The organism is Dechloromonas aromatica RCB (genome assembly GCF_000012425.1).
Genome location: NC_007298.1, coordinates 720,001 through 777,318, shown reverse-complemented (window position 1 = coordinate 777,318; position 57,318 = coordinate 720,001). Strand labels below are relative to the sequence as shown.

53 protein-coding genes, 1 tRNA gene and 2 rRNA genes (2 of these 56 cut by a window edge) are annotated in these 57,318 nt (G+C 58.1%); 19 read left to right on the top strand and 37 right to left on the bottom strand.

Annotated elements, in window-relative coordinates:
* Both murJ and DARO_RS03660 read left to right on the top strand, forming a co-directional pair.
* On the top strand, positions 1-894 hold the 3' portion of the coding sequence (gene murJ, locus DARO_RS03665) for a murein biosynthesis integral membrane protein MurJ (RefSeq protein ID WP_011286473.1). Its footprint begins 657 nt before the window's first position; 894 of the gene's 1,551 nt are visible here — the last part of the coding sequence; its start codon lies beyond the left edge, outside the window; it ends in the stop codon at positions 892-894.
* Between the two features lie 15 nt (positions 895-909).
* A complete protein-coding gene (locus DARO_RS03660) occupies positions 910-1,539 on the top strand; it encodes a YbhB/YbcL family Raf kinase inhibitor-like protein (RefSeq protein ID WP_011286472.1) in 630 nt (209 codons plus the stop codon).
* Positions 1,540-1,626: 87 nt separating this feature from the next.
* Here the strand turns inward: DARO_RS03660 and DARO_RS03655 are convergent, their stop codons facing one another.
* The 3 genes from DARO_RS03655 to DARO_RS03645 form a co-directional block, all read right to left on the bottom strand.
* Complete coding sequence (locus DARO_RS03655) at positions 1,627-3,480, bottom strand: TolC family outer membrane protein (protein WP_083761474.1); 1,854 nt, start codon at positions 3,478-3,480, stop codon at positions 1,627-1,629.
* A gap of 299 nt (positions 3,481-3,779) precedes the next feature.
* On the bottom strand, positions 3,780-4,718 hold the full coding sequence (locus DARO_RS03650; RefSeq protein WP_198134095.1) for an ATP-binding protein: 939 nt from the start codon (positions 4,716-4,718) through the stop codon (positions 3,780-3,782).
* A 208-nt stretch (positions 4,719-4,926) separates the two neighbouring features.
* The gene (locus DARO_RS03645) at positions 4,927-5,607 is read right to left on the bottom strand and encodes a response regulator transcription factor (protein ID WP_011286469.1); all 681 of its coding nucleotides are present in this window, start codon (positions 5,605-5,607) and stop codon (positions 4,927-4,929) included.
* A gap of 327 nt (positions 5,608-5,934) precedes the next feature.
* On the opposite strand from DARO_RS03645, the gene DARO_RS03640 reads away from it, so the two are divergent.
* Positions 5,935-6,621: an EF-hand domain-containing protein gene (locus DARO_RS03640; RefSeq protein ID WP_011286468.1), complete on the top strand. Its 687-nt coding sequence runs from the start codon at positions 5,935-5,937 to the stop codon at positions 6,619-6,621.
* A gap of 30 nt (positions 6,622-6,651) precedes the next feature.
* Here DARO_RS03640 and DARO_RS03635 read toward each other — a convergent pair whose 3' ends face one another.
* From DARO_RS03635 to pal, 8 genes are all read right to left on the bottom strand, one after another.
* On the bottom strand, positions 6,652-6,885 hold the full coding sequence (locus DARO_RS03635; RefSeq protein ID WP_011286467.1) for a thioredoxin family protein: 234 nt from the start codon (positions 6,883-6,885) through the stop codon (positions 6,652-6,654).
* A 13-nt stretch (positions 6,886-6,898) separates the two neighbouring features.
* On the bottom strand, positions 6,899-8,338 hold the full coding sequence (locus DARO_RS03630) for a permease (RefSeq protein ID WP_011286466.1): 1,440 nt from the start codon (positions 8,336-8,338) through the stop codon (positions 6,899-6,901).
* Positions 8,339-8,368: 30 nt separating this feature from the next.
* Positions 8,369-9,436 (bottom strand): ACR3 family arsenite efflux transporter, encoded by a 1,068-nt coding sequence (gene arsB / locus DARO_RS03625; protein ID WP_011286465.1) that lies wholly within the window; start codon positions 9,434-9,436, stop codon positions 8,369-8,371.
* Positions 9,433-9,927 carry an arsenate reductase ArsC gene (locus DARO_RS03620; RefSeq protein WP_011286464.1) on the bottom strand — a complete coding sequence of 165 codons (495 nt, stop codon included), beginning with the start codon at positions 9,925-9,927 and terminating at the stop codon, positions 9,433-9,435. Before DARO_RS03620 ends, arsB begins: the two co-directional genes overlap by 4 nt.
* Positions 9,924-10,259: a helix-turn-helix domain-containing protein gene (locus DARO_RS03615; RefSeq protein WP_011286463.1), complete on the bottom strand. Its 336-nt coding sequence runs from the start codon at positions 10,257-10,259 to the stop codon at positions 9,924-9,926. Before DARO_RS03615 ends, DARO_RS03620 begins: the two co-directional genes overlap by 4 nt.
* Positions 10,260-10,371: 112 nt before the next feature.
* Entirely contained in the window at positions 10,372-11,691 is a 1,320-nt protein-coding gene (locus DARO_RS03610; protein WP_011286462.1) for a chloride channel protein, read from the bottom strand.
* Positions 11,688-12,161 carry a hypothetical protein gene (locus DARO_RS03605; RefSeq protein WP_157037132.1) on the bottom strand — a complete coding sequence of 158 codons (474 nt, stop codon included), beginning with the start codon at positions 12,159-12,161 and terminating at the stop codon, positions 11,688-11,690. Before DARO_RS03605 ends, DARO_RS03610 begins: the two co-directional genes overlap by 4 nt.
* 191 nt (positions 12,162-12,352) lie before the next feature.
* Entirely contained in the window at positions 12,353-12,886 is a 534-nt protein-coding gene (pal, locus tag DARO_RS03600; protein WP_497463021.1) for a peptidoglycan-associated lipoprotein Pal, read from the bottom strand.
* Between the two features lie 126 nt (positions 12,887-13,012).
* On the opposite strand from pal, the gene DARO_RS03595 reads away from it, so the two are divergent.
* The 3 genes from DARO_RS03595 (at position 13,013) to DARO_RS03585 (ending at position 14,485) form a co-directional block, all read left to right on the top strand.
* The gene (locus DARO_RS03595; protein ID WP_041224190.1) at positions 13,013-13,498 is read left to right on the top strand and encodes a MarR family winged helix-turn-helix transcriptional regulator; all 486 of its coding nucleotides are present in this window, start codon (positions 13,013-13,015) and stop codon (positions 13,496-13,498) included.
* Positions 13,491-14,045, top strand: coding sequence for an OmpA family protein (locus DARO_RS03590; protein ID WP_011286458.1), 555 nt, complete (start codon positions 13,491-13,493; stop codon positions 14,043-14,045). Before DARO_RS03595 ends, DARO_RS03590 begins: the two co-directional genes overlap by 8 nt.
* 125 nt (positions 14,046-14,170) lie before the next feature.
* Positions 14,171-14,485 (top strand): c-type cytochrome, encoded by a 315-nt coding sequence (locus tag DARO_RS03585; protein WP_011286457.1) that lies wholly within the window; start codon positions 14,171-14,173, stop codon positions 14,483-14,485.
* Between the two features lie 211 nt (positions 14,486-14,696).
* Here the strand turns inward: DARO_RS03585 and DARO_RS03580 are convergent, their stop codons facing one another.
* The 6 genes from DARO_RS03580 to DARO_RS03555 form a co-directional block, all read right to left on the bottom strand.
* Complete coding sequence (locus DARO_RS03580; protein ID WP_041224189.1) at positions 14,697-15,104, bottom strand: hypothetical protein; 408 nt, start codon at positions 15,102-15,104, stop codon at positions 14,697-14,699.
* 512 nt (positions 15,105-15,616) lie between these two features.
* Entirely contained in the window at positions 15,617-16,948 is a 1,332-nt protein-coding gene (gene ltrA / locus DARO_RS03575) for a group II intron reverse transcriptase/maturase (protein ID WP_497462968.1), read from the bottom strand.
* Positions 16,949-17,540: 592 nt separating this feature from the next.
* Entirely contained in the window at positions 17,541-18,710 is a 1,170-nt protein-coding gene (nhaA, locus tag DARO_RS03570; protein ID WP_011286453.1) for a Na+/H+ antiporter NhaA, read from the bottom strand.
* 70 nt (positions 18,711-18,780) lie between these two features.
* Positions 18,781-19,269, bottom strand: coding sequence for a metalloregulator ArsR/SmtB family transcription factor (locus DARO_RS03565; RefSeq protein ID WP_049758462.1), 489 nt, complete (start codon positions 19,267-19,269; stop codon positions 18,781-18,783).
* The gene (locus tag DARO_RS03560; protein ID WP_157037270.1) at positions 19,259-19,867 is read right to left on the bottom strand and encodes a response regulator; all 609 of its coding nucleotides are present in this window, start codon (positions 19,865-19,867) and stop codon (positions 19,259-19,261) included. Before DARO_RS03560 ends, DARO_RS03565 begins: the two co-directional genes overlap by 11 nt.
* Positions 19,860-21,422, bottom strand: a complete 1,563-nt coding sequence (locus DARO_RS03555) for an ATP-binding protein (protein ID WP_041224188.1) — start codon at positions 21,420-21,422, stop codon at positions 19,860-19,862. Before DARO_RS03555 ends, DARO_RS03560 begins: the two co-directional genes overlap by 8 nt.
* Before the next feature lie 261 nt (positions 21,423-21,683).
* Here DARO_RS03555 and DARO_RS03550 point away from each other — a divergent pair, with 261 nt between their 5' ends.
* A complete protein-coding gene (locus DARO_RS03550; protein WP_011286449.1) occupies positions 21,684-22,331 on the top strand; it encodes a pentapeptide repeat-containing protein in 648 nt (215 codons plus the stop codon).
* A 46-nt stretch (positions 22,332-22,377) separates the two neighbouring features.
* Complete coding sequence (nhaD, locus tag DARO_RS03545) at positions 22,378-23,661, top strand: sodium:proton antiporter NhaD (protein WP_011286448.1); 1,284 nt, start codon at positions 22,378-22,380, stop codon at positions 23,659-23,661.
* Positions 23,662-23,879: 218 nt separating this feature from the next.
* On the opposite strand, the gene DARO_RS03540 is transcribed toward nhaD, so the two are convergent.
* A complete protein-coding gene (locus tag DARO_RS03540; protein ID WP_041224187.1) occupies positions 23,880-25,199 on the bottom strand; it encodes a sigma 54-interacting transcriptional regulator in 1,320 nt (439 codons plus the stop codon).
* A 343-nt stretch (positions 25,200-25,542) separates the two neighbouring features.
* Between DARO_RS03540 and ccoG the strand changes: the two genes are divergently transcribed.
* Positions 25,543-26,958 (top strand): cytochrome c oxidase accessory protein CcoG, encoded by a 1,416-nt coding sequence (gene ccoG / locus DARO_RS03535; RefSeq protein WP_011286446.1) that lies wholly within the window; start codon positions 25,543-25,545, stop codon positions 26,956-26,958.
* Positions 26,959-27,015: 57 nt separating this feature from the next.
* On the opposite strand, the gene DARO_RS03530 is transcribed toward ccoG, so the two are convergent.
* Positions 27,016-28,056, bottom strand: coding sequence for a TDT family transporter (locus DARO_RS03530; protein ID WP_011286445.1), 1,041 nt, complete (start codon positions 28,054-28,056; stop codon positions 27,016-27,018).
* Positions 28,057-28,214: 158 nt separating this feature from the next.
* On the opposite strand from DARO_RS03530, the gene DARO_RS03525 reads away from it, so the two are divergent.
* The 3 genes from DARO_RS03525 to DARO_RS03515 are packed head-to-tail and all read left to right on the top strand — an operon-like array spanning position 28,215 to position 30,477.
* On the top strand, positions 28,215-29,258 hold the full coding sequence (locus DARO_RS03525) for an inorganic phosphate transporter (protein WP_041224698.1): 1,044 nt from the start codon (positions 28,215-28,217) through the stop codon (positions 29,256-29,258).
* Positions 29,255-29,899, top strand: a complete 645-nt coding sequence (locus tag DARO_RS03520; protein ID WP_011286443.1) for a DUF47 family protein — start codon at positions 29,255-29,257, stop codon at positions 29,897-29,899. The genes DARO_RS03525 and DARO_RS03520 overlap by 4 nt, the downstream gene beginning before the upstream one ends.
* 20 nt (positions 29,900-29,919) lie before the next feature.
* Complete coding sequence (locus DARO_RS03515) at positions 29,920-30,477, top strand: 1-acyl-sn-glycerol-3-phosphate acyltransferase (protein ID WP_011286442.1); 558 nt, start codon at positions 29,920-29,922, stop codon at positions 30,475-30,477.
* 3 nt (positions 30,478-30,480) lie between these two features.
* Here DARO_RS03515 and DARO_RS03510 read toward each other — a convergent pair whose 3' ends face one another.
* A complete protein-coding gene (locus DARO_RS03510) occupies positions 30,481-30,696 on the bottom strand; it encodes an RNA-binding S4 domain-containing protein (RefSeq protein WP_011286441.1) in 216 nt (71 codons plus the stop codon).
* Positions 30,697-30,992: 296 nt separating this feature from the next.
* Here DARO_RS03510 and DARO_RS03505 point away from each other — a divergent pair, with 296 nt between their 5' ends.
* Together DARO_RS03505 and DARO_RS03500 are read left to right on the top strand one after the other, a co-directional pair.
* A complete protein-coding gene (locus tag DARO_RS03505; protein WP_049758460.1) occupies positions 30,993-33,488 on the top strand; it encodes a bifunctional diguanylate cyclase/phosphodiesterase in 2,496 nt (831 codons plus the stop codon).
* Complete coding sequence (locus DARO_RS03500) at positions 33,481-35,115, top strand: methyl-accepting chemotaxis protein (RefSeq protein WP_011286439.1); 1,635 nt, start codon at positions 33,481-33,483, stop codon at positions 35,113-35,115. The genes DARO_RS03505 and DARO_RS03500 overlap by 8 nt, the downstream gene beginning before the upstream one ends.
* Here DARO_RS03500 and DARO_RS03495 read toward each other — a convergent pair.
* From DARO_RS03495 to DARO_RS03475, 5 genes are read right to left on the bottom strand one after another with little or no spacing between them, the layout of a single operon-like run.
* Positions 35,112-35,753, bottom strand: coding sequence for a LutC/YkgG family protein (locus tag DARO_RS03495; protein WP_011286438.1), 642 nt, complete (start codon positions 35,751-35,753; stop codon positions 35,112-35,114). The two genes, DARO_RS03500 and DARO_RS03495, sit on opposite strands and share 4 nt — an antisense overlap.
* Positions 35,750-36,706, bottom strand: coding sequence for a D-2-hydroxyacid dehydrogenase (locus DARO_RS03490; protein WP_011286437.1), 957 nt, complete (start codon positions 36,704-36,706; stop codon positions 35,750-35,752). Before DARO_RS03490 ends, DARO_RS03495 begins: the two co-directional genes overlap by 4 nt.
* On the bottom strand, positions 36,706-37,404 hold the full coding sequence (locus tag DARO_RS03485) for an aldehyde dehydrogenase family protein (RefSeq protein WP_011286436.1): 699 nt from the start codon (positions 37,402-37,404) through the stop codon (positions 36,706-36,708). Before DARO_RS03485 ends, DARO_RS03490 begins: the two co-directional genes overlap by 1 nt.
* 2 nt (positions 37,405-37,406) lie before the next feature.
* Positions 37,407-38,849, bottom strand: a complete 1,443-nt coding sequence (locus DARO_RS03480; protein ID WP_011286435.1) for a lactate utilization protein B — start codon at positions 38,847-38,849, stop codon at positions 37,407-37,409.
* A complete protein-coding gene (locus tag DARO_RS03475; RefSeq protein ID WP_011286434.1) occupies positions 38,849-39,580 on the bottom strand; it encodes a (Fe-S)-binding protein in 732 nt (243 codons plus the stop codon). Before DARO_RS03475 ends, DARO_RS03480 begins: the two co-directional genes overlap by 1 nt.
* Before the next feature lie 65 nt (positions 39,581-39,645).
* On the opposite strand from DARO_RS03475, the gene DARO_RS03470 reads away from it, so the two are divergent.
* Complete coding sequence (locus DARO_RS03470; protein ID WP_041224186.1) at positions 39,646-40,440, top strand: IclR family transcriptional regulator; 795 nt, start codon at positions 39,646-39,648, stop codon at positions 40,438-40,440.
* Between the two features lie 42 nt (positions 40,441-40,482).
* Here the strand turns inward: DARO_RS03470 and pbpG are convergent, their stop codons facing one another.
* Positions 40,483-41,562, bottom strand: a complete 1,080-nt coding sequence (gene pbpG / locus DARO_RS03465; RefSeq protein ID WP_011286432.1) for a D-alanyl-D-alanine endopeptidase — start codon at positions 41,560-41,562, stop codon at positions 40,483-40,485.
* Positions 41,563-41,667: 105 nt separating this feature from the next.
* On the bottom strand, positions 41,668-43,947 hold the full coding sequence (locus DARO_RS03460; protein ID WP_011286431.1) for an NADP-dependent malic enzyme: 2,280 nt from the start codon (positions 43,945-43,947) through the stop codon (positions 41,668-41,670).
* 244 nt (positions 43,948-44,191) lie between these two features.
* On the opposite strand from DARO_RS03460, the gene DARO_RS03455 reads away from it, so the two are divergent.
* Positions 44,192-46,036, top strand: coding sequence for a phosphoenolpyruvate carboxykinase (GTP) (locus DARO_RS03455; RefSeq protein WP_011286430.1), 1,845 nt, complete (start codon positions 44,192-44,194; stop codon positions 46,034-46,036).
* Between the two features lie 61 nt (positions 46,037-46,097).
* On the top strand, positions 46,098-47,258 hold the full coding sequence (locus tag DARO_RS03450) for a pyridoxal phosphate-dependent aminotransferase (RefSeq protein WP_011286429.1): 1,161 nt from the start codon (positions 46,098-46,100) through the stop codon (positions 47,256-47,258).
* Here the strand turns inward: DARO_RS03450 and ampD are convergent.
* The 7 genes from ampD to ispB all read right to left on the bottom strand — a co-directional run bounded on the left by ampD (position 47,235) and on the right by ispB (position 53,460).
* Entirely contained in the window at positions 47,235-47,801 is a 567-nt protein-coding gene (gene ampD / locus DARO_RS03445) for a 1,6-anhydro-N-acetylmuramyl-L-alanine amidase AmpD (protein ID WP_011286428.1), read from the bottom strand. The two genes, DARO_RS03450 and ampD, sit on opposite strands and share 24 nt — an antisense overlap.
* On the bottom strand, positions 47,801-49,156 hold the full coding sequence (locus tag DARO_RS03440) for a sigma-54-dependent transcriptional regulator (RefSeq protein WP_011286427.1): 1,356 nt from the start codon (positions 49,154-49,156) through the stop codon (positions 47,801-47,803). The genes ampD and DARO_RS03440 overlap by 1 nt, the downstream gene beginning before the upstream one ends.
* On the bottom strand, positions 49,114-50,727 hold the full coding sequence (locus tag DARO_RS03435) for a sensor histidine kinase (protein WP_011286426.1): 1,614 nt from the start codon (positions 50,725-50,727) through the stop codon (positions 49,114-49,116). The genes DARO_RS03440 and DARO_RS03435 overlap by 43 nt, the downstream gene beginning before the upstream one ends.
* Positions 50,727-50,957 (bottom strand): PP0621 family protein, encoded by a 231-nt coding sequence (locus DARO_RS23230; protein ID WP_011286425.1) that lies wholly within the window; start codon positions 50,955-50,957, stop codon positions 50,727-50,729. The genes DARO_RS03435 and DARO_RS23230 overlap by 1 nt, the downstream gene beginning before the upstream one ends.
* Positions 50,958-51,330: 373 nt before the next feature.
* Positions 51,331-52,236 carry a DUF3553 domain-containing protein gene (locus DARO_RS03430; RefSeq protein ID WP_041224184.1) on the bottom strand — a complete coding sequence of 302 codons (906 nt, stop codon included), beginning with the start codon at positions 52,234-52,236 and terminating at the stop codon, positions 51,331-51,333.
* Between the two features lie 201 nt (positions 52,237-52,437).
* Positions 52,438-52,514, bottom strand: a tRNA-Pro gene (locus tag DARO_RS03425).
* 16 nt (positions 52,515-52,530) lie between these two features.
* Positions 52,531-53,460 carry an octaprenyl diphosphate synthase gene (gene ispB / locus DARO_RS03420; protein WP_497463059.1) on the bottom strand — a complete coding sequence of 310 codons (930 nt, stop codon included), beginning with the start codon at positions 53,458-53,460 and terminating at the stop codon, positions 52,531-52,533.
* Between the two features lie 177 nt (positions 53,461-53,637).
* Here ispB and DARO_RS03415 point away from each other — a divergent pair, with 177 nt between their 5' ends.
* Both DARO_RS03415 and tcdA read left to right on the top strand, forming a co-directional pair.
* Positions 53,638-54,741: an HD domain-containing phosphohydrolase gene (locus tag DARO_RS03415; RefSeq protein ID WP_011286422.1), complete on the top strand. Its 1,104-nt coding sequence runs from the start codon at positions 53,638-53,640 to the stop codon at positions 54,739-54,741.
* A complete protein-coding gene (tcdA, locus tag DARO_RS03410; RefSeq protein WP_011286421.1) occupies positions 54,741-55,508 on the top strand; it encodes a tRNA cyclic N6-threonylcarbamoyladenosine(37) synthase TcdA in 768 nt (255 codons plus the stop codon). The genes DARO_RS03415 and tcdA overlap by 1 nt, the downstream gene beginning before the upstream one ends.
* Before the next feature lie 127 nt (positions 55,509-55,635).
* On the opposite strand, the gene DARO_RS03405 is transcribed toward tcdA, so the two are convergent.
* The 3 genes from DARO_RS03405 to DARO_RS03395 form a co-directional block, all read right to left on the bottom strand.
* Positions 55,636-56,592, bottom strand: a complete 957-nt coding sequence (locus DARO_RS03405) for an MBL fold metallo-hydrolase (RefSeq protein ID WP_011286420.1) — start codon at positions 56,590-56,592, stop codon at positions 55,636-55,638.
* A gap of 394 nt (positions 56,593-56,986) precedes the next feature.
* A 5S ribosomal RNA gene (gene rrf / locus DARO_RS03400) occupies positions 56,987-57,100 on the bottom strand.
* Positions 57,101-57,198: 98 nt separating this feature from the next.
* Positions 57,199-57,318: ribosomal RNA gene (locus DARO_RS03395) — 23S ribosomal RNA — on the bottom strand (it continues 2,762 nt past the right edge of the window).

Sequence of the window (57,318 nt, the reverse complement as noted above, 5' to 3'; positions counted from 1 at the left end):
AATTGGCGGGCTGCCTGGGCTGACCCCGGGGTGCGCCGGATATTGACGCTGATGGGCCCGGCCGTGGTCGGCGTTTCGGTTTCCCAGGTCAGCTTGCTGATCAACACGATTTTTGCCTCTTTTCTGAAGACCGGCAGCGTTTCCTGGCTCTACTATGCAGACCGTCTGATGGAGTTTCCGTCGGGCATGCTGGGTGCCGCACTGGGCACCATCCTGCTGCCATCGCTGTCGCGTTATCACGCCAGCAACGAACATATCGAATACTCCCGCCTACTCGACTGGGGCTTGCGACTGACCTTGCTGCTCGCCGCGCCGGCAGCGCTCGGACTGGCAATTCTGGCCGTCCCCCTGATCGCCACGCTGTTTTTCCATGGCGCCTTTTCGCCAGACGATGTCTTCCGTACCCGCGAGGCGCTGGTCGCCTACACCGTCGGCCTGACCGGCATGATTCTGGTCAAGGTGCTGGCTCCTGGCTTCTATGCCCGGCAGAACGTGCGAACGCCAGTTCGCATCGCCCTGATCTCGCTGACCGCGACCCAACTGATGAACCTCGCCTTCATTGGCTGGATCGGCCATGCCGGCCTGGCCCTGTCGATCGGGCTGGCGGCGTGCCTGAATGCATTCATGCTCTATCGCGGCCTGCGCCGGCTCGACATCTACGAACCACAGGCTGGCTGGGGCAGTTTTGTGGCGAAACTGGGCGTGGCGCTGGTCGCCATGGGCGGTGTCCTGTGGTTCGGGATGGGTAGGGAAAACAGCTGGCTGCAACTCAGTTTCATCGACCGGATAATTCACCTTGCATGGCTTGTACCACTTGGCGCCATCGTCTATTTCGCTACACTATGGATTCTTGGCTTCCGCCTCGGCGACTTCAAGCGCCGCACAGCCCCATAATCAGGAGAGACTACGATGAAATTGACCAGTGGCAGTTTTGCCGACGGACAAACAATCCCGGGGGATTACTCCTTCTGCATTCCGGACCCGGCTCATCACGTCTGCCTGGGAAGCAACAAGAATCCCCAGCTATCCTGGAGCGACGTTCCGGCCGGGACCAAATCATTTGCTGTCATCTGCCATGATCCGGATGTTCCCAGCCAGGGAGACGACGTTAATCAGGAGGGGCGAAGCGTCCCTGCTTCTTTGCCGCGTGTCGACTTTTTCCACTGGGTTCTGATTGATCTGCCTGCCTCGATCACCAGCCTGAAAGAAGGCGAATTCAGCGGCGAAGTCACACCGCGTGGCAAGCCGGGGCCACAGGCCGCTTACGGCGCCCGCCAGGGCATCAACAACTACACGGACTGGTTTGCCGGCGACAACGACATGCGGGGCGACTACTACGGCTACGACGGCCCGTGCCCGCCCTGGAACGATGAAATCATCCATCGCTACGTTTTCACGGTCTATGCGCTGGATATCGAGCAATTGCCGCTTGCCGGCAAATTTGGCGGCCCGGAAGCCCGCGCCGCCATTCAGGGGCACATCCTGGCCGAAGCCTGCCTGATCGGAACCTATACCCTGAACCGCAAGCTGCTGGGTTAAACCCGGCTAGCAGCAAAAAGGCCATGCTCGGTAGCATGGCCTTTTTATTTGTCCAGTCACCGGTCTTTAGCCGGCCGGAAGCTCGGATTAGCGAATTAGCCCCTTGCAGCCGCCGACGGTATTTCCGGCACAAGGGACAGAGCTTTCGCGGTTGATCAGCCACTTGCCGCCAACCCGGATCATTTCAAGGGTCTTCTGGGTAGTATCGCGGTAAGCATTCGATTGATAAATCTGGCGGAACTCGACAAAAGCACGGTCATTTCCATCCATACGGACTTTCAACTCCTGCACATCGACGTTGATTTCACCGCGAGCGGTAATACGGCTGCGACGAAGTTGCGCCCAGTCCTCACGTGAAAGGCCACCATCCGGCGTAAAGGTCGGCGCATAGAAAGCGGCGTAAGCTGAGTAGTCGCGAGCAGACCACGCAGCAGCCCAAGACCTGACCTGATTCTGGATATCGGCCTCGCCGCCTATCGTAACCGGCACCGGCATGACCATCGGCTTGGCGGCATTCAGTGCGGCCGCCTTGGCATTCAGCTCCTCGCGGTCCGGCTGGCTCAAGGCAATCGGGTCGTTCGGGCAAAGCTGAGCCGGATCGATTTCAGCCAGATCCTTGGCATCCGGAGTTTCCGCATCGAGACGCTGGAGACCGAGGTATTCAAGCAGCGTCCCCATGCCGGCATAGGTCCGCAGATAAGCCAAAGTCAGGTCGGTGTTGGCATTGGCGGCTGAGCGACGGGCAGACAACAGTTCGTTTTCGGTATCGAGCAGGTCAAGCAGGGTGCGTTGTCCAACATTGAACTGATCGCGGTAGGCATCACGAGTCTTTTCGAGGAGGACAACCTGACGTGCCTGATGAACCGACTGCTCCTTGAGACGCAGAACGTCGTTATAGGCGATGAGCAGGGTCTGCCTGGTATCGCGACAAGCTTTTTCACGAAGATCGAACGCCAGGTTCTTTTTCTCGATGGTCTGTTTTTCACGAGCGCGGTCGGAACCGCCATTGAAGAGGTTCCAGCTAACGACAAGTTCGGCCACGTTATAGTCGCGCTGACCGGTATCCCCCAGATAGTTCTTGGTCTGGTCGGTACGGGCGCGGAAGTCGAGCTTCGGTGAATAGGCGGCGCGCCGGGTATTGATTTCATACTGGGCGGCTTCGATGTTTTCGGTAGCAGCCAGCAGCGCCGGATTCTTTTTGTGCAGGGTATCAAGCGCCACCTTGGCCTGCGTTGGGAAGGCGGTGCTGACCAAGGTCGGCGCGACAATGGCGCCATCCGGCTGGGCGCCGACCAGGCGCTGGAAGCGAGCGGTCACGTCATGCAAATTGGCGTTTTCGGTAAGCAGATTGATTTCGGCCAGGGCAAGACGGCTGCCGGCCTGCTCAAAGTCCACCCGACGGCCAACACCACTCTGGGTGCGACGCTGGATCTGGTCGTAGGTCGCCTTGTGCTGGACGTAGTTATCCTTGGCGAGATCGACCAGGAGGCGGTAACGCAGCACATCGAGATAAGCACGCCCGGCTTCGAGCGCGACATTTTCGGAGGCATCGAGCAACTCGTAGTAACGAACCAGCTTAGCCTTGTCGAGCCGACGAACCTCGTTGCGCGTGGCAAAGCCATCGAACAGCATCTGGTTCAGGCTCAGCATGTATCCGCTGCGAGTGTAGTCGCGGTCAGCTGTCGACGGCTGGCGCAGGCTCTCGCGCCCCGAACCGGCTGTCAGGTCAACGCGGGGAAAATAGCCGCCGCGCGCCACACCGATTTCTTCATCGGCCGCTTTGTAATTGTGCCATTTGGAGGTCACTTCCGGGCTATTCAGGACGGCTCTTTGGGCGACATCCTTCAATGTTGCCAGAGCCGGGTTCGATACGGACGGAATCTGAGCGATAGCCGGCATGGCAGCTGCCAGGAAAAGTGAAGCAACGGCGTTGTATTTCATATTGGCACTTGTAAACTCGGTTGAAAAAGCCTCTTCCTTGAGCGTTGCAGCGTGCAAACGCCCTGAAGCAGAAAGAGGCCCCTCTAAATTTGCGCCAATTATAGGTAGCGAGGGCTATCTGATTGTAATAGTTCGTAAATCAAAGGGATAAATACATCACGAAGCCGCGCAAAAAAGCGGGATTTCTTCCGTTGACGTAACTTGACCCGGGTGTTTTCAGCCCGCTGTATATTGATTTACCACCCGGAAAGAGCATTTCCTGGCCGGCAATGAGCTAACGGGGAGAAAGCCAGCCTTCTTCACAAAAAAATGACAATTGGTAGTTCGATGCTAACCAACAGACCAGCCCCCGTTACGTTGCTCGCCCTGATCGTGCCATTGCCCACCTGCACCACCCGGCGGGCGATGGCCAAGCCCAAACCATAGCCATCGTCATCTCGCGGCGCCGCTCCGCGATAGAACGGGGTGAAAATAGCCTCAAGGTCAGCCTCAGCGACACCCGGCCCCTGATCAAGGACGCGGATATGAAATACACCGTCATTCTGCGTCTCGGCCTCTATGCGAACGACGCCACCCGGTGGAGAGAAGCGCAGGGCGTTGCGGACAACGTTCTCGATGGCTCGATGCAGCAGCTCGGTATCGGCCAGAACCTCGGCCATTTTCCCCGGTACATAATCGATCACAACTTGCCGTGCGGCGCCTTCAAAGCGCGCATCCTCAACCAACTGCGCCAGAAGCTCCTCCATGTCGACGGGACTGAGCGCACCGGCACTACCGGCCTCCAGCCGTGACAGGGTCAGCAATTCACCGACGAGCCGATTCATCCGTTCGCTTTCGCGCTCAACACGCGCCAGAAAATCCTCCATCCGCTCGGGCTGCTGTCGGGCCAGACCAACGGCAGCCTGCAAACGGGCCAGTGGCGAGCGCATTTCGTGCGATACATCATGCAGCAGGCGCTTTTGCCCCTCGACGACGGATTGCAGGCGTTCGGTCATACGATCGAAATCGCGCCCGAGATCAGCCAGCTCGTCGCGCCGCTGGCCCATCCCGGGGCCAACGCGTACATCCAGTTCGCCATTGGCCGCCGCATCAAAGCCCTGACGAAGCTGGCGGATCGGCATGGCAAAATACCAGGCCAGCCCGGCCGCACAGAGCACGCTAGCCAGCAGGCCGGCCAAGATGGGAGCAATCGGGAAGCGGATTCCGGGTGGCTCATGCCGCGCCGGTGGGCGCCCCATGCTGTCGCTTGGCCTGTCGAGAGAATCCGCAGGTGGAGCATGGTGTTCAAATTTTTCAGAAAACGGTGGCGGCGGATGCCCTCCTCCGCCCTCCATATGGGCCGGATGAGCATTTCGCTCTACCCAGAACAAGGCCCCCGTTCCAATGACAGCAGCCATTTGCCCGAGCCAGATAAAGAGGAACAACTTCCAGAACAGGCGCCCCACGCTATTCCTTGATTAGCTGATAGCCCTGCCGATACACCGTCTGGATGCACGAGCGACCATCCGGCAAATTGCCAAGCTTGTGACGAATACTCGACAAATGCACGTCGATGCTGCGATCGAAGCGAGCCAAAGGCCGCCCCAGCGCCTGTTCGCAGAGTAGCCCCTTGCTGACCGGGCGCCCGGCATTGCGGGCCAGCACCTCGACGAGATTGAATTCGGTACTGGTCATGTCGACCGGAGCCCCGCCCCACTCGACACGGCGCTGCTCCGGATAGACCGTCAGCGGCCCGGCAACAATCGGCCCACTGGCTGCCTCGACAAGCGTGGTTCGCCGCAGGATGGCCCGCAACCTTGCCGCCAGTTCGCGGGGTTGGCAGGGTTTTGGCACGTAGTCATCGGCACCAAGCTCCAGACCAACGATCCGGTCCATGTCATCGCCCTTGGCCGTCAACATCAACACCGGAACATTGCTGACGGCCCGAATGCGACGCAACACCTCAATGCCGCTGATCCCGGGCATCATCACGTCAAGCGCGACGATCGCGTAGTGCCCGGAGAGCGCCTCGACGACCCCACTCTCTCCGTCATGAACGGCTGTTGCCTCGAAGCCATCCTGATTCAGGTAGTCGCGCAACATGCCCGAAAGCTCGACATCATCATCCACCAGCAAAATATGGGGCATAACTCACACGCTTGATCGGCAAAGGCTGATCATAGCCAAGCCCCTCTGGCTAAACCAGTCGAAGCGCGCTGGCTTTACAGATTTTTACGGGTAAGCGGCAACATTAAGCAGGCGGCAAATATTGCCACCAGCAAAAAACTGCCAACTTTCGCCGGCAAAAGGCCGGTTTTTTGACAGACAAAGGCCGGAACCCCATTTTCTTAACGCAAATTTACCCTGATTAACGCAAAACACCACCAATTTTTACCGATTTTGGCCGATAACTTGCTCAAGTGAATACAGCCCAGCCTGGGCTACCTATTTTTGGCCAAACAATCGGAGGTAATCATGGTCAGCAACCTGAGTAGTTCAACATCGATCAGCCAGCTATTTGCCAAGCTCGATACCAAGAGCCAGGGCTATCTGGAGAAGAGCGACATCGTTTCTGCCTTCAGCAAAATCGGCTCGGATAGCAATACATCCAGCGCCGATGACGTGTTCGCAGCGCTGGATAGCGACAGTGATGGCAAGGTCACTGAAAGCGAGTTTTCGACGACCCTGTCGAAACTCCAGGAAGAACTGGACAACCAGTTCAACCAGATGCGAATGCAAGGACAGGGAGGGCAAAGCCCTCAGGGAATGAGTGGCATGCCGCCCCCGCCGCCCCCTCAGAATGACCAAGGCTTCACCAAGGATGAGCTGACCAGCCAATTGGAGGACATCGGCAGCTCGGACAGCAAGCGTTCCAGCTTTATCTCCAACGCTGTCCAGAATTTTGACGCGGCAGATACCAATGGTGATGGCAAGGTCTCATTTGCCGAAGCCCAGGCTTTGAACAGCAGCTTGTCGGACAGCACGTCGAGTGCCGACAGCGCCACAGCGAGCACGGCAAGCAGTAGTAGCGCCAGCAACACCAATACAAACACCGAAGCTCAGGTGATGAAGAAGATCATGCAACTGATGCACGCCTACGGCGCCGCCAGCGACAACACGAGCAATTCGTCACTGAGCAGCCTGCTTTCCGTCTCGGCCTGACCGGTGCGCAAGGGCCGGCCACGGCCCTTGCTACGCTTTGAGCCAGGCGGCGATTTCATCCTTGCTCGGAATCCGGCCGGAGACCTTGACCACCTCGTCCACCACCAGGGCGGGTGTGGTCATGATCGGGTAGGCCATGATTTCGTCCATCGCCGTCACATGCTCGAAAGTGGCGTTCAGGCCTTGTTCGGTAAGCACTTCGCGGGTCAGTTGCTCCAGACGGTTGCATTTGGCACAACCGGAACCGAGTATCTTGATCAACATGATGATTTCCCTTTCAAACGGTCCGGGCGCGAGAGGTCCGGTCCACTAAATGCAAGGCACCCAGCAACAGGGCAACAAAACCGCCGACCAGCATTGCCAGCAGCCAGAGCGAGGAGCCATCGACCCAGGCGCCGTAGGTCAGGCCGGCCAGCATCGAGAACAGGGCGACGAAGCCGACGTAAGTCCAAGCCTTGAGCTTGCCGATGATGGCGCTGGTGATCAGGATACTCTGCAGGGAAAGCTCCGGGTCGGCCATCAGGTAGGCGATCAGCGGCCCCGGATGCATGCCGAGCGACAGGAACATCTTGGCGATCGGCACCTCGACCAGGGTCGGGAAGTACATGAAGACACCGAAGACGACACCCGCCAGATTGGCCAGAACGGTGTTGCTACCGGCCACGGCCTGTATCCATTCCGGCCGGATGAAGATGCGGATGACACCAACCAGAAAAACACCGACGACCAGCAGCGGAAATATCTGCTTCACGAAACGCCAGGTTTCCCACAACCATTGCTGTACATCCCAGGGATCGAAACGCCTGGCCAGCGGCACCAGAAAGGCACACAGTGCAGCTACCGCGGCGGTTCGCACACTCACCGTCAACAACAAGCCACTCTCCGAAACCCGGACGCCAAGCGCTGCGACGACCAGCGTCAGCGCGGTCAGCCCCAGCGCCACCGGCGTCAGGCGATTGAAGCCGTTATCGACCTGCCCCAGGCCGCGCCAGGCCGCCGCACCGATCAGGGTCAGCAAGGCGATCAGGAACAGCCCCTGCACACTCAGGCCTTCGGCGCCAACCGCTTCATCGACCGGCACCAGCATATCCAGCAGCGACTGCAGCCCGGTAGCACCGTGGATTGGTAACTCGATGCTGAACAACACGGCTTTCAGGAAATCGAGCTTCAGGGTACCGGCGATCAGCAGGGCAACCAGTGCCAGCAGGAAAACCAGCGCCTTTCTCGAAATGCCCTCGCCGGCGCTGAAAGCCTCACTCTGCGCCAGCCTGGCTTCTTCGCCGCGCCGGAAAATGATGGCCATGATCATGCCGATCCCGATGCCGAACGACAGAGCCAGCACGATGCGGGCAATGGCGAAGTCGGCGCCCAAGGCGACGCCGGTATAGGACAAGGCAAGAATGTTGGCGGCCGGCGCGAAGAACAGGAAAGTGATGGCAGGCCCCAACCCGGCGCCCTTCTTGTAGATGCCGGCGAACAAGGGCTGGATGGTGCAGGAACAGACGGCAAGCAAGCTGCCCGCCCCGGCCGCCGCTGGGTAGGACACCCACTTCGAGGCATCCGGTCCAAGGAAGCGGATGATCGACTGCTGCGGCACCAGCGCCGACAGGGCGCCGGCAATGAAAAACGCGGGGACCAGACAGAGCAGCACGTGAGCCGCCAGATACGAGGCCAGCCCACCCAATCCCCCCTGCAGCGCTTCGATGATGATGTTCATGATCTCTTCCCGGCTGGCATGGGCCAGCGATTATTTTGCCTCGTACCACCCCTTGCTGGCATTGACCACGCGCACGACCAGCAACATGACCGGCACTTCAATCAGCACGCCGACCACCGTCGCCAAGGCTGCACCGGATTCGAAACCGAACAGGCTGATCGCCGCAGCCACCGCCAGCTCAAAGAAATTGGAAGCACCGATCAGCGCCGATGGGCACGCGATGTTGTGCTTTTCGCCAACCGCCCGATTCAGCCAGTAGGCCAGCGCCGAGTTGAAGAAGACCTGAATCAGGATGGGCACGGCGAGTAGCGCGATGACCAGTGGTTGACGCAGGATCGCCTCGCCCTGGAAGGCAAACAGCAAGACCAAGGTCAGCAATAGCGCGCAGATCGACCACGGACCGATTTTCGCCATTGCCGCATCGAAGACGGCCTGGCCTCGAGCCAACAACGACCTGCGCCAGAACTGAGCCAGCGCAACTGGAATGACAATGTAGAGCACGACCGAGGTAAGCAGCGTTTCCCACGGCACGGTGATAGCCGAGATGCCGAGCAGGAAGGCGACGATGGGGGCAAAGGCAAAAACCATGATCGTGTCGTTGACCGCCACCTGCGACAGCGTGAACAGCGGATCACCATTCGACAGCCGGCTCCAGACGAAGACCATCGCCGTGCACGGCGCGGCAGCGAGCAGGATCAGACCGGCAATGTAACTATCGAGCTGATCGGCCGGCAGATAGGCAGCAAACAGCTGGCGTACAAACAGCCAGCCGAGAAAAGCCATCGAGAACGGTTTGACCAGCCAATTGACGAACAGCGTGACGCCAATACCCCTGGCGTGCTGCTTCATTTCGCTCAGCGCGCCGAAATCCACCTTGACCAGCATCGGAATGATCATCACCCAGATCAGCAGGCCAACGGGCAGATTGACACGTGCCACCTCCATGCCGCCCACTGCCTGAAAAAACCCGGGGAACACCTGGCCAAACACGATGCCGGTCACGATGCACAGGAATACCCAGATCGTCAGGTAACGCTCAAACCCACTCATCGACAGCCCTTCCGCCCGTTTCATCGTCACTTCGCATTGCGCACTCATACCGCGCCCTCCGCGTGAATGGTCCGGGCCGCTTCGATGATTGCTGCGGTCGACATGGTTTCGAGCGGCAACTGCAAAAAAGCGGCGATCCGCTTTTCCAGTTCACCATAGGCCGTTTCAAAAGCCGCCCGGCGCGCCGCCAGCGGTTCGACGTGGGCTGGATCGGCGACTCCCCAGTGGGCCGTCGCCGGGTGTCCCGGCCAGATCGGGCAAGCCTCACCGGCCGCACTGGCGCAGACCGTGAAGATGAAGTCCAGCGCGGGCGCACCGGGCATAGCAAACTCGTCCCAAGATTTGCTGCGGGCTTCAGGTGGCGGCACGCCGTGCCTTTCCAGCGTTTCCAGCGCGACCGGATTGACCTTGCCGCTTGGCTGGCTACCGGCCGAAAAGGCGCGAATCCGCCCCTGACCCAGATGATTGAACAGCGCCTCGCCAAGAATCGAACGGGCAGAATTGCCGGTGCACAAAACCAGCACATTGAAGGTTTTCATGCGCACTTCTCCGGATTGCAGGACTCGACGACCTCGCCACAACCCAGACCGCCGCAGCAATCTTCGGTCAGGTAGCGCAGCAACTCGTTCATTGCCACATAGTCGGTCGAATAAAAAACAAACCGCCCCTCCTGCCGCGAGGCGGCCAAACCGGCCGCAACCAGTTCCTTCAAGTGAAAAGTCAGGCGGCCATTCGCCTCAACGCCCAGTCCCTCGGCAATGCGCCCGACAGACAAGCCCCCGCCCCCGGCTCGCACCAGCAAGCGGAAGCTTTCCAGACGGGTTTCATGCGCCAGCGCACCAAGCGCGGCGACAGCAAGGTTCGATTCCATATTTCAATAATAATTGAAATATGGAATCTGTACAGCGGAAAATTGGATCGACATCTTGAGCAACCCTGTCGAACGGCAGCTTCGCAGCCACTATGCTGTCGTTGGAGAGTCTTCAATCCACTGACTGCTTTACAGCTGTTTTCTGACGTCCAAGCCAGCTGATGGCCAATTGTTGGTAGAGCTCAGGACTTAGCCGGGCGCTTACAATTTTCGCCAGAAAAGCCACGGCAATCAGGGCAATCACCATTTCATGGCCATCTATCATTTCCATAACAATGATGGCAGATGTGAGGGGGGATTGCGTCACGGCCGCGAGAAATCCAGCCATGAAAATCGCCATCAGGGCACCATGGCCAATATTTCCAAAGAAGCCGCTGGCGACGCTCCCCAGTGCACCACCCACTGCTAGTGAAGGGGCAAAAATCCCGCCGGGAATACCCGAGTAATAGCTGACAAGGGTCGCCAAATAACGCGTAATCGGAGCGTGCCAAGGGAGAGTGATTTCCCCCGATACTGCTTGCGACGTAATTGTGTACCCGCTACCGAAAGACAGTCCGCCGCCAGCCCAACCGATGAATGCGACGAGCAACCCGCAGATACCCGCAAACGCAATGGGGTGTTTGCTCCGCCAAATCCAGGCTGCCATGCTTGGCCGGTTCTGAGGGAGTTGCATCAGATAACTGAACAGCCCGCCCAACAGGCCGCAGGCAACCCCGCCAAGTAGAACGGGGACAGCAAGCGCAATGCTCTGCGGCGCAACCTTGATGTTGCCAAAATAGTTGTAATTACCAAGAAGTGCGACGGAAACCATGCCCGAGAAAATAATCGTGCTCAACAGCACGCCACTGGTTCTCACTTCCAGTCGTCGCCCAAGCTCCTCGATAGCGAAGACGATGCCCGCCAAAGGCGTATTGAACGCGGCAGCAATCCCTGCTGCGCCGCCAGCCAGAATCAGGTCGGAGGCCCTGACAGCCCGAGAGCAGGGAAGCCAGCGATGGGCCGCATGAAGGATGGATGCGGCAATTTGAACAGACGGCCCTTCGCGTCCCGACGAAAAGCCACCCAGCAAAGCCAATGCTCCAACCAGAACCTTGCCCACGGCCAATCGTAAGGACACGAGTCCATGCACCGCATGCCCACCCGCTGCCAGTCGGCGGGCAGCAATGACCTGGGGAATGCCACTACCTTGTGCTCCCGGAAAGATACGTAAGGTGCACCACACCGAGAGCATGCCGATAGCTGGCGCCAACAAGAATGGCAGCCAGGCAAAGCGAGCATAAAGACCAAAAAACAAGTCAAGTGCCAGTTCCGCCAATTTGGCAAACCCAACCACCACAAGCCCTGCTGCGACAGCTGCAATCCAAAGGGTCAGCCTGGTTCGCCACCGGGCGCTACTGAGAATAGAGGCAAGCGGAACACGCGTCATTTTCATGGCGACCTCGGCTCCTCTGGTTGCCCCAAGAGCCATGGGAGTAGCGATGCGCTGCCGGTACTACACTCTTCAGGGGAGCTAGACTTGATGCCATCAGGGCAGGCGTTTACGGGCAATTCGAAGTTTGCTTCCTTGGCCAGTTCGAGCTGATTCTGTGCCGTGTAGGAGTTTCCGCTAAAACCAAACAAGAACGCTGGTTCAGTTCCCGCAATGCTGCGCCCAAATCCGCTATGACACGAGGTCATTTGCCAGCGAGTTTGGCGCTCGATTTCTCCATCGCAACGCAGCACGGCAATGCCTGAAATTTCCTTGCAGTCAGTTATGCCTGAGAGGGCCCCGGCTGGTACCGGAGCAATCAGTTCGCAACGCTTTTTCTTGCTCACCAAGGAAAGACTTAAAGCAGGACCTTCGATGCTTGAAATGGCGATACGCTTGAGGAAGTGCACAGAACCATCAACGAACTTCGCCACTAAAACTCCGCGATATTCCTCCTCTTGACAGGCGGTCAGGACCGCTAGCATCCCGAGTAAGCAGAAGAGTCGCAATAGGTATTGAAGTGCATGCAGCGATGTGTGGCGAAACGTCACGGTAACTTGGATTTACTGAAAAAATGGGGCGGCCCGAAGGTCGCCCAAAGAGTCGCTCAAGCTTCTCGTCGAATTTATTGCGTCTTGCCAGAAAAATCGACGCGACGGTTCTGGCTCCAGCACTTCTCTTCCGGGCAGTCTGCCTTCGGCTTTTCCTTGCCAAAACTGACTGCCTCAACTTTTGCTTCGGGCACACCCAGAATCGTCAAAGCTTTACGCACAGCTTCTGCACGCTTTTGGCCCAGTGACAGGTTGTATTCACTGCTACCGCGTTCATCTGTGTTGCCCTCAAGGCTGACACCCAGCTTGGGGTAACGCTTCAGCAGTTCGGCCTGTTGCTGGAGCAGTGCGTTGTATTCCGTCTTGATGGTGAAGTTGTCGTAATCGAAATAAATGCTCTTGCCAGCCAATTTCTCGGCTGCCTCTTTGAGCTGGCGAGCCTCTAGTTCTGCGGCGGATGGCGCGCTGGCCGTTGCTGCCTTGGGCGCAACAGCAACAGTGGCTACTGCCTCCTCTTTAGGGGAGGATGCGCAACCAACCAATCCAATGGCCAACAAACCTGCAATACCCATCAAACGAAAATTCACAATGCTTCCTTCTGAAAACAAATAGAAAAGGTCACGAGCAACAGACTCGCGCCTCGCGTCTCCTCTGCCTCTCGACACGTTTTATGTTTTTGAAACTACATTGTTCACGAATATAATTTGCGACCCAATGTTTTGCAATGGTTATCCATGGACTCTCGTGCCCAAGAATTGCAGATGAGTGTTTTGCAGCAGTTCCGCGTCATCTACGGAAGCATGCGGCAATACTTTCGTGACATGGAAGATCGATGCGGGCTTCCAGGCTCCCAGATGTGGATTTTGCAAGAAGTTGCTCGCACCCCAGAGATTGGCGTGACTGAGCTCGCCAAAAGAATGGGGATTCACCAATCCACTTGCAGCAACCTGGTCGAGAAGCTGGTAAGCCAAGGCTTCCTGTTGAAGCAAAAGTGCTCAACCGACCTGCGGCGAGTGGGATTGTGCATGACCCAAGAAGGGCGTTCCGCCATGGATAGACTGCCCGGCCCAGCCGAGGGGGTTCTCCCGCATGCGCTCGCGAGCATTCCTACGGTCAGCCTAAAAACATTGGAAATAAATTTAAATGAACTGCTGAAGTTCATGCCGAGCCGAAACGATGTATTTGCTTCGACGCCCTTGGCGGAGATGGTTAATGACTAAGTATGGTCAGCACTCAGTAACACTTGTCGCAATCATTCTGACGCTTTTTTTGGGAGGGTGCTCGACTGAAATTGGGCTGTCTGAACTTCCAAAACAAGAAGAACCGCTGGCGTCAGTAGTTCAAAATGGCCACCAGGCCCCATTACCTCGAAGCACCGGGGCTCGGATAGAAATGCATCGCGATGAGACTGAAGAGGCCCCTGTCATCGCAGAGGAAAATGCCGTGTTTTTCACGCTTGGCTCTGCGGCTCTTAGTCATAGCGGCACACAAAAACTCGAAATCATTGCCGAGCGACTGATAGCCGATAGAACTCTACACGTATTACTTGTTGGTTATGCAAACGACAACGGAAGCAGTTCGTTTAATCTGGCTGTATCTGACAATAGATTAGCAACGGTCGCCGCGTTTCTCCGTAAGCGCGGCGTACATGGGGAACAGATTAGAGTTCAAGCGCTTGGAAGCGAAAAAAACCTATCAAATTGCCGTTCCTCCAAGTGCAGGCAAAAGTTTCGCCGGGTCGATCTTGTGATTCGCAACAAAAAATAGGCGCAATTCATTGCTTGGCCAGCAATTGCAGAGGATATATAGCGATAGGGTTTATAAAAGCGTGCGCTGAATCGCTAATCTCGTAACCAATTTCCACTCTTTTAACCGCAACCACTAGGAGCAAGATGATGAAGAAACTCTGTTTAGCTGCTGCAATCTTGTTTGCCGCAAACCTCGGCGATGCCTTTGCAGCCGACGAAGAAGCACTGGCTAAATCAAAGAACTGCCTTTCCTGCCACGCAGTAGACAAGAAGCTCGTAGGCCCCGCATATAAAGATGTTGCGGCGAAGTACAAAGGGGATAAAGGTGCTGTCGACAAGCTCGCCGCCAAGGTTAAAGCTGGCGGCAAGGGAGTTTGGGGTGAAATTCCGATGCCGCCGAACAACATTACCGACGATGAAGCTAAGCGTCTCGTTGGCTGGGTGCTGTCGCGCAAGTAATCGAGTTTATGGCCTCGGTTACCTAAACTGAGGCCATACAGACCCATCATTGGCTATTGCCTTACTAATGTCAGGTAATCCAAATTCCGGCCAGATGTTTGGTGATAATGGCTGCGTATGGCCGGTTGCGGCCTCATGCTGATTGAGTTTCACCTCCTAGGCAGCTTCGTGCCCATCGCGGCCTGACAAAAATCGCATATCTACAGGCAGGTTAGCTATCTTCAAGCTGCCCTTGGGTAGGGGCTGCATGCCCTTTACTTTTTCTACGGGCTTCTTCAAGTAGCTCCTTAGCCACCTCCCTTGCCAGAACTAGCGTCTCCTCCGCGTCTTCCTTTGCTACCTGAAGAGTCTTCGCGGCAGCCTTCTTCGCCGCAAGTAGGGTTTCCTGTGCCGATCTATCCAAGGTGCCTGCCACTACCGTCACCGCAGATAGCGCCATTTGTACTATCGCTTCGGCGGCTATTACAGCAAGCGCCGTTGTCTCTGCACGCTTTGTCAGCCTTTCTGCAGCGATAGACGCATCCAAGAAAATTTTTCCCTTTTCTAATTCTTCTTCGGATGCAACCGTTGCATCAACATGCCCTAAGTTCGATGCAGATGTCGCAGGATTAAGTTCCATAATCTTTGACCTTTGGTGATTGCCTAATCTCGCCAGGCAGTTGGAAAACTGGAGATGCCGCGAGAGGTTAGAGCATTCATCAACTGCGCTATGTGCGCTAGCGCTCATCCGCAAACCGTTGCATTGCTGACTGAAGGTCTCATATCGGCAAAACTCGCGCTCACCTCTGAGCAATTGTCTCTCATCTGGCTGTGCTGAATGGCGGGAGTCTGATTAGTGAGTTGCCGTTCGCAAAGCACAATATTTCAAAGCTCCTACGGCCGGTTGTAGCCGTCTTGAGGCAGTCGTGCTGCCTGATACGAGCCATTTCGTGGCTACGGCTGCTTTCTGAATATTGACACGGCCGGAGCGTGTAGAGTAGAGATGTGACGCGGTAGCATTAGGCTTGGTATGTCTGTTGTCCGCCCCTTTCGTCTGGCGGTGCCCAAGTAACTCTGCCGTAACCCCGTTTTCACATCCCCCTCATCGAACCGGACATGCAGATTTCCCGCATCCGGCTCTCGGACACGACATCACGCCTTCACCCACGCCTCGCTGCGCCCACGTGCGCCCAGACGTACGAGACCAAAGTACCCGTAGAGGTGCGAGAGTGGATAGCTCCCGCCCTTGCAATGTCTGAGCTTGTACTTGTAGCGCAACCACCGACGCAACCGCGTTGCCGTGTAACTGTCGAGCGCACGATAGGCGCGACTGACGTTCCCTACACTGAAGTAGTTCGCCCAGCCGCGTAGCGTCCGATTCAACTTGCCCACCAGCTCCGTGGTCTCTTGCCAACCCGTTTGCCGCTCAGTCATGTCATGGATTTTCTCCACCATGCGTCGAATGCTTTTCTTCGACGGCCACAGAGCGATCTGCGGCTTCCCTGTGCGCGGCACATATCGCCGTCCAAACGAGTAACCCAGAAAGTCGAACGTCCCTGCCGGTACCTGACAGATTCGTGTCTTTTCCTCGTTCACCGTGAGCTTCAGTTTCCCCATGATCGTGCGCATCCATTGCAAGGCTTCTTCCGCCTTGCCACACTTGCACAGGATCACGAGGTCGTCGGCATAGGTGACGATGCGACTGCCAAGGCTTCGCTCCAACCCCAGTTTCTTCCACGCCAGCACAAACCGCCGCATATACAAATTCGATAGCAGCGGCGAGATCGGTGAGCCTTGCGGGATACCTCGCCCCTGATCTTTGGCCTCGGTCGTCCGTTTCTTCCGTCCTCGCTGATCGGTTTCCTCAACCGCGCACTCCAGCCACATCTTGATAAGATGTAGCACACGCCGATCCACGATGCGTCGCGCCAGCGACTTCATCAGTTCAGAATGTGGAATGCTGCCGAAGTAGTCCGACAGGTCGGCATCGACAACGTCCGTTTGTCCAAGGTAGAGCCGGTTCTTCACTTCTTCTGCCGCCTGCTGGGCATTGCGGCCCGGCCGGTAGGCATACTGTTCATCAGGAAGATCAGCTTCAAAGATAGGTTCGAGTACCAGCATGGCTGCTGTCATACACACTCGATCATGCAGCGTTGAAATGCCCAGAGGCCTTAACTTGCCATTGGCTTTCGGGATAAACACTCTCCGAATTGGATCCGGTCGGTAGCTCTCCTCTTTGAGCGCAAGCGCCAGTTCCTCCAGCCATCGCCGCACACCATACGCCTCGACATCCTCGAAATCCTGACGATCCACACCCGGCGCGCCCTTATTGGAGCGGCACTGGGCATAGGCATGCGCCAAAATATCCGTGCGATAAATCTTGTCGTACAGCGCGTAGAAACGATATCCAGATTCCGACTTCGCTTTCGCGTGTAACGCCATCTGCAGTTTCTGAACATGCAACGGAGTTGATAGGTTGCCCAATCTCCACGTCCTCACTACGTAGTGCGTCTGTCATGAACCAAGGCCCCTTCCCTCCACCGGCATTACCCGGCTTCCCCGGTACTACGGACCTCTCCGCCACCCTATGACGCCCGAACCATCCCTCACGGGTGTTCGGTTGGCCATCCCTGACCACGCCATAGGGCTTCCCGTGTTGCGTGCGCTTTCCTTGTGTACATGCTGTCGCCAATACCCCGGCACAGCGACTGACGGTACATCCTTGCTCATCCCTTCAGTCGTATCAGCCTTCCCCAGAAGGGCTGCTGGGTCGGCCTGTGCATCGTCCTTTTCGAGGCTTATTCAGCGTTCACTCGCGTTACGGCCTGCACACTCGCGCTGCCACCAGAATTTGTGGCCCGCTATCCGAAGGCTTCAGCCATTTCGTTACCTCCATGACTGCTCCGGTTGCTTCCGGCTGGAGCATTTCGCCGGGTGGGGCTTTCACCCACTGGAAAAGCGCCGCCTTTGCACGGCGCACGCCCGTTGCGGACCTTCTAGCCGCAATCTGCTAGTCGGCTGTTAACAAAGTATTGCCGCCATTGCAGTCAATGGTCGCCCTCAACTCCTTACAGGCTCATTGGTTATCGTTTTGCTGAAAAAAACTCAGCCAAAGAAAGCCGAGCCCCCCCGCAGCAACAGATGCCATCAAGATAGCCATTTTTGACGCGTTGATAATGCTCGCATTGTTGGTAAATGCAAGATTCGTGATGAAAATGGACATCGTAAAACCAATACCTCCCAAGATGCCGGCGCCAACGATGTGAGTCCACTTCAGATCGTCCGGAAGCCGACAAACCCCGATCGCCACGGTAACGAAGCTCAACAAGGCAATCCCAAGCGGTTTCCCAAATACCAAGCCACCGATGATGCCCAAACTATTGGGGGTTAGCAGTTCATGCTGCCATTCAGAGCCAATCACGATCCCGGTATTGGCCAAGGCAAAAATCGGCAAAATGATGAACGCCACCGGCTTGTGCAGGAAGTGCTCTAGTCGATGAGAAGGGGATTTTTCATCATCGGCTTTGGCGGAAAAAGGAATGGCAAACGCAAGCAGTACGCCGGCAATCGTTGCATGAACACCGGACTTGAGCATCAAAAACCACATCAACGCGCCGCCAAGCAGGTAGGGAAGCAGCGACATCACCCGGAATATTCGATTGAGCACCAGCAGTAGGCCGAACACCGCCAGCGCACTTAGCAGATAGACCAAGGAAAACTGCTGGGTATAGAACATGGCGATCACGATGATCGCACCCAAGTCGTCCATCACTGCGAGCGCAGTCAAGAACACCTTCAGCGATGCGGGAACCCGACTCCCCAACAGCGCCAGCACGCCGAGCGCAAAGGCAATATCAGTTGCCATCGGAATACCAGTTCCGGCTTGAGTCGGCGTGCCAACGTTCAGTGTGTAATGTATCAATGCTGGCACCCCAATGCCGCCGATTGCGGCAAAGATTGGCAGCAAGGCATTCCTGAAATTTGAAAGCTCGCCGTTGTACAGTTCGCGCTCCAGTTCCAAGCCGACAAACAGGAAGAACACAGCCATCAGCGCATCGTTAACCCAGTGCTCAATGCTTAAACCAGCAACAATGGCATGCCAGAAGCCCTGATAAGCAGGACCTGCAAGCGAATTGGCAATGCTAAGCGACAGGATTGTGCAGAGAATCAACAAAATGCCGCTGGTTTTCTCTGATGCGAAGAAATTGCTGAAGGTTTTAGAAAGTTTAGTCTGAGTATCGGCCATCGTTTTCTTCGCTGTGAAACACTCGTTGGATGGTTTTTAAGAAGTCGTGAAACTGGACACCATCTCGTTCTTACATGGAGATTTCTTTCCTTTTGCGCAGCGATTTTGAGCGCATTTCACCGTCTGCTTTCACGTTATTGGGTAAGGCCCTATTCATCCAGAGCGAAAGCTCACTCACGAGTTTCAGCAGTTCTTTGTCCCGTACCCGGTAATACATGTTCCTGCCCCTGGGTTCGGCGTTGACCAATGCGGCATTTCGCAGAAAGCGAAGATGAAATGATGTGTTGCTCTGCCCAATGCCGGTTTCACTCATCAGTTCAGACACAGACTTACAGTCACTTCCTATGGCACAGAGAATACGGAGCCGATTTGGTTCCCCCAGCAGCCTGAAGACATCCGCCAGGCAGTTAATTGTGCTTACTCCCAAGCGCTCGAATTTGTTTGGCATACGTTGAATGTTAGATACTGGTTTGTGCGGCATTGCAATGTTCATTTTCGTGAATAGGTCACCTTGTTGCTGCTCGGAAAGAAGGCTTGCCAGACCTCGATCAGCTTCCATGCATACTCAACCTCACGAGGTCTGCAACGCTATCGACGTCCAGTTTCGACATCACATGAGCCTTGTGCACCTCAACCGTGCGGACACTAATCCCGAGCTTTTCGGCAATTTCGCGGTTGTGATAACCACCGACCACGAGATTCATGACCTCCTGCTCACGCGGGGTCAACTGACCCAGGAGATAGTTCGCTTTTTCACTCGCCGACTTCCGATCTTGCATCAAACTTTGCGAATTAAATGCCTGCTCGATAGCTTCAAGCATCTTGTCGTGATCAATCGGCTTTTCAAGAAAATCGATTGCGTTCGACTTGAATGCTCGCCGTGCTGATTCGACGTCGCCATGACCGGTGATGACAACCACGGGCAAGGTGCAGCCCATCTCGATTAGCCGTTCCTGTAACGACAACCCATCCATGACAGGCATCCGAATGTCGATCAGTAGACACCCCGTCCAATCTGCCTGCCACGCCTTCAAGAAGTCTGGTGCCCCAGAAAAAATCGCTGTTCGATAGCCGCGAACACTGAATAGAAGGGCAAGCGCATCGCGAACGGAAGCGTCGTCATCAACGATAAATACGGTCAGATCATGTTTAGGCATCATTCGTCCCTTTTTCATGAGTGGGCAGCGAGAACCGGAATACCCCGCTGTCGCCTGGTTGTGCCCAAAGCTGGCCACCATGCGCCTCAACCAATGCGCGACTAATAACGAGCCCCAATCCGAGGCCGCTCGACTTCGACGAGGTGAACGGCTCGAACAGACTGCCAACTGCACTTGCAGAGAGGCCATGACCGCTATCGCTTACCGTGATGGTAACGGTGTCATCGGTCTCAGCATCAACGGTCACGTTGATGTGCCGCGGCCCCTCGGGTCGTAATGCAATTGCGTCGAAAGCATTGGCCAGCAAGTTACGCAAAACCAGTTCGATTTGCAGGCGATCAACCCGCACGGTGGTTGCTGCTTCCTCAAGGCGAAGTTGAACCCCTTCGCTGACAGCACGGTCGGCAAATCGGCTTGCCGCCGAGGAGATGAGCGTGCCAACGTCGATCAACTCAAGTCGTGTTGCACCGGTCCGGAAAAAGTCACGTACCCGACGAACGACCTCAGCCGCCCGTCCGGATTCGGCAACCATCCGCCGGATTGCGTCGCGTAGCACTTCACCAGTTTCCCCGCGCTCCAGGAGGTATTCGCAAGCATTCCCGTATGCCGCCAGAGCAGTCATCGGCTGATTTAGCTCATGAGCTAATGCGCCAGCCATCTCGCCAGCTGCTGCCAGGTGCAATGTCTGCTTGAGCTTTTCCACGGCTAAACGCTGTTCATCGACCACTACGCCGATGAAGAAGCCAACCAGCGCCAGCACGGCACCCAGCATCTGGAACTCCAGAACGGTGACTGCGACAAGATCCAACCACTCGACAGCGAAGATAATGCCGGCCTGCAAAATGAAGGCCGAAGTAGCGGCACCCGATAGGCCTTGGCGAGCCGCCGCCCAGATAACCGGCAGGAAGAGGAAGTAGAAATACTGAAATTCAGCAGAGGCACCGTTTCCAAAAGTCACCCAGAGCATGGCCACCGCCAACGCGGTATAGCCACCTGTCTCCCAACTTGAAAGGACGCTGCGAAGTCGAGCTTGGCCCGAGTGGGTTAACAGCATCCACAGCATGGGCATACTGACGACGATCCCGACGCAATCGCCGACCCAGAATCGGATCAACCCATCAATCCGATCCCCCGCGGGCAGAAGGCCCGTCAGCGCCAGCAGGGAAATGTAGTTCAAACTATTTATAAGTGTGCCGATGACCACAATGCTGAGCCAGGTCGTCAGGTGAATGCGATCACCAAATACCTCGCCATGGCGAAGTCGTCTGCGTAGAAACTCACCGATTGCGCCGTAGCCAATCGTCAAGACCATTGACAATACGACGGTCATCAAAAAAGCGGCGGGCATGGCGCGGATGAAAAACTCCCCAGCCATGATGGCAACAAACCACGGAATCGCTGTGATGCGCCCAAAGCGCATCCACAAGGCCAAGCCCAAGGCAGGTGCTGGGTTCCATAGCGTGATGTTCAGCCCGAGAAGCGGATGGATATAGCTCGCCCAGTCGAGCGCAATGTATGCGGCTATAAACGCGAGCAACTGGGTCAGGCGCAACATGGGATTGAGCAATCTGCGAAGTGGTTTTGTTTCCATTCTGGTCATCTCTCAATATTCGCGCATCCCGAACTCCCCTAAGTAAAACCCTTAGTTGGTGCTCCATTCTGCCGAATTCACGCATCAATACTCGCTGTTGGGCCGCTTACCCCTGCATCGAAGCAACCCAATTCCCTTAGATGGATTCCCGAATTTTCAACGACTAGCGGGCTCCTTAGGATGCTCTCGAAGGCGTGCCAATCTGGCATCTAAAGCGAGGTCATCATGGATTACCGCAGGACTCAATTGGTTCCAGGCATCAAGGTTGCAATTTGCGTTGCTGCTGTCTTCGTCGGCCACGCCTCCGCATTTGCGGATTGTCGTAAAGAGCCCGGAGCACAGTGTCAGGGCGCAGTCCTGAAAAGCGTCATTTGGAAAAATGCCGACATCAGTGGCGGCAACTTCCGCAATGCCAATTTTGAAGGTGCAAATTTAGAGGGAACTCGGTTTAAGGGTGCCGATCTGCGGGGGGCCAACCTGAAATCCGCCCGTCTCGAGCGTAGCGACCTCGCCGATGCCAATCTCGAAGGGGCCGACCTAAGGGGCGCAAATCTTCGAAGTGCCAGCCTAACAAGGGCGCAACTTGGCAGCGCCAAATTATCCAAAGCCTTTTTGGAAGGCGCAGACCTTTCCAGTTCGCGCCTGATTGGCGCTGATTTGACCCGCGCCCAATTGGTTGGAGCTGACTTGCAACTTGTGGACCTGCGCGGGGCACAGCTTGACGGCGCTTTCCTGAATTACTCGAACCTGAAGCAGGCAAACCTGAGCGGCTCCTCGATCCAGCGCTTTCGAATCATCGGTGCGCGGCTAGCCGAGGCCATCTGGATTGACGGCACGGTGTGCAGTTCCACATCGGTCGGTTCGTGCGAATAAGTACGTCTATCGAACCACTCGACCAACTCGCTACGGAAGAATAGACATGCTGACAGTGCTGGCCGTCGTTTTCGTGATTGCCTATGCGGCTATTGCCTTGGAACATCCACTCAAGGTCAACAAAGCAGCTTCGGCGTTATTGGGTGCCGGATTGCTGTGGACCATTTACGCACTCTCCATGGGCGATGCCCACATCGTCGGCGAGCAGCTTGACGAATCGCTGATGGGTACGGCTCAGATCATATTTTTCCTGATGGGTGCGATGACGATAGTGGAAGTCATTGACGCCCATAATGGGTTCGACGTCATCACGGCACGCATCAAGACAACCAAACTGACCACGCTATTATGGTTGGTTGGCTTTGTTACCTTTTTCCTGAGCGCCATCCTCGACAACCTAACCACCACCATCGTGATGATTTCACTGATGCGGAAGTTGCTAGATGAGCACGAAGACCGTTTGTTCTTTGCCGGCATTATCGTAATCGCTGCAAACTCCGGTGGCGCATGGTCGCCAATTGGTGACGTGACCACCACCATGCTGTGGATAGGTGGTCAGATCACGAGTATCGAGATCATCAAGGGCGTCCTGCTACCGTCGTTGGTCAGCTTGCTCGTGCCGCTTTTGATCACGGCTTACCGCCTGCGCGGTCGCGATGTCGTCGCTCCAGCACGCGTGGGTGACGATCACGGAATGCACACGAGTGTATTTGAACGAAATCTCATGTTTGCTTTGGGGCTTGGTGTCCTGGTTGCTGTTCCGGCCTTCAAGACCCTTACGCACCTCCCGCCATTCATGGGCATCCTCTTCGGATTGGGAGTCTTGTGGCTGGTCGGCGACCTGGTCCATCGGGACAAGGAAGATGCCACCAAGCAGCACCTCACGTTGGTGCATGCATTGAGCAAAATAGACATGAGTTCGCTCGTGTTCTTTATCGGTATTCTGCTTTCAGTCGCCACGCTGGAACATACGCACATCCTGACCGCTTTGGCACAGTGGTTGGACCATTCAGTTGGCCGCCAGGACGTCATAGTGATGATCATTGGTATTGCCAGTGCGATTGTGGACAACGTGCCTTTAGTCGCAGCATCGATGGGCATGTATAGCCTGGCCGATTACCCGGCCAACCATTTCTTGTGGGAGTTTCTGGCTTACTGCGCCGGTACTGGCGGATCGATACTTATCATTGGCTCTGCTGCGGGTGTCGCTGCCATGGGCATGGAAAAAATTCACTTCTTTTGGTACGTAAAAAAAATCAGTGCTTTGGCGTTATTCGGGTATTTGGCCGGTGCCGGCGTCTACCTTTTGCAATACCCATTGCTTCATTGACTCAAACTGCTATTAATGGGAATCGGTCCTCCGGCAGCTTGCGAGTGCAGCTGCCATTCGGATGGCAGCTTTCCGGAGCTGACGAGCGGCGGCTCATGGCCGAACACGGCCTGATGACAACTCAATTTCCAACCCGCCAAGACCGCCCGGCACATGATATTTGCTGCTCGGCGCTGATCAGAAACAACGCGCAAGCAAAGCCTTTGGGAAACTCTGAGTTAATCCTTTTTGGCCTCCCGCAGCTTGCGGTACAGCGTCCGGGGGCTGACACCGAGTCGCTCGGCCAGTTGGACATGATCGCCGCTTGCCTGTAGCCGAACCCAGGCGAGATAGCGCTCCTCCAGCGTGGCCAGATCAACGACTTCGCCGACCCGAAAAGCCCCATCCTCACCCACCAAAGCCGCCGGAACATCGTCGGCCATGTCCAGCAGATGTGGCAGATCTATCGTCTCGCCGTCAGCCATCAAGGTGGCGCGCTCGATCAGGTTGCGCAGCTCACGGATATTGCCGGTGAAACGACGACTGCACAGCCACTCAAGGGCGGCCGGCGAAAACCGTCGCCCCGGTTTGCGATCAACCCGTTCGAGCAGGGAGGCCGCCAGCAAGGGGATGTCCTCGATCCGCTCATGCAGGGCAGGCGTGTGAATCGGGAAAGTATTGATGCGGAAGTAGAGGTCGCGGCGAAAGGTTTCGGCCTGCACCATGGCCCTCAGATCGCGGTGCGTCGCAGTAATCAGCCTGAAATTGGCCGGTAGCCAGTCCAGCCCGCCGACCCGGCGATAGGTGCCGGTTTCGAGCAGGCGAAGCAGCTTGACCTGCAAGGCCAGCGGCAATTCGCCGATTTCGTCGAGGAAGAGCGTGCCACCGGCAGCGGCCTCGACCAGTCCCTGCTTGCGATGCGTGGCGCCGGTAAACGCCCCCTTTTCATAGCCGAACAACTCGCTTTCAAACAGGGTTTCGGTCATGCCGGCGCAGTCCACCGCGACGAAAGGCCCCTCCTCGCGCGCACTGGCCTCATGGATGGCGCGCGCCACCAATTCCTTGCCGGTCCCTGTTTCGCCGAGCAGTACCACGGCGGCATCGGAATTGGCCACGCGAAGAATTTTTTCGAGCATGCTGACAAAGGCCGGCGAGCGGCCAACCAAGCCCTGCGCAGCTGCTCGGCTGCTGGCCTGGCGAACGACACGCATGGTTTCGACGAAATAGACGATTTGCCCCTGGTCATCGCGAATAGGCGTCGTTTCGACAGCCACATGCTCCTCGCCACGAGGCGTGTGATGCAGATGCAGGACGTGCTGTGGCTCGCCCGTTTCCAGGCTCTGCTTCAGCGGGCAGGACTCCCCGGCCTGATCGCAGGGCACGTCGAAGCGATGGGAAACCTCGTAGCAGCAACGCCCGGCCAGCGGCTTGCTGCCGCCAAAATCACGAATATAGGCGGCGTTGGCGGCGACGATCCGGTAGTCGGCCGCCATGACGATGCGCGGCTCGGGAAGGCCATCCAGAAAGGAGATCAGTTCGCTGAGGAAGTGGGCGGTCATGCCAACATTGTCACACGCGCCAGAGTTTCTCGCCATTATTGACACAAAGACCCATCAAAAGAACTAGCCGCCATACACCGAAATACTTAAACGATTGATTTAACTGGATTTAAAATCCGCGCAGATTCAGGCACGCATCTTGATATGAGAATCACCGGAAACCGGCGACACCTCTCCTGCACAAAGCGCTTTCCTCAACGTGTGAACGAACAGGAGTTGGCCACCGAATCTGGCTTGGCGGCATACCCCCTTAGTTCGCCCCGCAGGCTTGCTTTATGCAGCCAGGCCAATCGGCGCCGGCAGTCCCGGTTTCCAACCCTGTTCAACCACTGATCGAGGACCGATGAGCCAGCCCGAAGCCAACCAGCAGCAAGACAGCGTTGCAAAAGTTTCCTTCTACGAAAAGCGCAAAAAAATCTACGCAAAAGGCGTTCGCGGTTTTTTCGACAACTGGCGGATCGCCCTCGTCATCTTCACGCAGCTTCTGTTCTACGTCAGCCCCTGGCTGGTCTGGAACGGTCGTCAGGCCATCCTGCTCCACCTCGTCGAACGAAAGTTCTATATTTTCGGCGTCGTTTTCTGGCCGCAGGACGTCATCTACTTGGCTGCCCTGCTGATCGTTTCGGCCTACGCCCTGTTCCTGGTCACAGCCGTGGCCGGCCGACTATTCTGCGGTTATGCCTGCCCACAAACGGTCTACACACAGATGTTCATGTGGATCGAGAACCTGGTCGAAGGCGAGCGCAATGCCCGCATCAAACTCGACAAGGCCCCGCTCGATGCCCGCAAGCTGCGCATCAAAGCGACCAAGCACGGCCTCTGGCTGCTACTGTCGTTATGGACAGGCTTTACACTGGTCGGCTTTTTCACGCCAGTCGAAGAACTGGTCCATAACGTCCTGACCGGCAATCTCGGCCCGTGGGAAACCTTCTGGATTTTCTTCTACGGCGGCTTCACCTACCTGTTCGCCGGCTTCATGCGCGAGCAGGTCTGCAAGTACATGTGCCCCTACGCCCGCTTCCAGAGCGTGATGTTCGACCCGGATACGCTGATCATCACCTACGATCCGGACCGTGGCGAAACCCGCGGGGCACGCAAGAAGGGTGTCGATGCCAAGGCGGCCGGCCTCGGTGATTGCGTCGATTGCGGACTCTGCGTGCAGGTCTGCCCAACCGGCATCGACATCCGCAACGGCCTGCAATACGAGTGCATCGGCTGCGCTGCCTGCGTCGACGTCTGCGACCAGGTCATGGACAAGGTCGGCCTGCCGCGCGGCCTCGTGCGTTATTCGACCGAAAGCGCCATGGAGAAGCACCTGAGCAAGAAAGAAATCCTCGCTCACATCGTCCGTCCGCGCATCCTGCTCTACACGGTCATTCTCGTCATCATCACCGGCCTGGCTGCATGGTTCCTGGCCCACCGCATCCCGCTCAAGGTCGACATCATCCGTGACCGCTCGGTGCTCGCCCGCGAAGCCGAAGATGGTCGGATCGAGAACGTCTACATGCTGCAGATCATGAACACCGAAGAGCAGCCACACCGCTACCGCGTCAGCGTCGACGGCCTACCCGGTGCCGAAATCGCCGGCAATCCGGAGGTGGACGCCAAGGCCGCCGGCCTGACCTCGTTCAACGCCGTGGTCAGCGCGCCCCCCGATGCCGGCAAGATTGGCTCCAACCAGATTCACTTCGACATCGTCGCGGTCGACAATCCGGACATCAAGGTCCGCGAGAAGGCGGCTTTCCTCCTGCCTCAGTAGCCTCAGGCAGACTCCGCTTGGGCGGGAGCTGGTCTCCCGCCATTTTTTTGTACACCGTCAGGGATGCGGCTGAAAAATGGCGCCGCTGGCCACCCCACGCACCGTCCGGAACAGCGTGATCGCCCAGAAAAAACAAAGCAGCAACCAGGCCGCAACACCGATGGCCAAGGTACTGCTCCAGCCAAGCAGTTTGGTCAGGCGCAGGCTTTCGGCGGCAAAAGCGCCAACCGGGAAGGTAAAGCCCCACCACGACAGGGCAAAAGGTAGTTGGCCGGCGGCCCGTGCCGACAAGGTGAGCAAACTGGCCATGACCAGCCACCAGACGCCAAAGCCCCAGACCAGCAGCATCAGCACCGTCGCCACTTCGCGTGCCGCCGGGTAGGGCAACTGTTCGACCAGATTCATCAGGCTGACCGGGATGGCACCAATCGGCGCCAGGTGTATCCATATCGTCGGCGCCAGGGCACCCAGGGCCGGCTTGTGCAGGTACTTCCGGTGCAGTGTCAGACCAAACAGACCCAGGTACATCATGCTGCCCGCCCCCAGGCCAATCAGGTTGATGGTGAGCGCCCACTCGCGTAAAGCGCCCTCCATGTGGGCCAACAGCGGCCCGCCGGCCAGGGGCATCACGACAAGACCGACCGCCGGAATAAAGTGGGCCGGTGTCACATGATCAACAGCCACGTGCTCGCCGCGGAACATGATGAAGAGCACGGCAAAACTGAAGACAAAATGCAGGATTACGCCCAGCCACCATAGCGTCAGCACCACCTCAAGACAGGAGGTGAACATCAGCCACTGCGCTGCCAGCACCAGCAAGGCAATCGAAAAAGTCGGGTAGAAATTGGCCTGTACGGGATGCATCATGGTCTGCATCGCAGCCGACCGAAAGCGCAGCCAACGGGTCAGCCAAGGCACTGCCAGGACCAGAAAAAGCGCGCTATTGAACCAGTGCAGGAGCTCGGCCGGCAGCGATAGCCACGGCCAGTACAGGGCAAGCCCGTGCGTCGTCATCGCGAAGACGCCCGTTCCCATCACGGCGGCAAACCAGCCGGGAGCAAACGTACGTGAGATATCGGCGAAGCGGGGGTAACTCATTGGACAACCTCTCACAATATTCGGTTTTGCCTGCCCCATCCTTTTGACCACGACAAGACGCACGCAAACCCTCAAAACGCCGGCAATTCGGCGATATACTGGCCCAAACAATATATACCGAAACGGAGGCTGGGCCTGGCACTGTCGGGCCAATGCGCATGGATACCCTGTTCCTGCTCGCTGTCGCCACCGGCGTCATTGTCCTCGTCTTCGACTACACCAACGGTTTCCACGATGCGGCCAATATCGTTGCCACCGTGATTGCCTCGCGCGCCATGACCCCGGCCCAGGCAGTCCTCATCGTCGGCGTCTTCGAGTTTCTCGGCCCACTGCTCGGCGGCACCGCCGTCGCCAACACCATCGGCACGTTCGTCGCGCTCGACGGCGTGGTCCCCATCCTGTCGCTGTCCATTCTGCTTTGCGGCCTGATCGGCGCCATTGTCTGGAATCTCGGCACCTGGTATTTCGGCATTCCCTCCTCGTCGTCGCACGCGCTGGTCGGCGGACTGATCGGAGCAGTCGTCGTTTCCGTCGGTAGCGAGCATGTCGTCTGGGGTTTTGCCGAACTGGCCAATGGCCACTTGACCGGCATCGTCAAGGTATTGGCCGCGCTGCTTCTGTCGCCACTGCTCGGCTTCTGGCTGGGCTTCCTGACTCACCGGCTACTCACCGCCCTGCTGCTTGCCGCCAACCCGGCAGCCAACGCCCGACTACGTGGCCTGCAATATCTCACCGCCGCCGGTCTCGCCTTCTCGCACGGCGCCAACGATGCCCAGAAGAGCATGGGTATCCTGACGCTGGTCCTGCTCCTTGGCGGGTTCATCCCGACTTTCGAGGTTCCGCTGTGGGTCATGATCGCCTGCGCCACGTCAATCACGCTCGGCATCATGTCCGGTGGCTGGCGCATCGTCCGCACCCTGGGTTTCGCCATCTACCGCGTGCGGCCGATCCACGCCCTTGGCTCGCAACTGACCTCCTCCGCCGTGATCCTCGCCGCTTCGGTCGCTGGCGCCCCGGTATCCACCACCCATGTCGTCGCCACCTCGATCATGGGCATCGGCGCCTCGGAACGGCCACGCGCCGTGCGCTGGGCCAAGGCCAAGGACATCGCCACGACCTGGCTGATCACCATTCCCGGCGCCGCCATTGTCGCCATCCAGGCCTACGCCCTGGTCCATCTCTTTCTCGGAGGCCCGCCATGAGCGAAGACAACAAGCCGTCGATCTTCCGCCGCCTGTTCGATCGAGTGTTCCCGAAGATGCCGGATTTCTTCTCCCTGCTGTCCGAACAGTGCGAGCAGGTCGCCCATACGTCGGGGCTGCTCGTCGAGTTCATGGAAACCGGCGACGCCAAGGTCGGTCTTTCAATTCGCCAGGACGAACACGAGGCCGACCGGATCAAGATTCGCAACCTGCACACCCTGAACGAAGCCTTCTCGACCCCGATCGACCGCGAGGACATCTACCGGGCGATTGTCGACCTCGACGAGATCGTCAATTACTGCAAGACAACCGTCAGCGAAATGGAAGTACTCGACTTGCCACCGGACAAGCACTGCCTGGAAATGGCCATGCACATCAAGCTCGGCACCGATGCGCTGGCCCAAGGCTACGCCCGGCTGGCCAAGCAGCCACTGGAAGCCGCCGCCGATGCCGATTCAGCCCGCAAGGCAGAACGTCGCGTTGAAAAAAACTACCGCCGCGCCATCGCCGAACTGTTCGTCGGCGACAACTACATCCACATGTTCAAGCGCCGCGAAATCTACCGCCACCTGTCCAATGCCGCCGACCGCATGGCCAACTGCGCCAATACGCTGCACGACATCGTGGTCAAGATGACCTGAAAACCCCAATAGATCGCCGCATGCTGAAAACCCTGTCGCACCGCCTGCTCTCCCTGCTTGGCTGGACCTTGATCGAGCCGCCGGAACGCCCGGCTCGTGCAGTGCTGGTCGGTTACCCGCACACCACCAACTGGGATGGGGTCTATGCCCTGCTCGTCAAATGGGGACTCGGTTTGGACGCGCGCTGGGTCGGCAAGGACTCGCTATTTTTCTGGCCGGTTGGCGGGCTGATGCGCCGACTGGGCGGCATCCCGATCGATCGTAGCGCGCCACGCGGTTTCGTCGCCGAGATGGCTGCACAATTCGCCGCCCGCCCCAACTTCCTGCTGGTCATCGCGCCGGAAGGCACACGCAGCCTGACCAAAGGCTGGAAAAGCGGCTTCTACCGGATCGCACTTGAGGCCAAAGTGCCAGTCGCATTAGCCTTCGTCGATTACGCCCGGCGCGAAGCCGGCATCCTGACCTACCTGACGCTGACCGGCGACCCGGCCGCCGACATCGCCGCCATTGCCACCCACTATGCAGGCCGGCAAGGCAAGCACCCGGAACTCGCCTCGCCGATCCGCTGGCTCGACTAGGCGCTATTCGGCAACCAGCACCACCTCTTCACCGGCGAAGCTGACGACCTGCCCCGGTTTCAGTTTTGCCCGCTTTCTCGTGTCCACCGTGGCATCGACTTTGACGCGCCCCTCGGCAATCGCGGCGTGGGCGGCACCACCCGATTCGCACAGGCCGGTGGCCTTGAGCAGTTGATCAAGCTGAATGTAATCGCCACGGATGGCAAAGCTGATGGTCATGGATATTCCTGTCTGTGACGGAGACAAGCAAGAGGTCTGCGCCGCCTGTCGAATCTCCCATTGTATCGCCATCGCCATTGGACGGGCCGGCCAAACAGTCGGCGCCCCATCGCGGTGCGTATCGACACAAAGCGCACCAGCCGGGCGCTCCCGGTGTCATAAACGCCCACTTTGGGGCGGGTACGATATTTGCTGAACTCAGCATAATTTACATATCCAACCCCATAACTGTGCACTTTCGACCAATCCGCCAAAATCATTCTGGCGCTACGCCATCTCCGCTCAATCATTCCAGAGTGCTCGACACCCTGGTCAAGAACCTCGAAGGCATGGCCTACCGCTGCCTTCACGACGCCGACTGGACGATGGTTTTCGTCAGCGATGGTTGCCAGGAGCTCAGTGGCTATGCCTCTTCGGAGATTCTCGGCAAGACCGGCGTTTCATGGGAAGAGATTACCCACCCGCAAGACCGCGGGCGCGTCCGTGCATGCATCGAAGACGCGATCGGCAGCGGCCAGCGTTTTGCGGTCCAGTACCGGATCGTTTGCAAGTCGGGACAAGTCAAATGGGTCATCGAGCGCGGCGTGGCGATTCGGGACGAGCTGGACGAGAGCGTGATCGAAGGTTTCATCGAGGATATTTCGGTACGCCGCACGACACTCGAAGCGCTCGAGGCTGCCGAGCAGCGCTATCGCAACATCTTCGAACATGCCTCCGAGGGTATTTTCCAGTCCACCCGCGACGGCCATTACCTGGCCGCCAACCCGGCGCTGGCTAAATTGTATGGCTATGACAATGCCCAGGCGTTGATGACCGATCTGGCCGACATCGAACGCCGGCTCTATGTCCAGCCCAATCGTCGGGAAGAATTTCTCACGCTGATCGAAAAAAATGGCGCGATCCTCAACTTCGAGTCGGAGGTCTATCGCCGCGACGGTTCGCGCATCTGGATTTCCGAGAATGCCCACGTCGTCTTCGGCCCCCAGGGTGAGTTCATCTGCTATGAAGGCACGGTGCAGGACATTTCGGAACGCAAGCGGACCGAGGCTCATCTCCAGCTCATGGCCATGGTCTTCTCGAACAGCAATGAAGCCATCATCGTGACCGATGCCAGCAACCGGATCATCGCCACCAATCCGGCTTTCACCTGCCTGACCGGCTACCAGCCGGACGACGTGATCGGCAAGAATCCGCGCATACTCTCGGCCGGTACGACGCCGACCGAGGTTTTCTCCGACATGTGGACATGTCTGCATCGGGAAGGCGCCTGGCAAGGCGAGCTGTGGGACCGGAAAAAAAATGGCGAGGCCTACCCCAAATGGCTGTCAATCTCGCTGGTCCGCGACGAGGATGGGCAGATTCGCAACCACATCGGCAGCTTCATCGACATTTCCGAGCTCAAGGCGACACAGGAGCGCATCCGCCACCTCGCCCACCACGATACGCTGACCAATCTGGCCAACCGCTTCAGCCTGCACGAAAAACTCGCCCAGGCCCTCGCCTTCTGCAAACGTAACCGCATGCAGCTGGCCCTGATGCTGATCGATCTCGATCGCTTCAAGACCATCAACGATACCCTCGGCCACCAGGCCGGCGACGAACTGCTGGTCCAGGTGGCGAAACGCCTCTCGCACGCCGTCCGCGAGAGCGACATCGTGGCCCGGCTCGGCGGTGACGAATTCGTGATCGCCCTGCCCGGCATCGGCTCGCCGGCCGACGCCGCCCACCTGGCCGACGATATCACTCGCGAGATTTCCGCCCCTTACCTGATCAAAGGCCAGGAGCTGAGAACCTCGCCGAGCATCGGCATCTGCGTGTACCCGGGAGACGGCTCGGAAATCGGCGATCTGCTGAAAAACGCCGATGTCGCGATGTACCACGCCAAGGCCAATGGGCGGGGCAATTACCAGTTTTTCACCGAAGACATGAATATCGCGACCACCGAGCGCATGTGCCTCGAGTCGGACCTGCGTCTGGCCATCACCCGCCGCGAGTTCCTGCTGCACTACCAGCCGCAACTCGACCTGCGCAGCGGCACCATCGTCGGCGTCGAGGCCCTGATCCGCTGGCAGCATCCGACCCGCGGCCTGGTTTCCCCGGCCGACTTCATCCCGATTGCCGAGGAGAGCGGCATGATCGCGGCCATCGGCGACTGGGTGCTCGAGGAAGCCTGCCGCCAGCTCAAGGTCTGGCAGAACCGGGGCATCACCCATCTGCGCATGTCGATCAACCTGAGTGCCGGACAGTTTCTCGACAAGACGCTGCCGGCCCGCATCCATGAACTGCTGGCCGCTAACGACCTGAGTGCGGACCGGCTCGACCTGGAAGTCACCGAATCGATGTCGATGGCGTCGCCGGACGAATCGATCAGCGTGATGAAAACCCTGAGCAGCAGCGGGCTGACCCTGTCCATCGACGATTTCGGCACCGGCTACTCGTCACTGGCCTATCTCAAGCTGCTGCCGATCCACACGCTGAAAATCGACCGCTCCTTCGTCAAGGACATCGAATCCGATCCCAACGACGCCGACATCTGCGACGTCACCGTGCTGCTTGCCCACAAGCTTGGGCTGGAAGTCGTCGCCGAAGGCGTCGAGACCGAGGCGCAACTGAAATTCCTGCTCAGCATCGGCTGCGAAAAGGTCCAGGGCTACCTGATCAGCAAGCCGCTGCCGGCCGACCAGGCGGAAAGGTTCATCCGCAACAATCCGCCGATGAAGGGCCTCGGGACCATTGACCTGTGGCCAGCCCAGGAACAACTCACCCCAATCGAAGAGCACTGCCATGCGTAACAACCAGCCTGTCACGGACGTCGAAACACGCTTGCCGGAGGGCCAGTTCATCTACTCCCGCACCGACCTCAAGGGGGTCATCACCGAAGCCAACGAGGCCTTCGCCCAGATCAGCGCCTACCGGCGTGAAGAGATGCTGGGCGAAAACCACAACATGGTGCGACATCCGGACATGCCGGCCGCCGCCTTTGCCGACATGTGGAACGATCTCCGCGCGGGCCGCCCCTGGCGCGGCGTGGTCAAGAACCGGCGCCGGGATGGCGGCTACTACTGGGTGCTCGCCAATGCCTCGCCGATCCGCGAACACGGGCAGATCGTCGGTTACCAGTCGGTCCGGACCGCCCCCGGCCGCGAGGAAATCAAGGCGGCAGAAAACGCCTACCAGCGTATCCGCCAGGGCGACACGTCGATCGCCGTCAAGCACGGCCGGGTCGTCGCCGCCCGAAAATCCCTGCTCACCCGTTTTACCGGTCTCGGCTTCCAGTTGCCGTTGATGGGCATCCTCGGCTGTTTGCTCGGCCTGTCCGCGCTGCTAGCCAGCCTGCACCCGGACCCGGCACTGGCTCCGCTGCACCTGACGGCAGGCGGCATCGGCATCCTGCTCAGCCTCAACTACCTGCTCGTCTTCGCGCCGCGCCTGAAAAACGACCTCGGCGATACCTTCGCCGCGCTCGACAAGATGCTGACCAGCGGCGACCTGCGCCAGCGCATCGAGCATCGTCGGCACGATCTGGTCGGCGACATGGTCGGCCACATTGACCGCGTCATTTCCTCCTTCCAATCCACCGTCCAGGGCATGGCCGACACCGCTTCGCACGTGCATCGCGTCGCTGGCGAAGTCAGGGAAGGCGTCGGCAATGTCCGCGAGGCGGCCCGCGTGCAGAGCGATGCCACGGCCACTGCCGCCGCCGGCATCGAGCAGATTACCGTCTCGATCGGTGAGGTCGCCACCCATGCCGGCTCGACGCGCGAGGCAGCCGCCCAGGCTTCGGCGCTATCCGAGGAAGGGGCCCGGCTGTCGTCCGAGGCGTGCAGTACCATCCTGTCGCTGGCCGAAACGGTCAAGGGATCGGCCGTTCAGGTCGAGCTTCTGGGCCAGCAATCGGAAGAAATCTCGCGCATCACCGCCGTCATCAAGGGCATTGCCGACCAGACCAACCTGCTGGCGCTCAATGCCGCCATCGAGGCCGCCCGCGCCGGGGATGCCGGCCGCGGCTTTTCGGTGGTCGCCGACGAAGTCCGCAAGCTGGCCGAAAGCACAGCCAAGGCGACCGGCGAGATCGCCGCGATGACCCTATCCGTGCAAGTCGAAACCGGCAAGGCGGTGAACTCCATGCGCCAGGGTGCCCAGCAGGTCGAGAGCGGCGTCCAGCTTGTCCATGAGGCGCAAAACGCCCTGCAGGAAATCAATGCCCAGATGAACCTGACCGTCGGCATGGTCAACGACATCTCCCACTCCTCCATCGAACAGGAGCAGGGCATGACCGTGATGGCGCAAAGCGTTGAGCGGGTGGCCGCCATGACCGAGCAAAACATGGCCGTGGTCAGCCAGACGACGAATACGACCGACTATCTGGCCGAACTGGCCGAGCGGATGAACAAGGCGGTCAACCAGTACATGATCTAGCCGATCAGGATCAGATGCACCCGACACGGGCCGTGGGCACCGAGGACGATGGTTTGCTCAATATCGCCGGTGCGTGACGGGCCGGAAATGAAATTGACGGCCCGCGGCAGGCTGCCGCGTTCGGCGCGGAGCAAGGCAAAAGCGTCTTCCATGGTCGCCACGATGCGCGAAACATCGACCAGCGCGATGTGAGTCTCCGGCAGCAGACTGACCGTGGCCGGCGTTTCCGGCCCGGACAGCAGCATCAGGGTGCCGGTTTCGGCAATGGCGCAGAAGCTGCCGGAGATGCCCACCTTGTCGGCATCCAGCGCCGAACGTGGTTCGACTTGCAAGCCGCCGGCCGCCCAGTCCAGGCGGCCGACATCCGGCGTCACCACGGCCTGCAGCCCAAGGCCGTTTGCGGCCAGATAAGCCGCCACGGCCGCCGGCGCATCTTCCCGCCGGACCACGGCCGTGACCGTGCTCGACAGGCTTTCTGCCTTCAGTCGGAAGCGTTCGGCCAGATTGCCAGCCATGACGGGTTGCGGCCCGCGCCCGGTGTCGATCAGCGAGGCAACGGCCGCCGCCCGGCGTCCGGCAAAATCGTCCTTGCCAACACCACGCCGGACGCGGCCGAGAATTTCGTCTTTGGCGCTCATGCGACCTGATTCCTTGGCGTACCGGCGACGAAGGCCTCGATGTTGTCGATCAACTGATCGGCCAGCGTCAGCATGGCCGGCCGGCTGGACCAGGCGACATGCGGCGTCAGCAGGAAATTGGGCAAGGCCAGCAAGGCCGGATCGAGCATGATATACCCAACGGGCGGCGGTTCGGCGGTGATCACATCGAAGCCGGCACCAGCAATCCAGCCCTCCTTCAGCGCCAAAACCAAGGCCGCCTCATCGACAATGCCGCCGCGCGCCGTGTTGATCAGCAAGGCCGAGCGCTTCATCGCGCGCAATTCCGCTTCGCCAATCAGACCGGTGGTCTCCGCCGTCAGCGGGCAATGCAGGCTGATCGCATCAGCCTCGGCCAGCACTTCGGCAAACGCCGTGTAGCCCGGGCGAACGGCCGCCGCCCCCTTGCGCTCGGCGCGCAGCACGCGCATGCCGAAAGCCTCGGCCAGACGCGCCACGCCATTGCCCAGCGTACCGCTGCCGATCAGACCCAACGTCGCACCGTGCAGGTCGCGGATCGGATGATCGAACAGGCAGAACTGTTCGGCCCGCTGCCAAGCACCAGCTTGCAGGGTTTCCCGCCAGGCGATCAGGTTGCGTGATAGCGCCAGCAGCAGCGCCATGACGTGCTCCGGCACGGTGTGTTCGGCATAGCCGCGAATGTTTGATACAACAATGCCGCGCCGCCGGCAGGCATCGAGATCGACGTTATTGGTCCCGGTCGCCGACACAGCAATCATTTTCAGCTCAGGCAAAGCCTCGATAGCCGCCGCATTGATCGCCACCTTGTTGGTGATGGCAATCGCCGCGCCGGCCAGGCGCTCGACAACCTGGCCCGGTGACGTCTTCGGGTATTCGACCCAGTCATGGGCGAAAACCGGCCGCCTAACCTCGGCAATCAGCGATTCGCCTTCGAGCTGGACGATACGCAACATCAGGCCGCCTTCATTTCAAACAGGGTACCGGCAGACTCGGCAATGGCACCGACCTGCACGCCCAGCGCGGCATGGCCGCTATACACCAGACGATCGACGCCGCCGGCGCACAAGCCGGCGATGGCCGCGGCATCGCCCTGCATCAGATTCAGCACGCCGGCCGGCCATTCAGCACGAGAGGACAGTTCGCACAGCGCATAGACAGCCGACGGCGCCTTCGGGCTCGGTTTGACAACCACGGTCGCCCCCGCCATCAGCGCTGGCGCAATGGTTTCGGCAAAATTAGCCAGCGGCCGGGAATCGTCCAGTACCACGCCAACCACGCCGGTCTGGCCGACCGAAGCGCCTTGCAGCGCGGCAACCGCTTCCCCCACCTCGGCCGTCGCCCGTGCCTCGTCAAAACCGCATTCCTGAACCAGCAACTTGGCGAAATGTCCGGTGTAGCGATCCAGCGCCTCGGCCAGGTTGGCCAGACAATGACGTCGGGCCGGCATACCCATCATCGCCCACTCGGGTTGCGCCGCCTGCGCTGCCTTGACCGCCTCGGCCGCCTCACTGGCACCGCACAACGGCACCCGACGAATGGCATCGCCGGTGGCCGGATTGGTCACGGTAAAAAAGGAATCAGTGACGGTCAAAAAGGCGTGGCCGTTGATCCAAAGCGGAATGGCCATCGGGCCGTCAGGGGCTAATTCCATGTTCAAGCTCTCTTTCTTGCTGCGTAAAGTTCATGAAAGGTTTGGCGGCCGGCAACCGGCAGATCGCGTCCAGCGGTCCACTCCGGTGCCAGGCCAAAAATTCGGATACGGCCCTCGCCATCGGCCAGCCAGTTCAGGTAGCGCGCCGCGCGGCGGGCAAACCAGCGATAGAGCAGCGGCTTGCCGGCAATCCACGCCCAGGCTTGCAAGGCCAGACGCTCCGACCACGGGCGCAGGCCACGTTCAACCTGCTCCTCGCGCAGACGGTGCATCAATGTCGGCAGCGGAATCCTGACCGGACAGACGCTGCCGCACTGGTTGCACCCTGTCGAGGCATGCGGTAAATCGAGCGCGTTCTCGATGCCGGTGTAGAGCGGCGTCAGCACCGAACCCATCGGCCCGGGATAAACCCAGCCGTAAGCGTGGCCGCCGAGCGAGAAATAGACCGGGCAATGGTTCATGCAGGCACCGCAACGGATGCAGCGCAGCATGTCCTGATAGGCCGAGCCGAGCAGATTGGCCCGGCCATTGTCGACCAGGATGAAGACGGTCTTTTCCGGACCGTCGTGCTCGCCTTCCCGCTTCGTTCCGGTCAGCAGCGAAACATAGTTGGAAATGCTCTGCCCGGTCGCCGAACGCGGCAGCAGGCGCATCAGGGTCGCAAAATCCTCCAGCGTCGGAACGATTTTCTCGATGCCGGTGACCACGACATGCACCTTGGGCAAGGTCGTCACCATGCGACCGTTGCCTTCGTTGGTGACCAGCGCCGCCGTGCCGGTTTCGGCAATCAGGAAATTGGCGCCGGAAATCCCCATCTCGGCCGTCAGGAAATGCTGGCGCAACACCTCGCGGGCTTCGCGGGTCATGTCAGGAATGTCGGCCGAGGTCCGCGTTTCGATCGGCCGGCCATGCTCCTTGGCGAACAACGCCTCTACTTCTTCAATGGTTTTATGCACGGCCGGGGCAATGATGTGCGACGGCGTCTCGCCGGCCAGCTGCACGATGTACTCGCCGAGATCGGTCTCGACCGGACGAATACCGGCTGCGGCCAGCGCCTCGTTCAGATGCGCCTCTTCCGACAGCATGGACTTCGACTTGGCGGCCTTGGTCACACCGTGACGATGGGCAATATCGACCACCAAGCGACTGACCTCCTCGCCATCACGCGCCCACAGCACCTCGGCGCCAGTTGCCTTCGCACGTTCCTCGAAAATATCGAGCCAGACATCGAGATCGGCCAGCGTTCGATTGCGGATGCCTTCGCAGGTCGTGCGCAGCAACTCGAAGTCGAGACCATCGTCGGCCAGGGCCGCGACGCCCTTGGCCCGCTTGCCGACAAACAGCGGCTTGGCCTTCTGCAAAGCCCTTTGCAAAACGGGATTCCGCACCTTCTCGCCGGCCCGCGCCTGGAAGTGCATGGCCTGCGAATGTTTTGCTGCCGACATCAGGAATTGCCTCCACCAGCCAGCACTTCGGCGATATGCAGGACACGGGTCGTTTCATCGCCACGCCGACGCAGGCGACCCTCGATATTCATCAGGCACCCGAGATCGCCGCCAACCACGGCATCCGCCCCCGCCGCCGCAATCGAATCACACTTGCGATCGACAATCTTGGTCGATACGTCGCCGAACTTGACCGAGAAGGCACCACCAAAACCACAGCACTCCTCGCAATCAGTCATTTCTTTCAGCGCAAGCCCATTCACTTTCATCAGCAATTCACGCGGCTGCCGCTTGATGCCCAGACCACGCAAGCCCTTACAGGAGTCGTGATAGGTCACCGAACCATCGAACTCGGCCGTCGCCAGGGGCTGTTTCAGCACATCGACGAGAAAGGCCGTCAATTCATACGTCCGCTCGGCAACAGCCCGTGAACGCGGCCCCCAATGTGCATCAGCAGCAAACAGTTGCGGATAGACATTGCGCACCTGGTCGGTGCACGAACCGGACGGAATCACCACGTAGTCGTAGCCCTCCAGTTCGGCAATTGCCTTTTTCGCCAGGTCGATCGCCAGCGCCCGATTACCGGCGCTCCAGGCCGGCTGGCCGCAGCAAGTCTGGCCTTCCGGCACGACCACCTCGCAGCCAGCAGACTCCAGCAGGCGCAAGGCTGCGAAGCCCACGGATGGGCGCATCAGATCGACCAGACAGGTAACGTAGAGAGCTAAGCGCATGCTAATATTGCGGCGCACAAGAAAATAGAAGTGGCTAATGCTACTCAAACCACACCAATAAAGGAATCCAGTTGTCTGAAGCAGCCAGCGGACCCAGCAAAGCACCGGGATCCATCCAGGTCATCGAGCGCATGATGTCGTTGCTCGACGCGCTCGCCGCGACGCCGGATGCAGCAAGTCTGAAACAACTGGCCCAGGCCACCGAACTTCATCCTTCGACAGCGCACCGCATTCTGGCAGCGATGTGCAATGCGCGCTTTGTCGAACGTCAAGATGCCGGCACTTATCGCCTCGGTATCCGCCTGCTCGAACTGGGCGGCATCGTCAAATCACGGATCAACATGCGCGAGGTTGCTCTGCCCTTCATGCAGGAACTGCATGAAAAAATCGGCGAAGCAATCAACCTTGGCACCCGTCACGACGACGATATCGTCTACCTCGAACGAACCTCTTCGGGTCGCTCTTTGGTTCGCGTCGTCTATCTGGTCGGTGGCCGTGCGCCGCTACATCTGACCTCGCTCGGCAAGCTGTTCTTGGCTGCCGAGAGTCCGCAAAAAGTGCGCGACTACGCCAAGCGCACCGGCCTGCCCGGTAAGACCCCACATTCGCTGACGACATTGACGGCACTTGAAAAAGAACTCGACAAGGTACGCCGGCATGGCGTTGCCTACGACGACGAAGAAGCCGAAATGGGCCTGAAGTGCGTGGCTGCCCCGATCTACGACCACGACGGCGAGGTGGTTGCGGCGCTTTCCGTTTCGGCCCCGGCCGACCGGCACGACCCCGACTGGGCTCGGCAGGTCAAGCAGACAGCCGACGCTGTCTCACAAACCCTCGGTTATACCGACCCCAAAAAATAAAGGCCGCTCGCGGCGGCCTTTGAGTTTGCTACGTTCGAGCAATCAAGCCGGACGTCGCGACCCCATGCCGAGACCAGCACTTTCCATCCAGCGCTTGATCCGGTTGGCATCGCCAACCCGGGTCATCTTGCCATTCGAGTCAAGCAGCACGATCACCACCGGCTTGTCGGCCACCCGAGCCTGCATGACCAGACAACGCCCCGCCTCGGAAATATAACCGGTCTTCGACACACCGATCTCCCAGTTGTCGTTGCGCACCAAGGCATTGGTGTTGTGGAAGTCACGGATGCGTCCGTTCAGCTCAACCTTGGCTTCGGCCGTCGTCGAATACTGGCGAATCTCGGGATAGCGCGCTGCTGCCGCCACCATGCGGGCCAGGTCGTGCGCCGTCGAGACGTTGTTGCTCGACAGACCGGTCGGCTCCTCGAAACGCGAGTTGTACATACCAAGCGCCTGGGCCTTCTTGTTCATCGCCTGCACGAAGGCCGGCAGGCCACCCGGATAGTGCCGCCCCAAGGAATGAGCCGCGCGATTCTCCGACGACATCAGCGCCAGCAGCATGGCTGCCTCGCGCGTCATCGTCGTCCCGACCGGCAGACGGGAGCGCGTTCCCTTCAAGCCATCGACATCGGCATCACCAATGGTGACGACTTCCTGCAGGTCAAGCTTGGCATCCAGAACCACCATGGCCGTCATCAGCTTGGAAATCGAGGCAATCGGCACCACCAGATCCGGCTGCTTTTCGAGCATGGCCTGACCGGTGCTCTGATCGATGACCAGCGCAGAGGCCGAATAGAGCCCCAGACGAGTCGGATCCATCTCCATCATCGAGGCGTGACGAATCGGTTTGGCGACAGGCTTGGCAGAGTGCGCCGCGGCCAATTTTCCGGCATGTCGGGAAGGCGCAGCGGCATTCTTGGTCAGCGGTGCCTTGGCGGCTGATTTAGCAGCATGTTTGCCACTCGATTTAGCGGCATGCTGAGCCTTGTGGGTGCTCTTTGCCGCTACTTTCTTTGCAGTCTGTTGCTCGGACTTTTTCGTCGTCGCAGCCGCAACCGGCGCTTGCATGCCAACGCCCAACAAGGCGCCGACCAGCAAGGCGGTCTTCAATTTATGTTTCATTCACGATCTCCTGCCAACATCAGGCAAAGTTTACCTTACTTTAGCAGGAGATATAGAAATATCAATAAAAAATAGATAGATACAACAACAACTTAAAGCAGCCGATCAAACCGCATCGACCACCGTCAGCGCTGTCATATTGACGATGCGGCGAACCGTTGCCGTTGGCGTCAGGATATTGACCGGTTTGGCAGCGCCGAGCAGGATAGGACCGATGGTCAGGTTATCCCCGGCCGCCACCTTCAGCAGGTTGAAAGATATGTTGGCCGCATCCAGCGTTGGCATGACCAGCAGGTTGGCCTGCCCCTTCAACCGGGAGTTCGGGAAAGCCGCCTTGCGAATCTGCTCATCCAGCGCAGCATCACCGTGCATTTCGCCCTCAACTTCCAGATCCGGCGCCCGCTGCTTCAACTGAGCCAGCACGTCACGCATTTTGACCGAGGTCGGCGTGTCTTCTGTCCCGAAAGTCGAGTGAGAAAGCAGCGCGACTTTCGGCACGATGCCGAAATTGCGGATTTCCTCTGCAGCCAGCAAGGTCATGTCAGCCAACTGTTCGGCCGTCGGATCGTAGTTGACGTAGGTATCGCCGATAAACACTGTGCGCTCAGGCAACATCAGCAGGTTCATCGCATAGTAACGATCATGGTCGGCCCGGGTACCAATCACGCTTTGGACATATTCACGATGTGTTTCATGGCGCCCGAAGGTGCCACAAATCAAGCCGTCGGCGTACCCCAGGCGAACCATCAGCGCGCCATACAGCGTGTTGCGGCGACGCACTTCGCGCCGGGCATAGTCCGGCGAGACGCCCTTTCTCTCCATCAGGCCATGATAGGTCTGCCAGAATTCCTCGTAGTGCTCATCGAAAAATGCGGAATTATCGGAGTGCACCACTTCGAAATCCTCACCTTCGCGAATTCGTAGCCCGGCGACTTCAATCCGACGATTGATTTCAGCATGACGCCCAATCAGGATCGGCCAGGCAATCCCCTCATCACGGACCACCTGTACGGCACGCAGCACGCGCTCATCTTCGCCTTCAGCAAAAACAATGCGCTTGGGCGCCATCTTGGCCTGCGAGAAGACCGGCTTCATGATCATGCCGGAGTGGTAAACGAACTCGTTCAAGCCCTGGATGTAAGCATCCCAGTCCTTGATCGGCCGCGTCGCCACACCGGAGTCCATACCCGCCTTGGCGACGGCCGGGGCGATCTTGACGATCAGGCGCGGATCGAACGGATTCGGGATCAGGTATTCCGGACCAAAGCTGGCAACCTTCTCCCCGTAAGCCCGAGCGGCGACTTCCGACTGCTCGGCGCGCGCCAGTTCGGCGATCGCCTTGACGGCGGCCATCTTCATTTCCTCGGTAATCGTCGTCGCACCAACATCGAGCGCGCCACGGAAAATGAAGGGGAAGCACAGTACGTTGTTAACCTGGTTCGGGTAGTCCGAGCGACCGGTACAGATGATGGCGTCGTTGCGGACGCTCTTGACCAGTTCCGGTGTTATTTCCGGCGTCGGGTTGGCCAGTGCCATGATCAGCGGATTGGACGCCATTTTGGCCACCATTTCCGGCTTCAGCACGCCACCGGCCGACAAGCCGAGGAAGACATCGGCATCGGCGATCACTTCGCCCAGCGTACGGGCATCGGTGACCTTGGCGTAGCGTGCCTTGATTTCGTCCATCTCTTCAACGCGACCTTCATAGACCAGGCCCTTGATATCGGTCACCCAGATATTGCTCGGCGGCGCCCCGAGCATCACCAGCAGGTCGAGACAGGCCAGGGCGGCAGCGCCGGCTCCGGAGGTGACGATCTTGACCTTGGCGAGATCCTTGCCGATCAGGTGCAGTCCGTTCAGGATGGCGGCACCGACGACAATGGCCGTGCCGTGCTGGTCATCATGGAAGACGGGAATCTTCATCCGTTCGCGCAGCTTCTTCTCAATGTAGAAGCACTCGGGCGCCTTGATGTCTTCCAGATTGATGCCGCCAAAGGTCGGCTCCAACGAGGCGATCGTGTCGATCAACTTGTCCGGGTCACGCTCTTCGATTTCGATGTCGAAGACGTCGATGTTGGCGAACTTCTTGAACAGGACACCCTTGCCTTCCATGACCGGCTTGGCCGCAAGCGGGCCGATGGCGCCAAGGCCAAGGACGGCCGTACCATTGGTGATGACCCCGACCAGATTGGCTCGCGACGTCAGCGTGCTGGCCTCGCGCGGATCAGCGACGATCTCTTCGCAGGCAAAGGCAACGCCCGGCGAATAGGCCATCGACAGGTCGTATTGATTGGTCAGTTGCTTGATTGGGGTAACCGCAATTTTGCCCGGCTTGGGCTCACGGTGATAGTAGAGCGCTGCTTCACGTAGTTGCCGAGAATCCATTGTCGCCTCCGTTTTGTATCGTGAAATGCCATTTCAAATCGCGGAAAATAATACCATGCAACCGCCTATCGAACACCCTCGGGAATCACTTAGGGGGTCAAAGTCAAGTAGATGTTTACCCTAAGATGATGCATAATTACGGGCTTCCCAGCCGACGGCCCCTAGCCGCTTTCAGTCTTGGTGGCAGCTCCCGGCGACTGGCGCAAAGTTTATCTATTTCAGTAACTTGGAGAGAGACATCGCCATGACCGCACCGCTGAATGCACCTGACTACGTCAAACATGAAGGCCTGAAAAAATGGGTCGCCGAGATCGCCGCGCTGACCCAGCCGGACCGTATCCACTGGGCCGACGGGTCGCAGGAAGAGTATGACCGCCTGTGCGCAGAAATGGTAGAGGCCGGCACGCTGATCAAGCTGAACGAAGCCAAGCGTCCTAATTCCTACCTCGCCTTCTCCGACCCGTCCGATGTGGCGCGTGTCGAAGACCGCACCTACATCTGCTCCGCCAACAAGGAAGACGCCGGCCCGACCAATAACTGGGAAGCACCGGCCGTCATGCGCGAAAAGCTGAACGGCATCTTCAAGGGCTGCATGAAGGGCCGTACGATGTACGTGATCCCGTTCTCGATGGGCCCGCTCGGTTCGCCGATCGCCCACATCGGTTTCGAGATTACCGACTCCGCCTACGTCGTGACCAACATGCGCACGATGACCCGCATGGGCAAGGCCGTTTTCGACGTGCTGGGCGCCGATGGCGAATTCGTGCCCTGCATCCACACGGTCGGCGCGCCGCTTGAACCGGGTCAGCAGGATGCCAAGTGGCCGTGCAACCCGACCGTCAAGTACATCGTGCACTACCCGGAAACCCGCGAAATCTGGTCCTACGGCTCCGGTTACGGCGGCAACGCGCTGCTCGGCAAGAAGTGCTTTGCCCTGCGCATCGCCTCCAACATGGCGCGCGATCAGGGCTGGCTGGCCGAACACATGCTGATTCTCGGCGTCGAATCGCCGGAAGGTGAAAAGTCCTACGTCGCTGCCGCCTTCCCGTCGGCCTGCGGCAAGACCAACTTCGCCATGCTGATCCCGCCGAAGACCCTCGACGGCTGGAAGATCACCACCATCGGTGACGACATCGCCTGGATCAAGCCGCGTGTCGACAAGGACGGTGTCACCCGCTTCTACGCCATCAACCCGGAAGCCGGTTTCTTCGGCGTCGCCCCGGGCACCTCGGAAAAGACCAACTTCAACGCCTTGGCCACGCTCAAGGAAAACATCATCTTCACCAACGTCGCGCTGACCGACGACGGCGACGTGTGGTGGGAAGGCCTGACCAAGGAAGCTCCGGCGCACCTGATCGACTGGCAAGGCAACGACTGGACCCCGGAAGATGGCAAGGCCGGCAAGAAGGCCGCCCACGCCAACTCCCGCTTCACCGCCCCGGCCAGCCAGTGCCCGTCCGTTGATTCCGCTTGGGAAGACCCGGCCGGTGTGCCGATTTCCGCCTTTATCTTCGGCGGCCGTCGCGCCACCACCGTGCCGCTGGTCTATGAAGCCTTCAACTGGAACTACGGCGTCTACATGGCGGCCACCCTGGGCTCCGAAACCACCGCTGCCGCCTTTGGCCAGCAAGGTGTTGTCCGCCGCGACCCGTTCGCCATGCTGCCGTTCTGCGGCTACCACATGGGCGATTACTTCAACCACTGGTTGAAGATGGGCAAGACCGTTGATGCCGCCCCGAAGATCTTCTGCGTGAACTGGTTCCGCATGAACGAAAAGGGCGAATTCATGTGGCCGGGCTTCGGTGACAACATGCGCGTCCTGAAGTGGATCGTTCAGCGCTGCAAGGGCAAGGTTTCTGCCAAGGAAACCGCGCTGGGCTGGATGCCGCAGTTTGCTGACATCGACTGGACCGGCCTCGACATCAGCAAGGCTGAATTCGACGGTCTGACCAAAATCGATGCCGACGCCTGGAAATCCGAACTGGCCGGCCACAAGGAGTGGTTCGACAAGATGGGCGAAAAGTTGCCACGCGAATTCACGCTGAAACGCGAACTATTCGAAATGGCACTGTTCAAGAACGCTGACTAATTCCAGTTCTTGCTATGATCGACGGCCACCTCAGGGTGGCCGTTTTACTTTGGAGAACCGCATGTACCGTCCCGCCCGACGCCTCGCCGATATCGAGCCTTTCCATGTCGTCGAATTGCTGACCCGTGCCCGGCAACTGGAAGCCGAGGGGCGCGACATCATTCACATGGAAGTGGGTGAGCCTGACTTTCCGACACCGGAGCCCATCGCCAATTCGGCGATCAATGCGATCAAGAGCGGGAAAACGCTCTACACCCAGGCCCTCGGCCTGCCTGAGTTGCGCGAGGCGATCAGCCAATTCTATGGGCAGCGCTACGGCGCCTCCGTGCCAGCCAGCCGCATCGCCGTCACCAACGGCGCTTCCGGCGCGCTGAACCTGGCCTTCGCCTGCCTCGCCGACCCCGGCAGTGAATGGCTACTGACCGACCCCGGCTACCCTTGCAACCGGCACATCTTGCGAGCATATGAAGGATGCCCCCAGAACATCCCGGTCGGCCCCGACACCAACTTCCAGCCAACACCGGAGTTGCTACGCCGACACTGGAAATCGACCACCGCCGGCCTGCTCGTTGCCTCGCCGGCCAACCCGACCGGCACCCTGCTCACCTTGCCGGAGATTGCCGGACTGTCTGAAGTCTGCCGCGAAAAGAACGGGCATTTTCTGGTCGACGAGATCTACCACGGACTCACGTATGAAATCGATGCCCCTACCGCCTGTGCCGCCGGCGAAGACATCTGGGTCATCAACAGCTTTTCCAAGTATTTCCAGATGACCGGCTGGCGTCTGGGCTGGATGGTCATTCCCGAAGCCTACGTCCGTGATGTCGAAAAGTTGGCGCAGAACCTGACGCTCTGCCCCTCAACGCCAGCCCAGCATGCTGCGCTGGCCGCATTCGAACCAGAAACCATCGCCATCCTCGAAAGCCGGCGCAGTGAATTCCGTCGCCGCCGCGACTTCCTGGCTCCGGCGCTGGAGGCGATCGGTTTCCGCATCACCGCCCGCCCCGAAGGGGCGTTCTATCTGTATTGCGATTGCTCGGCGCTGGCCGATGACAGCTTCGCGCTGGCCAAGGATCTGCTGGAAAAGACCGGCGTTGCTGCCACGCCCGGCCTCGACTTCGGCAGCAACCAGCCGGAGAAGCACATCCGCTTCGCCTACACCACTGGCGTTGAGCGGCTGGCCGAAGCCGTGGAGCGCCTAAGCCGCTATTTCGGCCGGTAAGCCCAGCCCGGGATAGCGGGAGCGCAGGGTTACCCAGTCGAAATACGGCCCTGGATCGGTCTTTCGCCCAGGCGCAATATGGCAATGGCCGGCGATGGCCATAATCGGATAGCGCCTACGCAAATCGTCCAGCAAGCCCCATAGCGAGGCGTATTGCTCGGCGGCATAAGGCTGGGTATCGGAACCTTCCAGCTCGATACCCACCGAGTAATCGTTGCAGTTGTCACGCTCACACCAACTGGACTGTCCGGCATGCCAGGCCCGCTGGTCACAGCCGACGAACTGGATGACTCGGCCACTGCGGCGCACATAGAAATGCGCCGACACCTGCAAGCCTGCGATGGTCGAAAAATATGGATGCGCTTCAGGATTCAGCCGATTGAGGAAAAAATCCTCGACCCAGTCAGCCCAGAACTCATCAGGCGGCAGGCTGATGTTGTGAATGACCACCAGGGAAACAGCCTCACCCACCGGCCGTTCACCAAAATTCGGTGAAGGCAGCCAATCAACCCCCTCCAGCCAACCGTCTGCCTGCCACGCCATCACTCGATGCCCAAACGCTCAAGCCGGTAGCGCATCGAGCGGAAGGTCACGCCGAGCAGGCGCGCCGCCGCTGTACGGTTCCCTTCTGCCTTCTGCAAAGCCTCCAGGATAGCCTGACGTTCAAGACGATTCAGATATTCATCCAGAGTTTCACTGCCACGTCCCGGCGCTTCGCCGCCCGGCATGTCCTCGGGGCCGAGATGCAGATCGTCCACTTCGATCGTATCGCCCGAACAAAGCGCCGTCGCCCGCTCGAGAATGTTCTCCAGTTCGCGAACGTTCCCCGGAAAGGAGTAGAACTCCAGCGCCTTCAGGGCACCACTTGAAAGTTTCGGCGTGGTGTCCCCGAAAACGCGCCGCAAGATGGCATCAACCAGCGGTGCAATGTCCTCAAGACGTTCACGCAACGGCGGCATCCGAAGTTCAATCACATTCAGCCGGTAGTACAAGTCCTGCCGGAAGCCACCTTTGTCCACCAGATCACGCAGGTTACGGTGAGTCGCACAGATGATCCGGACATCGACCGGCTCTTCGGCCACGCTGCCGACCTTGCGCACCCGCTTTTCCTGGATCGCCCGCAATAGCTTGACCTGCATGGCCAGCGGCAGATCAGCCACTTCATCAAGGAACAGTGTCCCTCCGTTGGCCGCCTGGAAAAACCCCTCGCGCTCACTATCGGCGCCGGTAAATGCGCCTTTCCGGTAACCGAAGAATTCGCTCTCCATCAGGTTTTCTGGAATCGCCCCGCAATTGACCGGCACAAAGGGTCCGGCTGCCCGGGCGCTACGACTATGGATCAATCGGGCACCCAGTTCCTTGCCGCTACCGGATTCACCGGAAATGTAGATCGGCGCCTGGCTGCGCGCCAATTTCTCGATCATCGCCCGTACCTGCTGCATGCTCGGGGAGTCGCCGATCAAGGACTGCAGGGGATTCTCGTTGTCCTGCCCGCCCCCTGGCAAACGCAGGGCCGACTTGATCAAGGCACGCAGTTGTTCAAGCCCAACTGGCTTGGCCAGATAGTCGAAAGCCCCCGCCTTCAAGGCAGCTACTGCATTCTCAGCGCTGCCATAAGCGGTAATGACGGCGACCGGCGTTTGGGGATAATGCTCGGTGATCGAACGAACGATTTCCAGCCCATCGCCATCCGGCAAACGCATATCAGTCAGACAAAGCTGGAAATCACCGGCCTCAAGCGCGGCCTTCGCTTCAGCAACCGACCCGACACACTCGGTTGCCAAGCCCATGCGCGCCAAGGTTAAATCGATCAGTTCACGGATATCGGGCTCGTCATCAACGACGAGAACCCGGCTTAATTCGCCGCGCGGGCGCCGTTCGGTTCTGACAACTGACACGTGTCGTTTCTCCCTGCCACAATGAAATGCGCCCCGGATTCGGAGGCCATCAATTCCAGGCTAGCACCGTTGGTGGCACAAAGCTCACGGGCGATGAACAAACCAAGACCAGTACCTTGAGTGTGCGTGGTAAAAAATGGCTCAAAAATCTGTTCCCGCACGGTTTCCGGGACCCCTGGACCATCATCAATCACGTGCAATTCTACCCGCCCCTCACCTTGGCTGCCGAGCAACTCGATCCGTACCGATCCCGGGCCACCGCTCGAATGGCGCAGCGCATTACTGACCAAATTCCACAAGACTTGGTGCAAGTGGGATCGATCAAAACATATCTTGAGTCCGGCAGGCGCCTTGAGCGCTACGACATCCGGAGACAAGTTCTCGGCGGCCAGAAAATCTTCAACAAAGCCGAGGCAGAACTCGTCCACCGGCAACAATTCAGCTTCCGCCCGATTCTGACGGCCTAGCTCGAGAATATCGCGCACAATCCGGTCCAGGCGGATTACATTGTCGTTAAGAATGCGCAGCAGACGATCCTGCATCTCGCCGCGGCGCTCCTCACGCAACAACTCACCGGCATGGCCAATCGCTGACAACGGGTTGCGAATTTCATGCGCAATACTCGCCGTCAGACGTCCCAGCGAGGCCAGTTTCAACTGCTGGGCATGTTCCTTGATCCGTCCAACATCCTCAAGGAAAACCAGAACCTCGCCATCCGAGCTGGTCGTTCGCTCGAAACGAGCACGCAAATCCCGCCCTTCCGCACCAGCGAAATGAAGTCCGTCGTCATCGCCAAGCGACTCCCAACGTTGGAGCGCCGCCGCCAATACGGGGTTACAAGATGACAATTCGACCACCTGATCAGCAACCGACAAACCAAGCATATTTGCAGCCACTGGGTTGCACCTGCTCAGCACCCCCCCTTTGGCGACGATCAACACACCGTCCTGCATCCGCTCCACAACACGCTGACTGATACGGATCTGGTTATCCAGCGCTACCCCACGCCGCCGCGCCAGATCTTCATTGACCATTACCCGCTGGCCAAGCAAACGAGCAAGAATGGCTGTGGCAAAAAAACCTGCCGATATGAATCCGGCCTGAACAATGGAGCCCTGATCAATTCCCTGGGCAACGATCCCGTAGGCCTGAGCCAGAAGCACCGCCACCGTTGCCATGGCGGCGTAGAACAAGACCAAACGCCCTCGTCCGACCAAGCTTGCCGCCGCCAGGGAAACCAGCAACAACACACTCAAGCCGCTGCTCACCCCCCCTGCCAGAAACATCAGGGAACTGACGACGGCGATGTCCACCATCATCTGGGCGGACAATTGCCGATTAAATTGATGCTGCCAATGCGTTGCCAGCAAAAGACCGGCGATTGTCGCCGCCATGTAAGTCCCCGTCAGCCCGAACAGCAACGGCGATGGCGTCAAATGCAGGCGCGCCATCCATTCATGGGGAAACAGAATAGCCAGGCAGAACAAGCCGGCCAGAACCAGGCGATACAAATTGAAATATAGAAAGGAATGCCAGTTCGCCTCCCATGTCGAAGAAAGCCAATCTGACATCAGCGCCCCGCTGATCTGGCGGCGGCCCGATGCGCCTCACAGCAATAAATCTGTCCAGCATCGGACACAGCCTCGCTCTCAGGCAAATGCACCCCGCAATGAACACACGTCAGCATTTTCTCCGCAGGAGGCGCCTGCCGCACTGACGAATCCGACCTCTCTGGCGCATTTCGTTTTGACCAGAGCCACCAGAACACCCCCAGAAACGCGAACAAGAACAGGTATTTCATAGCTCCTCCCAAAAAACAAAATACTCCGGAAACTCCGCAAGCTTCTGTCAGCTCTTTGTCGGAACAACAAAAATTGACCACACGACATTGCAACCGGAACACAATACGAGACGGACAGCCAGGAGTTCACAACAATTCAGATTTATTCAGGGCGTTACATTCGCATAACCCGGCAAGAATACTCCCCCGCCCACCATCGAACCGAAGAATCCCCTGCACAGAGACTAGCCAAGTACTTATCCTTTGCCGTCATTGGTTGGAGCGACAGGATTCTCAGTGATACATCCTGCCCTCCGAACTCATGGCCAGCCTATACCGTCTAGTGAGTTACGCCCACCGATTGAATCCGAAAACTCACACCGGGTATCCAGATTTACTTTTGCCCAACGGACCAAATAAACGACTGAATGTCGGCCATATCACGGGGCATCAACCCCTCTTCAAGCAGATTCGCGCGCATGTAACTGTAAAGCCTTAGCACCGCATCGTAGGTTTTCCAGTTCGGCTCAGGTTTATAGTTGATTCGCCAGCAAAGCGCTTTCGCACCATTCTGGATGGCGCTGGCTTTAATGAAGGCGTGCTGCTGCGGATAGCGAATGAAGCTAAAGAGGGTCGCAAACGGCCATTTGTTTAGATTCAAAATCCCCAAGGTACGGAGAAAGTGCTTGAAACGAGCTTCCTCCGCTTCTGCCCCATAGAAGAGTTCGGCCAAGGCCACCGAGAACAGCTTTTGACTTGCCGGTAACTCAAGGGCGTCGTGAAATACCTTCCGCTCACTCTTCGTCAGCAGGGTTGTGGTCGATTCGACATGCCGAGCACGATCACAGACAGCCTCAAAGCAGCCATCCTCAAGAAGCCTGGAGAGCTCCTCCTGCCCCAGTAACTGGGCGCAGAGCTTGTGGCCACGCATAGAGGCATCGCGCGTAGCCTTGATGAACACGGGATCCTCGAATCCGTCCGGATAGCTCGCCATAAAGCGCTCAACCGCCAAGGGAACAGTGATGAAATCATCGCTACTGATCTGTGATGTTTCGATCAGGTTGTCCAGGAGGCGATGTTTTGATGCCCCCCCTTCGACTTTCTCGAGCTGGATGAATGAGCGGGAAAGCCTCTTCCGGCCCACCCCGACAAAGAAAACATCGAGATTATCAGGGGTTGCGCTAAGCACCTTCCCAAGACCCCATTCCTTTTGGTTTGGGTGAACCACACGATCGCCTGAGGTTAGGTTACTCATCTTGCTCTCCGCTTCTTTCACCAAAAAAGCGGTCAATTTTATCATTTACTCCGGAATATTGATCCGACCGGAGAAGTATCTGTTGGGGTCCAATTTAGGTCATATGGCAAGCGCATCTCACAAGCACCTCGCCGGACCGAGCAAGTGCAATTCAATCAGAACGACCACAAGCGTAAAGCACGATTAAATGGCAAAAAGCAAAAAGCCATCCCGTGGGATGGCTAAGTGCTTTTTCTTTGCAGGTTTTGGTCGGAGTGACAGGATTCGAACTTGCGACCCCTGCGTCCCGAACGCAGTGCTCTACCAGGCTGAGCTACACTCCGACGACCTCTGAGAGAACTAATGATTTCTCTCAACTGCAAAGAGCGTCAATTGTAGCAGAGCTTTTTTATAATTTGAATCCCCCAAGCACTGAATTGCTGATTTTGCTAACTCAGCCTCCTGGATAGCACGTGCTTTGGCATGATCCAAAGCACCGCTGTTTCGAATCGCATCAAGCACTTGCGGGAAGTCATCCCGACCACCCTCTTCGATGGCTTTGCGAACGCAGGCAGCCTGCTCCGGGGTACCGTGCTGCATCACGTAGATCAACGGCAAGGTCGGCTTTCCCTCAGCCAGATCGTCACCAATATGCTTGCCGGTATCTGCCTCCTGGCCGGAATAGTCGAGAACATCATCGATCAACTGGAAAGCAGTACCGAGATGCATGCCATAAGCGGTCAGCGCCTTCTCCACTTCCGGTGTCGCCTGACCGAGAATCGCACCAAGCTGGGCGGCCGCCTCGAACAGCTTGGCCGTCTTGTAGTGAATGACCTGCATGTAGCGCGCTTCATCGACATCGGCGTCATGGCAGTTCATCAACTGCAAAACCTCGCCCTCGGCGATGACATTGGTCGCATCGGAGAGGACCTGCATCACCCGCATGTTGTCGACCGCGACCATCATCTGGAAAGCACGTGAGTAGAGAAAGTCACCAACCAGAACGCTGGCGGCATTGCCAAACATGGCATTGGCTGTATCGCGACCTCGGCGCAATGCCGATTCATCGACAACATCATCATGCAGTAAGGTGGCGGTATGAATGAACTCAACGACAGCCGCCATTTCCTGATGCCGAGTACCCTGGTAATCCAGAGCGCCGGCTGCAAGCAGAACCAAAGCCGGGCGCATGCGCTTGCCGCCGCTGCTGATGATGTATTCGGCCACCTGCCGGACCAGCACTACGTCGGAGTAAAGACGATCGCGGATCACCGCGTCGACGGCCTTCATGTCGGGCCCAATCAGGGCGTAGAGCTGTTCCAGAGTCACGGCAGGTAATTCCTTGAAGAAGCGCGGAATCTTAGGGGGCTGACGGGGCCCAGTCAAGGCCGAAGGGTCAAGGACACACGCCGTTAAGCCCGCAGTTTGTTAAACTCTTCAGATTAAATCAAAACATCGGGAGAGGGCATGGACATTCGTTCAATCGTCGCAGCAGCCATCCAGAATAGAGAAGCACTGGAGGAGTTTGCCGAGGCTCTGAACGACCGCGCTCCAGAAATCGAGCTTGACGTCGCACGGCTCAAGGAAACGCCTCTGGATCGGGATATCACTGCCAGTCTTTTCCGAGCAGTACACAACATCAAGGGTGACTCTTCACTCTGCAAGTTCGACCTTGGTGTAGCCATTGCCCACCCCATCGAAACAATGATGTCTCGTTTCCGGGAAGGTGAAATTCCCTTCTCCAACATGTTAGCAGAACTGGTCCTGCTCGCAGTGGACCGACTGGAACTGACAACAGATGCCCTGCTGACCAACAAACCATTGGATAATCTCCGCTTGCCTGTTCTTGTGCAGGGACTTGAAGAGCTTTCCAAGGAGACTCCTCAGCAAATCGATTTCAGTTGCGCCAACCTGATCGAAGCAGTGACCGGTTTCCCCCCGGTCATCCCTGAAATATCGAGCCAGGCCCCCAAGGTATCAGCGCCAAAATCCGATCAGAAAAACGCCAGTAGCGATCTTCAGTTTTTCCGCTCCCTGGCGTTACAATTTGAAAGCCGCTCGCCACTGTTCAAGGGGCGCACGATGCGCATTCTCCGGCTTGCACTGGAAACAAATAAGGCTGGCAACAATGCGGTCGATCCCGTGCAACTCGAAGCAGCTATTTATTTGCACGATATCGGCATGATGCTGCTTCCGGAATCCATCTGGCTGAAGACCAGCAAGATGTCGCCAGAAGACAAGGTGGCATTGCGCAACCACCCCGGTTTCGCGGCCGGATTATTGCTGCGTATGCCAGGCTGGGAAATCGCTGCAGAAATGGTCGCCCAACATCACGAAATGCCAGACGGTGGGGGATATCCCAATCAATTGCAAAACTCGGATATTTGCCCCGGCGCCAAGATTCTCGCTATTGTCGATGCTTTCGAAGCGGTCATGCTCAAGCACATCCATCGCGGCAAGAACCGTTCGGTGCTTCGCGCGATTGCCGAAATCAACGCTTGCGACAACCAGTTTTCCCCTGAGTGGATCGCTCCTTTCAATGCAGTAATTCGCAAGACCATTGAAACCTGATGAGCTTCGATCGCGAACGTCGTTTCGGAGGCATCACGCGCCTCTATGGTGTCGAGGGTGCAGAACGCATCCAGCAGGCCAATGTATGCATCGTCGGCATCGGCGGCGTCGGCTCCTGGATTGTCGAGGCCCTGGCACGAACCGGCGTCAACCGGATGACCCTCGTTGACCTGGACATGGTGGCCGAATCCAACACCAATCGGCAAATCCACGCGCTAGGCGATATTTACGGCAAAGCAAAAGTGGAGGCTATGGCCGAACGGGTACGCGCCATCAACCCGGATTGCGCCGTAACCTGTATCGAGGATTTTGTTACGCCTGAAAACGTTGGGCAGATTTTCGAGCAACAATTTTCGGTAATCATCGATGCCATCGACCAAGTCCGCGCCAAGGCGGCAATGATTGCGTTCTGCCGGCGCCAAAAGATCCCAATCATCATTGCCGGAGCAGCGGGAGGGCAAATCGATCCAACGCAAGTTCGCGTGGCCGATCTCAGCCAGACAGTGCAGGACCCACTCCTAGCCAAGGTTCGCTCATTACTTCGCCGAGAGTATGGCTTTCCAAAAGACACCAAGAAGAAATTCGGCGTCTCAGCAATTTTTTCGACCGAACACTTGCGCTATCCGGACAAAAATAATAACTCCTGCGAAGCAGACCGCGGCCCAACAGGCCTAAATTGCGCGGGCTTCGGATCTTCAGTCTGTGTGACATCCGTATTCGGCATGGCAGCTGCGGCTCAAGCCATCAATCTAATCACCACCCCCTGACCAAGCTGCGTTCGCAAAAAACTACCACTTGGCTCACGACCCCCTTGGCTATTCCTAAACATTGGTCAGGAGGGAATTATCGCTGTCTTAATGCAGACTCCATTCAGCCGTCGAGAACACCTCTCCTCTAGACTTTAATGCCGTCGAGCCAAACGCCCAGCCCTTGTGCATTCAGCTCCAGGTCGGTTTCCCAAATGGCAAGCAAGTCAGCATCAGACAACAAGCAACCATGCCTGCGTATCTCAGCCTGTAAATATTCGGTCATCGCCCGTTTGATCAGTTGATGGCGCATTTGTCCAGCATCCTTTTCTTTCAGCGCCAACGCAATAACCGCATCAAGATGGCGCAGCAGTTCCTCCCCCATCCGCTGAACATTCGATACTCGACTGTAGTGGGTGAGATACATGGCTTCAGGATTAAATGACAACAAGCGGTGGATAGACGCTCGCATTTCTTCCGGTTCGAACTGTGTCGGAGTCGTCGTCGGGAAAATAAACGGGCGGCCGTCGACATCAAGCTCCCGATAGGACAGGCCGAACATGTCGCCAGTAAAGATAGCACTGGCTTTTTTGTCTACAACGCAGATATGGTGCCGCGCATGCCCAGGCGTATCCAAGCAAAGCAACTCCCTGCTGCCCGCTAGAGAAAACGAGAATCCATCCGGAGCTTCGACAATACGGTCCGCAGCAATCGGCAGAATTTCCCCGTACACCCGCTGCACATATTCCGCTCCGTATACAGCGGTGACACCCGCCACAAGTTTGGCCGGCTCAACCATATGCCGAGCCCCTCGCGGATGAACCACCAACTTAGCCCGAGGAAAGGCACGCATCATGCTGCCAGCACCACCAGCATGATCCAGGTGAATATGCGTCAGGATTACATAATCGACAGCAGAAACGTCCAAGCCAAGTTTCTTGAGGGCGGATAGTGCATTTGGTAGCGCATCGTTGCTCCCGGTGTCTATAAAAGCAACCCGACCTTTTTCAACAACCATATGGATAGCAGCCAGTATCGGCCTAACATAGCCCGCATCAAAGGCAACGATACCGTTTCCGTAATCTCTCCAGTCGAACACATCCATACCCCTGCGTATTGTTGACGCGAATTATACTGTGCCTTCTTTAACCAAAATGTTGGCCACGTTTCACGTAATAGCCGACGACGACGCCAAGGCCCGCGTCAAAATACCAAGTGAAGGCCCCCTCTCATTTTGCGAGGGCAACCCCGCCGCAACGCGGCGGTGGGAGACTGGAAAATGATTTCCAGATCAATCGCTACACCAGTGCAAACTCGAACTACTTGTACGAGATTTGATGAAAGTTATCGAATAGGCGCCCCAGGCCCAAACGAGGCCTAATTGACATATTTCCTACTGGCAATATTCCGCCAATCTGGTCCGCTCATGGTGAGTGGTTTTGATTGGTGGTAAACGACAAACCCCCGTTAGCTTATGCTAACGGGGGTTTGAATGGGGAGTCTGGCGTTGACCTACTTTCGCGAGCGGTAAGCTCACTATCATTGGCGCGATGCTGTTTCACGGTCCTGTTCGGGAAGGGAAGGGGTGGTACCAGCAGGCTATTGACGCCAGACGTAACTTGTATGCCTCACGTCCTGGGGACGGGAAGCGCAAAATGGGGAAGGTTGTTTGTTGTGACTGCGTATGAGTTGCTGCAGATTACAAGGTTATAGGATCAAGCCGTACGGGCAATTAGTATCAGTTAGCTTAACGCATTACTGCGCTTCCACACCTGACCTATCAACGTCGTGGTCTTCGACGACCCTTCAAGGAGTTCAAGACTCCGGGAAA

Coding starts and splice junctions, on each gene's coding strand:
- DARO_RS03560 (WP_157037270.1), bottom strand. CDS start 19,867: ATGCCTAAACATGATCTGACCGTATTTATCGTTGATGACGACGCTTCC.
- DARO_RS03620 (WP_011286464.1), bottom strand. CDS start 9,927: ATGAAAACCTTCAATGTGCTGGTTTTGTGCACCGGCAATTCTGCCCGT.
- ampD (WP_011286428.1), bottom strand. CDS start 47,801: ATGGCGTGGCAGGCAGACGGTTGGCTGGAGGGGGTTGATTGGCTGCCT.
- DARO_RS03635 (WP_011286467.1), bottom strand. CDS start 6,885: ATGTTGATCAAGATACTCGGTTCCGGTTGTGCCAAATGCAACCGTCTG.
- DARO_RS23230 (WP_011286425.1), bottom strand. CDS start 50,957: ATGAAATACCTGTTCTTGTTCGCGTTTCTGGGGGTGTTCTGGTGGCTC.
- DARO_RS03525 (WP_041224698.1), top strand. CDS start 28,215: ATGGATACCCTGTTCCTGCTCGCTGTCGCCACCGGCGTCATTGTCCTC.
- DARO_RS03455 (WP_011286430.1), top strand. CDS start 44,192: ATGACCGCACCGCTGAATGCACCTGACTACGTCAAACATGAAGGCCTG.
- DARO_RS03585 (WP_011286457.1), top strand. CDS start 14,171: ATGATGAAGAAACTCTGTTTAGCTGCTGCAATCTTGTTTGCCGCAAAC.
- DARO_RS03615 (WP_011286463.1), bottom strand. CDS start 10,259: ATGGAATCGAACCTTGCTGTCGCCGCGCTTGGTGCGCTGGCGCATGAA.
- DARO_RS03590 (WP_011286458.1), top strand. CDS start 13,491: ATGACTAAGTATGGTCAGCACTCAGTAACACTTGTCGCAATCATTCTG.
- DARO_RS03580 (WP_041224189.1), bottom strand. CDS start 15,104: ATGGAACTTAATCCTGCGACATCTGCATCGAACTTAGGGCATGTTGAT.
- DARO_RS03565 (WP_049758462.1), bottom strand. CDS start 19,269: ATGGAAGCTGATCGAGGTCTGGCAAGCCTTCTTTCCGAGCAGCAACAA.
- pbpG (WP_011286432.1), bottom strand. CDS start 41,562: ATGAAACATAAATTGAAGACCGCCTTGCTGGTCGGCGCCTTGTTGGGC.
- DARO_RS03515 (WP_011286442.1), top strand. CDS start 29,920: ATGCTGAAAACCCTGTCGCACCGCCTGCTCTCCCTGCTTGGCTGGACC.
- arsB (WP_011286465.1), bottom strand. CDS start 9,436: ATGAGTGCGCAATGCGAAGTGACGATGAAACGGGCGGAAGGGCTGTCG.
- DARO_RS03405 (WP_011286420.1), bottom strand. CDS start 56,592: ATGGATGTGTTCGACTGGAGAGATTACGGAAACGGTATCGTTGCCTTT.
- DARO_RS03485 (WP_011286436.1), bottom strand. CDS start 37,404: ATGGAATTAGCCCCTGACGGCCCGATGGCCATTCCGCTTTGGATCAAC.
- DARO_RS03610 (WP_011286462.1), bottom strand. CDS start 11,691: ATGAAAATGACGCGTGTTCCGCTTGCCTCTATTCTCAGTAGCGCCCGG.
- nhaA (WP_011286453.1), bottom strand. CDS start 18,710: ATGGCCGATACTCAGACTAAACTTTCTAAAACCTTCAGCAATTTCTTC.
- DARO_RS03480 (WP_011286435.1), bottom strand. CDS start 38,849: ATGTCGGCAGCAAAACATTCGCAGGCCATGCACTTCCAGGCGCGGGCC.
- ccoG (WP_011286446.1), top strand. CDS start 25,543: ATGAGCCAGCCCGAAGCCAACCAGCAGCAAGACAGCGTTGCAAAAGTT.
- DARO_RS03415 (WP_011286422.1), top strand. CDS start 53,638: ATGGACATTCGTTCAATCGTCGCAGCAGCCATCCAGAATAGAGAAGCA.
- DARO_RS03540 (WP_041224187.1), bottom strand. CDS start 25,199: ATGACCGCCCACTTCCTCAGCGAACTGATCTCCTTTCTGGATGGCCTT.
- DARO_RS03495 (WP_011286438.1), bottom strand. CDS start 35,753: ATGAGCGCCAAAGACGAAATTCTCGGCCGCGTCCGGCGTGGTGTTGGC.
- ispB (WP_497463059.1), bottom strand. CDS start 53,460: ATGAAGGCCGTCGACGCGGTGATCCGCGATCGTCTTTACTCCGACGTA.
- DARO_RS03555 (WP_041224188.1), bottom strand. CDS start 21,422: ATGTTGCGCCTGACCCAGTTGCTCGCGTTTATAGCCGCATACATTGCG.
- DARO_RS03645 (WP_011286469.1), bottom strand. CDS start 5,607: ATGCCCCATATTTTGCTGGTGGATGATGATGTCGAGCTTTCGGGCATG.
- DARO_RS03530 (WP_011286445.1), bottom strand. CDS start 28,056: ATGAGTTACCCCCGCTTCGCCGATATCTCACGTACGTTTGCTCCCGGC.
- DARO_RS03435 (WP_011286426.1), bottom strand. CDS start 50,727: ATGTCAGATTGGCTTTCTTCGACATGGGAGGCGAACTGGCATTCCTTT.
- DARO_RS03595 (WP_041224190.1), top strand. CDS start 13,013: ATGGACTCTCGTGCCCAAGAATTGCAGATGAGTGTTTTGCAGCAGTTC.
- DARO_RS03630 (WP_011286466.1), bottom strand. CDS start 8,338: ATGAACATCATCATCGAAGCGCTGCAGGGGGGATTGGGTGGGCTGGCC.
- tcdA (WP_011286421.1), top strand. CDS start 54,741: ATGAGCTTCGATCGCGAACGTCGTTTCGGAGGCATCACGCGCCTCTAT.
- DARO_RS03490 (WP_011286437.1), bottom strand. CDS start 36,706: ATGTTGCGTATCGTCCAGCTCGAAGGCGAATCGCTGATTGCCGAGGTT.
- DARO_RS03450 (WP_011286429.1), top strand. CDS start 46,098: ATGTACCGTCCCGCCCGACGCCTCGCCGATATCGAGCCTTTCCATGTC.
- DARO_RS03520 (WP_011286443.1), top strand. CDS start 29,255: ATGAGCGAAGACAACAAGCCGTCGATCTTCCGCCGCCTGTTCGATCGA.
- DARO_RS03550 (WP_011286449.1), top strand. CDS start 21,684: ATGGATTACCGCAGGACTCAATTGGTTCCAGGCATCAAGGTTGCAATT.
- DARO_RS03655 (WP_083761474.1), bottom strand. CDS start 3,480: ATGAAATACAACGCCGTTGCTTCACTTTTCCTGGCAGCTGCCATGCCG.
- DARO_RS03500 (WP_011286439.1), top strand. CDS start 33,481: ATGCGTAACAACCAGCCTGTCACGGACGTCGAAACACGCTTGCCGGAG.
- DARO_RS03460 (WP_011286431.1), bottom strand. CDS start 43,947: ATGGATTCTCGGCAACTACGTGAAGCAGCGCTCTACTATCACCGTGAG.
- DARO_RS03660 (WP_011286472.1), top strand. CDS start 910: ATGAAATTGACCAGTGGCAGTTTTGCCGACGGACAAACAATCCCGGGG.
- DARO_RS03475 (WP_011286434.1), bottom strand. CDS start 39,580: ATGCGCTTAGCTCTCTACGTTACCTGTCTGGTCGATCTGATGCGCCCA.
- DARO_RS03650 (WP_198134095.1), bottom strand. CDS start 4,718: ATGGGGCGCCCACCGGCGCGGCATGAGCCACCCGGAATCCGCTTCCCG.
- DARO_RS03510 (WP_011286441.1), bottom strand. CDS start 30,696: ATGACCATCAGCTTTGCCATCCGTGGCGATTACATTCAGCTTGATCAA.
- DARO_RS03640 (WP_011286468.1), top strand. CDS start 5,935: ATGGTCAGCAACCTGAGTAGTTCAACATCGATCAGCCAGCTATTTGCC.
- nhaD (WP_011286448.1), top strand. CDS start 22,378: ATGCTGACAGTGCTGGCCGTCGTTTTCGTGATTGCCTATGCGGCTATT.
- DARO_RS03430 (WP_041224184.1), bottom strand. CDS start 52,236: ATGATAAAATTGACCGCTTTTTTGGTGAAAGAAGCGGAGAGCAAGATG.